The sequence below is a fragment of the Vibrio genomosp. F6 genome (assembly GCF_005146325.1).
Classification (GTDB): Bacteria; Pseudomonadota; Gammaproteobacteria; order Enterobacterales; family Vibrionaceae; genus Vibrio; species Vibrio cortegadensis.
In genome coordinates this window covers 1-57,028 of record NZ_SYUT01000045.1, presented here as the reverse complement: position 1 = coordinate 57,028, position 57,028 = coordinate 1, and the positions used below count along the sequence as shown (strand labels likewise).

59 protein-coding genes, 1 tRNA gene and 1 other RNA gene are annotated in these 57,028 nt (G+C 42.9%); 31 read left to right on the top strand and 30 right to left on the bottom strand.

The annotated features are described in order from the left end of the window. Positions 1-16 precede the first annotated feature (16 nt). Together relA and rlmD are read right to left on the bottom strand one after the other, a co-directional pair. The gene (gene relA, locus FCV43_RS16735) at positions 17-2,239 is read right to left on the bottom strand and encodes a GTP diphosphokinase (protein ID WP_113795788.1); all 2,223 of its coding nucleotides are present in this window, start codon (positions 2,237-2,239) and stop codon (positions 17-19) included. An 85-nt stretch (positions 2,240-2,324) separates the two neighbouring features. Next, entirely contained in the window at positions 2,325-3,650 is a 1,326-nt protein-coding gene (gene rlmD / locus FCV43_RS16730) for a 23S rRNA (uracil(1939)-C(5))-methyltransferase RlmD (protein WP_136995812.1), read from the bottom strand. Between the two features lie 173 nt (positions 3,651-3,823). Here rlmD and barA point away from each other — a divergent pair, with 173 nt between their 5' ends. Next, positions 3,824-6,604, top strand: coding sequence for a two-component sensor histidine kinase BarA (barA, locus tag FCV43_RS16725; protein ID WP_017054635.1), 2,781 nt, complete (start codon positions 3,824-3,826; stop codon positions 6,602-6,604). Between the two features lie 14 nt (positions 6,605-6,618). On the opposite strand, the gene acpS is transcribed toward barA, so the two are convergent. The 11 genes from acpS to rpoE all read right to left on the bottom strand — a co-directional run bounded on the left by acpS (position 6,619) and on the right by rpoE (position 15,815). Beyond that, positions 6,619-6,999, bottom strand: a complete 381-nt coding sequence (gene acpS / locus FCV43_RS16720; RefSeq protein WP_017054636.1) for a holo-ACP synthase — start codon at positions 6,997-6,999, stop codon at positions 6,619-6,621. Between the two features lie 43 nt (positions 7,000-7,042). Then, a complete protein-coding gene (pdxJ, locus tag FCV43_RS16715) occupies positions 7,043-7,777 on the bottom strand; it encodes a pyridoxine 5'-phosphate synthase (RefSeq protein ID WP_113795784.1) in 735 nt (244 codons plus the stop codon). Beyond that, positions 7,774-8,502, bottom strand: coding sequence for a DNA repair protein RecO (gene recO / locus FCV43_RS16710; RefSeq protein ID WP_113795783.1), 729 nt, complete (start codon positions 8,500-8,502; stop codon positions 7,774-7,776). Before recO ends, pdxJ begins: the two co-directional genes overlap by 4 nt. Positions 8,503-8,579: 77 nt before the next feature. Beyond that, complete coding sequence (era, locus tag FCV43_RS16705; protein ID WP_017054639.1) at positions 8,580-9,548, bottom strand: GTPase Era; 969 nt, start codon at positions 9,546-9,548, stop codon at positions 8,580-8,582. Further along, positions 9,541-10,218 carry a ribonuclease III gene (gene rnc, locus FCV43_RS16700; RefSeq protein ID WP_136995811.1) on the bottom strand — a complete coding sequence of 226 codons (678 nt, stop codon included), beginning with the start codon at positions 10,216-10,218 and terminating at the stop codon, positions 9,541-9,543. Before rnc ends, era begins: the two co-directional genes overlap by 8 nt. Positions 10,219-10,245: 27 nt before the next feature. Next, a complete protein-coding gene (gene lepB / locus FCV43_RS16695; RefSeq protein WP_136995810.1) occupies positions 10,246-11,142 on the bottom strand; it encodes a signal peptidase I in 897 nt (298 codons plus the stop codon). A gap of 104 nt (positions 11,143-11,246) precedes the next feature. Next, a complete protein-coding gene (lepA, locus tag FCV43_RS16690) occupies positions 11,247-13,040 on the bottom strand; it encodes a translation elongation factor 4 (protein WP_017054642.1) in 1,794 nt (597 codons plus the stop codon). Between the two features lie 114 nt (positions 13,041-13,154). After that, a complete protein-coding gene (locus tag FCV43_RS16685; RefSeq protein WP_136995809.1) occupies positions 13,155-13,625 on the bottom strand; it encodes a SoxR reducing system RseC family protein in 471 nt (156 codons plus the stop codon). Then, positions 13,622-14,599 carry a sigma-E factor regulatory protein RseB gene (gene rseB, locus FCV43_RS16680; RefSeq protein WP_017054644.1) on the bottom strand — a complete coding sequence of 326 codons (978 nt, stop codon included), beginning with the start codon at positions 14,597-14,599 and terminating at the stop codon, positions 13,622-13,624. Before rseB ends, FCV43_RS16685 begins: the two co-directional genes overlap by 4 nt. Beyond that, on the bottom strand, positions 14,596-15,210 hold the full coding sequence (locus FCV43_RS16675) for a sigma-E factor negative regulatory protein (RefSeq protein ID WP_017054645.1): 615 nt from the start codon (positions 15,208-15,210) through the stop codon (positions 14,596-14,598). Before FCV43_RS16675 ends, rseB begins: the two co-directional genes overlap by 4 nt. 26 nt (positions 15,211-15,236) lie before the next feature. Further along, positions 15,237-15,815: an RNA polymerase sigma factor RpoE gene (rpoE, locus tag FCV43_RS16670; RefSeq protein WP_017054646.1), complete on the bottom strand. Its 579-nt coding sequence runs from the start codon at positions 15,813-15,815 to the stop codon at positions 15,237-15,239. A gap of 338 nt (positions 15,816-16,153) precedes the next feature. On the opposite strand from rpoE, the gene nadB reads away from it, so the two are divergent. Continuing rightward, positions 16,154-17,761: an L-aspartate oxidase gene (gene nadB, locus FCV43_RS16665; RefSeq protein ID WP_113795778.1), complete on the top strand. Its 1,608-nt coding sequence runs from the start codon at positions 16,154-16,156 to the stop codon at positions 17,759-17,761. Between the two features lie 86 nt (positions 17,762-17,847). Here the strand turns inward: nadB and FCV43_RS16660 are convergent, their stop codons facing one another. Further along, positions 17,848-18,276 (bottom strand): protein YgfX, encoded by a 429-nt coding sequence (locus FCV43_RS16660; RefSeq protein WP_346762994.1) that lies wholly within the window; start codon positions 18,274-18,276, stop codon positions 17,848-17,850. Beyond that, positions 18,224-18,484, bottom strand: coding sequence for a succinate dehydrogenase assembly factor 2 (locus tag FCV43_RS16655; protein WP_017054648.1), 261 nt, complete (start codon positions 18,482-18,484; stop codon positions 18,224-18,226). Before FCV43_RS16655 ends, FCV43_RS16660 begins: the two co-directional genes overlap by 53 nt. A gap of 151 nt (positions 18,485-18,635) precedes the next feature. Between FCV43_RS16655 and ygfZ the strand changes: the two genes are divergently transcribed. From ygfZ to FCV43_RS16640, 3 genes are all read left to right on the top strand, one after another. Then, positions 18,636-19,607: a tRNA-modifying protein YgfZ gene (gene ygfZ, locus FCV43_RS16650; protein ID WP_113795777.1), complete on the top strand. Its 972-nt coding sequence runs from the start codon at positions 18,636-18,638 to the stop codon at positions 19,605-19,607. A gap of 15 nt (positions 19,608-19,622) precedes the next feature. Beyond that, positions 19,623-20,093 carry an aminoacyl-tRNA deacylase gene (locus tag FCV43_RS16645; protein WP_017054650.1) on the top strand — a complete coding sequence of 157 codons (471 nt, stop codon included), beginning with the start codon at positions 19,623-19,625 and terminating at the stop codon, positions 20,091-20,093. Positions 20,094-20,663: 570 nt separating this feature from the next. Then, positions 20,664-20,870 carry a DUF1107 domain-containing protein gene (locus FCV43_RS16640; RefSeq protein ID WP_017054651.1) on the top strand — a complete coding sequence of 69 codons (207 nt, stop codon included), beginning with the start codon at positions 20,664-20,666 and terminating at the stop codon, positions 20,868-20,870. A gap of 89 nt (positions 20,871-20,959) precedes the next feature. Here the strand turns inward: FCV43_RS16640 and FCV43_RS16635 are convergent, their stop codons facing one another. Genes FCV43_RS16635 through FCV43_RS16625 form a run of 3 tightly spaced genes read right to left on the bottom strand, consistent with a single transcriptional unit; the run spans position 20,960 to position 23,977 of the window. Further along, entirely contained in the window at positions 20,960-22,192 is a 1,233-nt protein-coding gene (locus FCV43_RS16635; RefSeq protein ID WP_136995807.1) for an FAD-dependent 2-octaprenylphenol hydroxylase, read from the bottom strand. 17 nt (positions 22,193-22,209) lie between these two features. After that, on the bottom strand, positions 22,210-23,388 hold the full coding sequence (gene ubiH, locus FCV43_RS16630; protein ID WP_136995806.1) for a 2-octaprenyl-6-methoxyphenyl hydroxylase: 1,179 nt from the start codon (positions 23,386-23,388) through the stop codon (positions 22,210-22,212). A gap of 13 nt (positions 23,389-23,401) precedes the next feature. After that, positions 23,402-23,977 (bottom strand): YecA family protein, encoded by a 576-nt coding sequence (locus tag FCV43_RS16625; protein WP_017054654.1) that lies wholly within the window; start codon positions 23,975-23,977, stop codon positions 23,402-23,404. A 240-nt stretch (positions 23,978-24,217) separates the two neighbouring features. Between FCV43_RS16625 and zapA the strand changes: the two genes are divergently transcribed. The 5 genes from zapA (at position 24,218) to serA (ending at position 27,537) form a co-directional block, all read left to right on the top strand. After that, positions 24,218-24,526, top strand: coding sequence for a cell division protein ZapA (gene zapA, locus FCV43_RS16620; RefSeq protein WP_017054655.1), 309 nt, complete (start codon positions 24,218-24,220; stop codon positions 24,524-24,526). Positions 24,527-24,543: 17 nt separating this feature from the next. Then, positions 24,544-24,727: non-coding RNA, 6S RNA (ssrS, locus tag FCV43_RS16615), on the top strand. A gap of 5 nt (positions 24,728-24,732) precedes the next feature. Next, positions 24,733-25,326, top strand: a complete 594-nt coding sequence (locus FCV43_RS16610) for a 5-formyltetrahydrofolate cyclo-ligase (protein WP_136995805.1) — start codon at positions 24,733-24,735, stop codon at positions 25,324-25,326. A gap of 77 nt (positions 25,327-25,403) precedes the next feature. Then, positions 25,404-26,060 (top strand): ribose-5-phosphate isomerase RpiA, encoded by a 657-nt coding sequence (gene rpiA / locus FCV43_RS16605; RefSeq protein WP_017054657.1) that lies wholly within the window; start codon positions 25,404-25,406, stop codon positions 26,058-26,060. Positions 26,061-26,307: 247 nt separating this feature from the next. After that, complete coding sequence (gene serA / locus FCV43_RS16600; protein ID WP_113795773.1) at positions 26,308-27,537, top strand: phosphoglycerate dehydrogenase; 1,230 nt, start codon at positions 26,308-26,310, stop codon at positions 27,535-27,537. A 49-nt stretch (positions 27,538-27,586) separates the two neighbouring features. Here serA and FCV43_RS16595 read toward each other — a convergent pair whose 3' ends face one another. From FCV43_RS16595 to FCV43_RS16585, 3 genes are all read right to left on the bottom strand, one after another. Next, the gene (locus tag FCV43_RS16595; protein ID WP_136995804.1) at positions 27,587-27,949 is read right to left on the bottom strand and encodes a hypothetical protein; all 363 of its coding nucleotides are present in this window, start codon (positions 27,947-27,949) and stop codon (positions 27,587-27,589) included. An 85-nt stretch (positions 27,950-28,034) separates the two neighbouring features. Continuing rightward, on the bottom strand, positions 28,035-28,730 hold the full coding sequence (locus FCV43_RS16590; RefSeq protein ID WP_136995803.1) for an oxidative stress defense protein: 696 nt from the start codon (positions 28,728-28,730) through the stop codon (positions 28,035-28,037). A 145-nt stretch (positions 28,731-28,875) separates the two neighbouring features. Next, complete coding sequence (locus FCV43_RS16585; protein ID WP_113795796.1) at positions 28,876-29,772, bottom strand: LysR family transcriptional regulator ArgP; 897 nt, start codon at positions 29,770-29,772, stop codon at positions 28,876-28,878. Positions 29,773-29,910: 138 nt separating this feature from the next. Here FCV43_RS16585 and FCV43_RS16580 point away from each other — a divergent pair, with 138 nt between their 5' ends. Both FCV43_RS16580 and FCV43_RS16575 read left to right on the top strand, forming a co-directional pair. Beyond that, complete coding sequence (locus FCV43_RS16580) at positions 29,911-30,540, top strand: LysE/ArgO family amino acid transporter (protein ID WP_136995802.1); 630 nt, start codon at positions 29,911-29,913, stop codon at positions 30,538-30,540. A gap of 11 nt (positions 30,541-30,551) precedes the next feature. Continuing rightward, a complete protein-coding gene (locus FCV43_RS16575) occupies positions 30,552-31,034 on the top strand; it encodes a YbaK/EbsC family protein (protein ID WP_113795770.1) in 483 nt (160 codons plus the stop codon). A gap of 107 nt (positions 31,035-31,141) precedes the next feature. Here FCV43_RS16575 and mscS read toward each other — a convergent pair whose 3' ends face one another. The 5 genes from mscS to tkt form a co-directional block, all read right to left on the bottom strand. Further along, the gene (gene mscS, locus FCV43_RS16570; RefSeq protein ID WP_113795769.1) at positions 31,142-32,005 is read right to left on the bottom strand and encodes a small-conductance mechanosensitive channel MscS; all 864 of its coding nucleotides are present in this window, start codon (positions 32,003-32,005) and stop codon (positions 31,142-31,144) included. Between the two features lie 292 nt (positions 32,006-32,297). Then, the gene (gene fbaA / locus FCV43_RS16565; protein WP_017054664.1) at positions 32,298-33,374 is read right to left on the bottom strand and encodes a class II fructose-bisphosphate aldolase; all 1,077 of its coding nucleotides are present in this window, start codon (positions 33,372-33,374) and stop codon (positions 32,298-32,300) included. A gap of 153 nt (positions 33,375-33,527) precedes the next feature. Beyond that, on the bottom strand, positions 33,528-34,691 hold the full coding sequence (locus tag FCV43_RS16560; RefSeq protein WP_017054665.1) for a phosphoglycerate kinase: 1,164 nt from the start codon (positions 34,689-34,691) through the stop codon (positions 33,528-33,530). A gap of 160 nt (positions 34,692-34,851) precedes the next feature. After that, positions 34,852-35,880 carry an erythrose-4-phosphate dehydrogenase gene (gene epd / locus FCV43_RS16555; RefSeq protein WP_017054666.1) on the bottom strand — a complete coding sequence of 343 codons (1,029 nt, stop codon included), beginning with the start codon at positions 35,878-35,880 and terminating at the stop codon, positions 34,852-34,854. A gap of 212 nt (positions 35,881-36,092) precedes the next feature. Continuing rightward, on the bottom strand, positions 36,093-38,087 hold the full coding sequence (tkt, locus tag FCV43_RS16550; protein WP_136995801.1) for a transketolase: 1,995 nt from the start codon (positions 38,085-38,087) through the stop codon (positions 36,093-36,095). 377 nt (positions 38,088-38,464) lie between these two features. Here tkt and metK point away from each other — a divergent pair, with 377 nt between their 5' ends. The 8 genes from metK (at position 38,465) to ruvX (ending at position 45,109) form a co-directional block, all read left to right on the top strand. Continuing rightward, positions 38,465-39,619 (top strand): methionine adenosyltransferase, encoded by a 1,155-nt coding sequence (metK, locus tag FCV43_RS16545; RefSeq protein ID WP_017054681.1) that lies wholly within the window; start codon positions 38,465-38,467, stop codon positions 39,617-39,619. A gap of 395 nt (positions 39,620-40,014) precedes the next feature. Next, positions 40,015-40,812 carry a DUF2189 domain-containing protein gene (locus FCV43_RS16540; protein WP_017054682.1) on the top strand — a complete coding sequence of 266 codons (798 nt, stop codon included), beginning with the start codon at positions 40,015-40,017 and terminating at the stop codon, positions 40,810-40,812. 66 nt (positions 40,813-40,878) lie between these two features. After that, positions 40,879-41,391, top strand: coding sequence for a SprT family zinc-dependent metalloprotease (locus tag FCV43_RS16535; protein WP_017054683.1), 513 nt, complete (start codon positions 40,879-40,881; stop codon positions 41,389-41,391). A 133-nt stretch (positions 41,392-41,524) separates the two neighbouring features. Then, positions 41,525-42,223, top strand: coding sequence for an endonuclease (locus tag FCV43_RS16530; RefSeq protein ID WP_240697184.1), 699 nt, complete (start codon positions 41,525-41,527; stop codon positions 42,221-42,223). 137 nt (positions 42,224-42,360) lie between these two features. After that, positions 42,361-43,092: a 16S rRNA (uracil(1498)-N(3))-methyltransferase gene (rsmE, locus tag FCV43_RS16525; RefSeq protein ID WP_017054685.1), complete on the top strand. Its 732-nt coding sequence runs from the start codon at positions 42,361-42,363 to the stop codon at positions 43,090-43,092. Between the two features lie 13 nt (positions 43,093-43,105). Then, complete coding sequence (gene gshB, locus FCV43_RS16520) at positions 43,106-44,053, top strand: glutathione synthase (protein ID WP_017054686.1); 948 nt, start codon at positions 43,106-43,108, stop codon at positions 44,051-44,053. Positions 44,054-44,111: 58 nt separating this feature from the next. Further along, the gene (locus FCV43_RS16515) at positions 44,112-44,675 is read left to right on the top strand and encodes a YqgE/AlgH family protein (RefSeq protein ID WP_017054687.1); all 564 of its coding nucleotides are present in this window, start codon (positions 44,112-44,114) and stop codon (positions 44,673-44,675) included. Next, the gene (gene ruvX, locus FCV43_RS16510; protein ID WP_113795762.1) at positions 44,672-45,109 is read left to right on the top strand and encodes a Holliday junction resolvase RuvX; all 438 of its coding nucleotides are present in this window, start codon (positions 44,672-44,674) and stop codon (positions 45,107-45,109) included. Before FCV43_RS16515 ends, ruvX begins: the two co-directional genes overlap by 4 nt. 111 nt (positions 45,110-45,220) lie before the next feature. Here ruvX and FCV43_RS16505 read toward each other — a convergent pair whose 3' ends face one another. Together FCV43_RS16505 and FCV43_RS16500 are read right to left on the bottom strand one after the other, a co-directional pair. Next, the gene (locus FCV43_RS16505) at positions 45,221-46,327 is read right to left on the bottom strand and encodes a PilT/PilU family type 4a pilus ATPase (RefSeq protein WP_136995800.1); all 1,107 of its coding nucleotides are present in this window, start codon (positions 46,325-46,327) and stop codon (positions 45,221-45,223) included. Positions 46,328-46,371: 44 nt separating this feature from the next. Next, the gene (locus FCV43_RS16500) at positions 46,372-47,409 is read right to left on the bottom strand and encodes a type IV pilus twitching motility protein PilT (RefSeq protein ID WP_017054690.1); all 1,038 of its coding nucleotides are present in this window, start codon (positions 47,407-47,409) and stop codon (positions 46,372-46,374) included. Positions 47,410-47,433: 24 nt separating this feature from the next. Between FCV43_RS16500 and FCV43_RS16495 the strand changes: the two genes are divergently transcribed. Genes FCV43_RS16495 through hemW form a run of 7 tightly spaced genes read left to right on the top strand, consistent with a single transcriptional unit; the run spans position 47,434 to position 52,198 of the window. Continuing rightward, positions 47,434-48,135: a YggS family pyridoxal phosphate-dependent enzyme gene (locus FCV43_RS16495; protein ID WP_136995799.1), complete on the top strand. Its 702-nt coding sequence runs from the start codon at positions 47,434-47,436 to the stop codon at positions 48,133-48,135. 32 nt (positions 48,136-48,167) lie between these two features. After that, positions 48,168-48,986, top strand: a complete 819-nt coding sequence (gene proC, locus FCV43_RS16490; protein WP_136995798.1) for a pyrroline-5-carboxylate reductase — start codon at positions 48,168-48,170, stop codon at positions 48,984-48,986. A gap of 43 nt (positions 48,987-49,029) precedes the next feature. After that, positions 49,030-49,587 (top strand): YggT family protein, encoded by a 558-nt coding sequence (locus tag FCV43_RS16485; protein WP_113795758.1) that lies wholly within the window; start codon positions 49,030-49,032, stop codon positions 49,585-49,587. After that, entirely contained in the window at positions 49,587-49,877 is a 291-nt protein-coding gene (yggU, locus tag FCV43_RS16480; protein WP_017054694.1) for a DUF167 family protein YggU, read from the top strand. The genes FCV43_RS16485 and yggU overlap by 1 nt, the downstream gene beginning before the upstream one ends. Before the next feature lie 49 nt (positions 49,878-49,926). Beyond that, complete coding sequence (locus FCV43_RS16475; protein ID WP_136995797.1) at positions 49,927-50,358, top strand: DUF4426 domain-containing protein; 432 nt, start codon at positions 49,927-49,929, stop codon at positions 50,356-50,358. A 38-nt stretch (positions 50,359-50,396) separates the two neighbouring features. Beyond that, positions 50,397-50,993: an XTP/dITP diphosphatase gene (locus tag FCV43_RS16470; protein ID WP_017054696.1), complete on the top strand. Its 597-nt coding sequence runs from the start codon at positions 50,397-50,399 to the stop codon at positions 50,991-50,993. Beyond that, a complete protein-coding gene (gene hemW, locus FCV43_RS16465) occupies positions 50,993-52,198 on the top strand; it encodes a radical SAM family heme chaperone HemW (RefSeq protein WP_136995796.1) in 1,206 nt (401 codons plus the stop codon). Before FCV43_RS16470 ends, hemW begins: the two co-directional genes overlap by 1 nt. A gap of 93 nt (positions 52,199-52,291) precedes the next feature. Here hemW and glsB read toward each other — a convergent pair whose 3' ends face one another. Further along, positions 52,292-53,212 (bottom strand): glutaminase B, encoded by a 921-nt coding sequence (glsB, locus tag FCV43_RS16460; protein ID WP_136995795.1) that lies wholly within the window; start codon positions 53,210-53,212, stop codon positions 52,292-52,294. Between the two features lie 118 nt (positions 53,213-53,330). Continuing rightward, the gene (gene trmB, locus FCV43_RS16455) at positions 53,331-54,050 is read right to left on the bottom strand and encodes a tRNA (guanosine(46)-N7)-methyltransferase TrmB (protein WP_017054699.1); all 720 of its coding nucleotides are present in this window, start codon (positions 54,048-54,050) and stop codon (positions 53,331-53,333) included. A 165-nt stretch (positions 54,051-54,215) separates the two neighbouring features. On the opposite strand from trmB, the gene mutY reads away from it, so the two are divergent. The 4 genes from mutY to FCV43_RS16435 all read left to right on the top strand — a co-directional run bounded on the left by mutY (position 54,216) and on the right by FCV43_RS16435 (position 56,960). Beyond that, positions 54,216-55,277: an A/G-specific adenine glycosylase gene (gene mutY, locus FCV43_RS16450; RefSeq protein ID WP_136995794.1), complete on the top strand. Its 1,062-nt coding sequence runs from the start codon at positions 54,216-54,218 to the stop codon at positions 55,275-55,277. Between the two features lie 14 nt (positions 55,278-55,291). Beyond that, entirely contained in the window at positions 55,292-55,564 is a 273-nt protein-coding gene (locus FCV43_RS16445) for an oxidative damage protection protein (RefSeq protein WP_017052517.1), read from the top strand. An 83-nt stretch (positions 55,565-55,647) separates the two neighbouring features. Then, positions 55,648-56,781: a membrane-bound lytic murein transglycosylase MltC gene (mltC, locus tag FCV43_RS16440; RefSeq protein WP_136995793.1), complete on the top strand. Its 1,134-nt coding sequence runs from the start codon at positions 55,648-55,650 to the stop codon at positions 56,779-56,781. A 103-nt stretch (positions 56,782-56,884) separates the two neighbouring features. Further along, positions 56,885-56,960 (top strand) — tRNA-Phe (locus FCV43_RS16435). Positions 56,961-57,028 lie beyond the last annotated feature (68 nt).

The window sequence follows — 57,028 nt, the reverse complement described above, 5'->3', positions numbered from 1 at the left end:
GCCTTCAATGATGCCGTTAACCTAGACGCTTCACCGACATCACATCTTTCAACTGCTCTAAACGCACGATGACTCGGCTTAGTACATCAACATTGGTGAGTTCTAAGTCAAAGTCCATCACAGACATTTGTCGTTTGTAGTCGGTACGACTTTTCATAGTCGTAATTTTTATTTTTTCATTCGCTAACAGCGAGGTAATGTCTTTGAGTAAACCACTACGCTCCAGCGCTTCCACTCGTAAGGTCAGAATGTAAGAGCCAACAAACCCACTACCCCAAACGGTATCGATGATCCGTTCAGGCGCATGTAAACTCAGCTCTCCAAGTTGCTCACAGTCTGCTCGGTGCACTGAGATACCGCGTCCTTGGGTGATATAACCTTTAATGACATCACCCGGAATTGGCTGACAACAGCGCGCTAAGTGAGTCATTAGGTTATCAACCCCTTCAACGACAACCGCATCTTTTTTCGGTCGACTCTGTTGAGCGGGTTTGTTTTCTGACTCTTGCAGTTTTTCTAACGCTTTTTGATCTTCTTCTTCAGCCGTAGGCTTATTTACTAACGCATTAATATGGTTAATAACCTGATTAATGCGTAGATCACCGCTGCCAATACCCGCATACAGTTCATCGTTAGTATTGACGTTAAATCGCTTCAGTGCATAACGTTGGGCATCTTTAAGAGTTGCCCCTACTTTCGCAAGTTCAACTTCAAGGATCTCACGTCCGGCCTCAAGGTTCTTCTCTCGACCTTGTTTACGGAACCAAGCATTGATCTTAGCTCTTGCTCGACCTGAATGAACAAAACCTAAAGATGGATTCAACCAGTCTCGTGATGGGTTCGGCTCTTTTTGAGTTACGATTTCAACTTGATCGCCCATACTCAACTTATGAGTAAACGGAACAATTCGTCCTGCGACTTTGGTACCGATGCAACGGTGTCCCACTTCAGAGTGAATGTGGTATGCAAAATCGAGAGGGGTTGCTCCCATAGGCAAGTCGACGACATCACCACGCGGAGTAAAGGCATAAACACGATCATCAAACACTTGGCTGCGCAATTCATCAAGCATTTCGCCAGAATCTGACATCTCTTCTTGCCAGTCAATTAGCTTACGAAGCCATGTAATTTTTTCATCATAGCCGCTACGACCTGCCGATGCGCCTTCTTTGTATTTCCAGTGCGCCGCCACCCCGAGTTCAGAATCGTCATGCATCTGCGTAGTACGGATCTGGATCTCGATGGTTTTCCCTTCCGGCCCAAGCACCACGGTATGAATCGATTGGTAACCATTTGGTTTAGGGTTCGCGACGTAATCATCAAATTCGCTTGGTAGGTGCTTATATTTAGTATGAACCACACCAAGTGCCGCATAACAATCTTGCAGTTTATCCGCGATGATACGCACAGCTCGAACATCGAAAAGCTCATCAAAGGCTAAGCTTTTCTTCTGCATCTTGCGCCAAATACTGTAGATGTGTTTTGGTCGACCGCTCACTTCAGCATTAATTTGATAACCTTTCATTTCAGAAGAAAGATCCGTCACGAAGTCTTCAATATACTGTTCGCGGACGATACGACGCTCAGATAACTGTTTAGCGATCTGTTTATAGGTTTCAGGCTGTTGGTAGCGGAAAGCGTAATCTTCAATTTCCCACTTAAGCTGACCAATACCCAGACGATTCGCGAGAGGCGCATAAATATTAGCACACTCTTTTGCTGCCGCGCGACGCACCGCATCAGGCTCGTCTTTTACTTCTCGAAGATTACAGATACGCTCTGCTAGCTTAATGATCACGCAACGGAAATCATCCACCATCGCCAGTAACATTCGACGAACGTTATCGACTTGACCAGACCCTTCCGCATTTTCATACGTCACATTTAATTGACCGATGGCTGCCATTTCATCAACGCCATCAATCAGCTTTACGATTTCCTTACCGTACGCTTCTTCAAGCTGTTGCCTTTCAAATAACCCACTAGAGACAATCGGAAATAACTGCGCAGCCACTAACGTTGGCTTATCCATCGACAAGGTGATCAATATTTCGATCATCTCTCGCCCACGCCACAGCAACAAACTTCCGTTTTCGACATCACCAAGCAGGCTTTCACACTGCTTATACACATCGGTTAATTTTTTTGATGTTTTGCTATCTTGCTCAAGGCTAGAAATCCAATTATCTAACTCAAACTTTTCACTCGGCTTTAAATGCGCGCTTCGTACGGCAACCATCTATTTATTCCTAGTATTTGGTTCTTATATATCTAAATATCAGACTAATTGTTCCTCAATTAGTTCTGGCTACTCAACTGACTGTTTATTTCTTATTCTTTGTAAATAATGCCATAGATTCTAAATGGCTCGTATGCGGAAACATGTCCAGCATACCTAATTTTTGTAATTGATAACCCTGTTCTAACAGGCTTTTGCTATCTCTTGCAAGGGTAGCAGGATTACAAGAGACGTACACAATACTCTTCGCTCCAAGCTTCGAAAGTTGATCCACGATCCCACTCGCTCCAGCGCGTGCAGGATCGAGCAATACTTTATCAAATTTCTCACTCGCCCAACCTTGATGGCTAAGATCATCTTCTAAGTTTGCTTGGTAAAAAGCGGTATTGGTTATCTGGTTAACAACCGCATTGCTTGCCGCTCGCTGCACCATCTCTTCAACCCCTTCTACCCCAACAACAAATTGAGCTCGCTTGGCGATAGGTAAGCTAAAGTTCCCTACTCCACAGAAAAGATCAAGAATACGCTCATCGCTTTGCGGATCTAGCCATTCAAGTGCTTGCTCAACCATTTTCTGGTTTACGTTTTTATTCACCTGAATAAAGTCATTCGGCGAGAAAGGCACCTTAACGCCTGTTTCGCTGTAAGACGGCTCTTCACCATAAACCAGATGTAACTGATCGGTTTCTGGCATCAAATAGAGCGTTGCCGAATTCTGTTTGGCAAACTCAAGCAATTGGCTATTCTCTTGTTCAGAGAGAGGCTTAAGGTGGCGCAATACAATAACAGGGCCTTTATCACTTAAAACCAATTCAACATGCCCCAGAATAGCGGGTGATGAAAAACCTGACAGTATATGCTTAATTTTTGGCAGCAACTGATTCAAGCTTGGTTCTAACACCGCACAATCGGTCACATTGACGATAAGCTTGCTCTGTTTTTTACGGAACCCAAACTGTAGCTGGCGAGTTTTCTTATCAACAAATAAACTCATACGAGCGCGGCGGCGATACCCTAGCGCTTCTCCTATGATCGCAGGTGCTAAGTCCGTATTTTGATCGACAAACTTGTTCATTAACTGATGAAGCGATTGGCTTTTATGCTCGCTTTGAGCAACGTAATCTAGATGCTGGAAGTTACAGCCTCCACACTCATTAAAGTGCGGACAAAAAGGTTTCATACGCTGTTCGCTTGGCGTTAACACTTTAATCAACTTAGCACGTGAGTACTTACTTTTACTTTCAGTTAACTGCACTAAGACTTCTTCACCAGGCAGTGCACCATCAATAAACAGTGGCTTATTTTTTTGGAACGCGATTCCCGCGCCTTGGTGATCCATTCGTTCCACCAAAATTGACTGATGTTTGGTCTCTAATTGAGTTTTCTTTTTTGGTTGAAAAAAACGCGCCATGCTCTATGCCTGCAATATTTATTAAGTAAATTATTTTCACTCAGAGTCACTATTCTACTCTGGAATGATTGTCGAACTGGGCCGACTTGATTAAGCTAATCGATAATTCGATGAGCCCACTATTCTTGAAGGGTTCATTTTCCCATATCCAGACAGTAATGTAATCAGAGAACATGACTAGATACGGCTTACGTGCCCGCGTTATTACACTAACTCTCGCTCCGACCTTAATTATTGGTCTGCTTTTAAGTGCTTTCTTCTCATTTAACCGCTATCACGACCTTGAAACTCAAGTGATCACCACAGGCACGAGTATCATTGAGCCACTCGCCATTGCAAGTGAGCAGGGGATGGCGGAACAAAATCGTGAATCGGTAAGGCGACTCATCAGTTATGCGCACCGAAAAAACTCTGAAATCGTCCGTAGTATTGCCGTTTTTGATGACCAACACGAACTCTTCGTGACCTCTAACTTCCACCCCAGCTTTGAAAGTTTGATGTTCTCGAAAGATGAACCCATTCCTGCGTTAGGCTCTTCTGAACTGTTTGATAATACCCTAATCTTACGCACTCCGATCATCTCTGAAACTCAACTGATCAATCATGGGCAACCAAATACGGATCAAGCTTTGGGTTATATTGCTATAGAGCTCGACCTATCTTCACTTCGCTTACAACAGTATCAAGAGATATTTTCAGCGGGTCTTGTGCTCATTATGGGCTTAGGGCTTTCTGGTTTTTTCGCTTTTCGTTTGATGCACGATGTCACTCGCCCCATAACTTACATGAAGAATATGGTAGACCGCATTCGTCGTGGTCATCTTGATGTCAGGATTGAAGGGAAAATGCATGGCGAACTGGACTCGCTCAAAAATGGTATCAACGCCATGGCGGTTTCACTATCTGAATATCATGTCGAGATGCAACACAGTATCGATCAAGCGACCTCAGATTTACGTGAAACATTAGAGCAGTTAGAGATTCAAAACGTGGAGTTGGATATTGCGAAGAAACGCGCTCAAGAAGCGGCTCGTGTAAAATCTGAGTTCCTTGCGAATATGTCGCATGAGCTAAGAACGCCACTCAATGGTGTGATTGGATTTACTCGCCAAATGCTCAAGACGCAACTCTCTAATGGGCAGATCGATTATCTTCAAACCATTGAACGTTCAGCGAATAACCTACTGAATATTATTAATGATATTTTGGATTTCTCGAAACTTGAAGCGGGCAAACTAGCATTAGAAAACATCCCATTTGAGTTCCAAGAGAGTTTGGAGCAGGTGGTGAACCTTCAAGCCACCAGCGCACATGAAAAAGGCTTAGAGCTCACTCTCAAAGTTGATCCTAAAATCCCTGCGGGCGTCATTGGCGATCCACTTCGAATCCAACAGATCTTAACCAACCTTGTCGGCAACTCGATTAAATTCACAGAGCGAGGCAACATCGATATTGGCGTTGAACTTCGTTCTCAGAATGAGGATGCGGTAGAGCTTCAATTTACGGTCAGAGATACCGGTATTGGCATTTCAGAAAGACAACAAGCGCAACTTTTCCAAGCATTCAGTCAGGCAGATGCCAGCATTTCACGTCGATATGGTGGTACAGGGCTTGGTCTGGTTATCACCCAAAAATTAGTGGGGCAAATGGGCGGTGAGATCAGTCTAACCAGTAGATTGCATCAAGGCTCAACTTTCTGGTTCACGCTCCGTTTGAATATTACCGATATGCCAATGACGGACTTGCTGGATACCGATTGTCTTGCCCAAAAACGTTTATTGCTTATCGAACCTAACATGCAAGCGGCGTCCATTACTCAGCAATCATTGACACAAGAAGGCTTGATCATTACTTACCGCTCGGTGATGCCTGATAACTCAGAACCGTATGATTATGTATTGTTGAATCTGTCTCCAAACCAAACTCATGAAAAAGAGCTACTTGATTCGTGGATCCGTCGAGCATTTGCTATGTCTCCGAATGTCATTGTGGGGACACCAAGTACAGAATTGGCGCTGGCTGAGCAGCTAATGAAAACCTACGACATTCACTGTATTACTAAACCGATATCTCGTAAGAAGTTGCTACAGACCTTAATTACTCACCAATCACCGACGCTTATTGCTGCTCCTGTAGAGACGCAATACGAAGAGAAAGTACCACTCAAAGTGATGGCGGTTGATGATAATCCCGCAAACTTAAAGCTGATTACCGCACTATTAGAAGAGCGAGTAGATAGCGTCATCTCATGTTCGAATGGACTAAAGGCGGTTAAAGAAGCAGAGCGTCAGAAGTTTGATATCATCTTAATGGACATTCAAATGCCACAGATGGATGGTGTTACCGCATGCTCACAAATAAAGAAAACCGCTTTAAATGCCAACACTCCAGTGATCGCAGTCACCGCGCACGCGATGAGTGGAGAGAGAGATAGACTCCTTGAGGCAGGAATGGATGATTACCTCACCAAACCAATTGAAGAGCATGTATTACAGCAAGTTCTTGTGCATTGGAGTCCACTGACTCAACACACCGAAGTAGACAAGCTTTCCTTACCTCAATCGGAGCCTAGCCTACACTCGGATACCAAGCCTGAGCATAAAGACATGATCATTGACTGGCAAATCGCACTCAAACAAGCGGCGAATAAGCCTGATCTTGCCAAGGATATGCTTAAGATGCTGGTCGATTTCATTCCCGAGGTTTACGTGGTTGTTGAGCAAGCTATTGAAGAAGAAAAATATGATATGGATGAACTAATTCATGTGGTTCATAAACTGCATGGTAGCTGCTCTTACAGTGGCGTTCCACGGTTAAAGGGTATTTGTGCCACGATTGAGAAAGCCCTGCGTTCAGGCTCTAGCGTTGAGGATATAGAACCTGAGTTATTTGAATTACAAGATGAGATGGATAAAGTCAAAGCCACCGCGAACCTTTACATCACAGAGACGTAAGTAAAGAAATGGCGTTATGATTCAAATACAACCGTCGCTACCGCATAGTGGCGTTCATCTGAAATAGAGAGATGACTTGATGTGACTTGCTGAGCTTGGGCGATCTCTAATGCTTTGTTTTGCAAAGTGAGTATCGGCTTGCCATGCTCATTATTTGAGATGATAAAGTCATGAAATGTCACCCCATGAGCAATCCCTGTTCCTAGGGCTTTTGAAGCCGCTTCTTTCGCTGCAAAACGTTTAGCTAGAAAGCGGCCTTGCTGTTTTAGTTGTTGAAAGGTTTGATACTCAGATTCAGCAAGAATACGTTGTGCAAAGGCATCCCCACTTCGAGCTAAGGCTTTTTCGACTCGCTCTATTTCAGCAATATCAGTTCCTAATCCAACAATGGCCATGATCACATCACCCTAAAACAGTTTATTTTAATGACTCAATATTCTATGAGTTACGCGCGACTTGCATGGCAATTTTCATATCAGTAACGGCTTTTTGTAAACCATCAAACACGGCGCGACCCATAATCGAGTGGCCAATATTCAATTCATAAATTTCTGGTAACGCCGCAATTGGGCCTACATTGTGGTAAGTCAAACCATGCCCTGCGTTCACGGTAATCCCAAGATCATCTGCGTAGCTTGCACCTGCAGCAATCTTTTTCAGCTCATCTTGCTGATCGTTTTCAGTTTCTGCATCGGCATAATGGCCTGTATGAAGCTCAATAAATGGCGCTCCACACGCTTTTGCCGCATCAATCTGCTCTCGGTCTGCATCAATAAATAGAGACACTTTAATGCCGGCCGCCGTCAATTTTTCAGTAGCGGCTTTAATTTTCTCAAGCTGACCAACAACGTTTAAGCCACCTTCAGTTGTCAACTCTTCACGTTTTTCTGGCACTAAACAGACGTACTCAGGTTTAGTTTGCAGCGCGATTTCGACCATTTCATCGGTCACAGCCATTTCAAGGTTCATACGCGTTTGCAGTGTTTCTCTCAAAATACGTACATCGCGATCTAGAATATGGCGGCGATCTTCTCGTAAATGAATAGTGATGCCGTCTGCGCCTGCTCGTTCAGCAATCTCAGCAGCATGAACAGGATCTGGGTATTTTGTACCACGAGCGTTACGTAATGTTGCGATGTGATCGATATTGACGCCTAAAAGGATTGAGCTCATTTTCCAATACTCCGTGCTCTGGGAATGGCTGTTCTGGAAATAAACAGTTCCCGACTTTTTAATGGTTTGCCGCCAAGATACGGCTTTAATGCTATGCGTGTAAAGCGCTTTGCTGCTTTTAACTGCTCTTTCGTGAGGAAGCGTCTTTCACTGATTGCAATCAACTCATTTCCCATGAAGGTGAGGTTATCTCTGCGAACACTCGCGATGAAACCTTTCTGCTCCCGATAGCGATAAGTCATATCAGGATCAACATCTTCTCCAGAGCCTGCGCAATGCAAAAAATCGACGCCATATCCCATTGCAGAAAGCAACGCGAGTTCAAATCGGCGTAAGGCGGGTTCTGGGTTATCGTTGTGAGCAAGCTCAGTCAATGCAAATAAATAATCGTGAAACAGCGCAGGAAACGGCTCTTCTTGCCTCAGTACGCGCCCAATTAGCTCATTTACATACATGGCCGAAAACAGGTTAATACCAGATAGAGGTAAGCCTAAACTGATGGGTTCGGCTTGGCGCAACGTTTTCATTGAACCATTACCTGACCATTTTAAAAGTAATGGCGTGAACGCTTGCAAGGCTCCTTTCAAGTTGGAACGTTTGCTTCGGGCACCTTTTGACAACAGTGTGACTCGCCCATACTCTTCACTGAATACATCAAGAATTAAGCTGGTTTCACTGTAAGGTCGGCGGTTCAATACGAAGCAGCGCTGAAATCCATCACTCACTCACATTACCTTCTTTCAGATATGAAAAGAGAGAGTATACACTCTCTCTTGTTAACGGCTAAGCATCCTAGTCAGGATTACAAATCGTCGATATAACCTAAGCTACGCAATGCTCGTTCATCATCAGCCCAGCCAGATTTAACTTTAACCCAAGTTTCTAGGTAAACTTTACGCCCGAATAGTTCTTCCATATCCAGACGAGCTTCGCGACCAATGGTTTTGATCTTTTCGCCAGCTTTACCAATCACCATTTTTTTCTGACCAGTACGTTCAACTAAGATCAATGCATTGATATGGAATCCGTCGTTATCAGGATTGTAATCAAAGCGTTCGATCTCTACCGTCACCGAATATGGTAGCTCATCACCCGTGAAGCGCATTAGCTTTTCACGGATAATTTCTGACGCCATAAAACGTTGAGAACGGTCTGTCACATACTCTTCTGGGAAGTGATGCGTTGCTTTTGGTAGATGCTCATGTACATGCTTACGCAATACATCAATGTTCTTACCATTCTTTGCTGAAATTGGCACAACATCAAGGAAGTCCATCTTTTCAGAAACTGCCTGCATGTGATGCATAACATCGTTACGGTCTTGAACGTTATCGACTTTATTGATGCATAACACAACTGGGAAATCAGTCTTCTTCAGTTTGTTAAGTACCATCTCGTCATCATCAGTCCAATGAGTACCGTCTACTAGGAAGAAAACCAGGTTCACATCACTCAGAGAGCTGTTCGCCGCACGGTTCATCAAACGGTTAATCGCTCGCTTCTCTTCAATATGAAGCCCTGGAGTATCAACGTAAATCGCTTGGTAATCCCCTTCCGTTTCAACACCCATGATACGGTGACGAGTCGTTTGAGGTTTACGCGAGGTGATCGAGATCTTTTGTCCTAAAATATGGTTCAAAAGTGTCGATTTACCAACGTTTGGGCGGCCAACGATAGCGATAAAACCACAATGTTGGTTTTCCGGTAAGCTTGGCTCTACTTTCTCTGATGCGAAATAAGCATCAATATCGAATTCATTGTTATCAGACATTGGTCAGTTGCTCTAGTGCTGTTTCAGCGGCCGCTTGCTCTGCCTTGCGGCGGCTGGTGCCTTTACCGATAACAGGTTTATCCACACCTGCCACATCACACGAAACCGTAAACTCTTGGTTGTGTGCTTCACCTTTAATATTAGTCACTGTATAGACAGGTAGCGACTTTCTTCTACCTTGCAAAAACTCTTGTAAGCGAGTCTTTGGATCTTTTTGTGACACACCAGGCTCAATTGAATCTAGGCGAGTTTTATACCAGCTTAATACTACGCCACGAATCACTTCGACATCACTATCTAAATAGATAGCGCCGATGATCGCTTCCACAGCATCTGCAAGGATAGAATCACGACGGAAACCGCCACTTTTCAACTCACCTGGACCTAATTTTAAATAATCTCCTAGATCAAATTCTCGACCTAGTTCTGCCAATGTATGGCCACGCACAAGTGTTGCACGCATACGGCTCATGTCCCCTTCATTCACCTTTGGAAAACGGTGATAAAGTTCATCAGCAATGACAAAACTTAAAATTGAATCGCCCAGAAACTCAAGACGTTCATTGTGTTTACCATTGGCGCTACGGTGAGTCAGCGCCAGGTTCATAAGCTCAGCATCATTAAACTGATAGCCGAGCCTTCTCTCTAGTTTAGCAATTGGAGAATTCATACTTTCTCTATTGGTTAAATGTATCGATTAATGAAGACCACCGATGCGGTTAAAACGCACACCAGTTGGAATCCATGCAGGCAACACGCTGTCTGCACTACGTTCAAACTCAAAGCTGATCCAAATTGCGACCGCTTTGCCGACTAAGTTCGCTTCAGGGACAAAACCCCAGTAGCGGCTATCAGCACTGTTATCACGGTTATCACCCATAACAAAGTACTGACCTTGTGGAACGATCCACTCATTGACACCACCACGAGGTTGATACGCTTCAACGCGATCACGACGTAATGGATTAATTAAAATTTGGTGCCCTTGCTCGCTTAGCTGCTCATCAAGTTGAACCAGTGGAATACCATTTTGGATAAACTCACTTTCAACCACATTGCTTAGCTTCACAGGCGTACAACTGCGCTCGCCTTTAGGCTGAATGCATACTTCTTTATCACTGCTGTAACGTACCGTATCACCCGGCATACCAACAACACGCTTAATGTAATCGATATTTGGTTGCGGTGGGTATTTAAATACCACGGTATCACCACGTTCAGGCTTGCCTGTTTCAACTAACTGAGTACGCCAAACGGGGTCTTTAATTCCGTAAGCGTATTTTTCCACTAAGATGAAATCTCCAACCAATAACGTTGGCATCATTGAGCCTGATGGAATTTGAAACGGTTCAAAGATAAAAGAGCGCAATACTAATACAAAAGCGATCACAGGGAAGATGGAAACACTGTTTTCAATCCACCACGGTTGTTGAGCGACTTTTGCGGCTACAGCGTCATCAATACCATTCGTTTGAGCCTCAACATCTGCCACTTTTTGCTGACGTTTCTTGCCCCATACTAATTTCTCTAGCGTCCAAACAAGACCAGTAACAAGCGTTACTATTACAAGAATCAGTGAAAATGTATTAGCCATTGACTTCCCTTATCTAAAAAATACAAAAGTGAAAGAGCCGAAACTCTTTCACTTAAATTGCACTACAGCTTAACTTGCATAACAAGTGACTAAAGCGCTAATAATTAGTCTTTACCAACATGAAGAATCGCAAGGAATGCTTCTTGAGGCAGTTCAACGTTACCGATCTGCTTCATTCGCTTCTTACCTTCTTTCTGTTTCTTCAACAGTTTTTTCTTACGGCTGATATCGCCACCGTAACATTTTGCGATTACGTTTTTACGCAACTGCTTAACGGTTGAACGAGCGATGATATGCGCACCAATTGCCGCTTGAATTGCAATATCAAACATTTGACGAGGAATGAATTCTTTCATCTTCTCAACCAATAGACGACCGCGACTCTGCGCATTGTCGTGGTGAGTAATGATTGCAAGCGCATCAACTCGGTCACCGTTAATCAATACATCAACACGAACCATGTTCGATGTTTCATAACGCTGGAAGTTGTAGTCTAACGACGCGTAACCACGAGACGTTGATTTCAAACGGTCAAAGAAGTCTAAAACCACTTCTGACATTGGAATATCGTACGTAAGTGCAACTTGGTTACCGTGGTAAACCATATCAACCTGTACGCCACGCTTCTCAACACATAGGCTGATTACGTTTCCTAGGTAGTCAGACGGTACTAAGATATTACAGCGTGCAATAGGCTCACGGATCTCTTCAAGATCATTGGTCGCCGGAAGTTTTGACGGACTATCGACATACAGTAGATCACCGTTATTTAGCACGACTTCGTACACTACGGTTGGTGCTGTTGTAATCAGGTCTAAGTCATACTCACGCTCTAAACGCTCTTGAATGATCTCCATGTGTAGCATTCCTAAGAAGCCACAACGGAAACCAAAACCAAGTGCTGCTGAACTTTCTGGTTCATAGAATAACGACGCGTCATTCAAGCTTAATTTGCCCAGTGCATCACGGAAGTTTTCGTAATCATCAGAAGATACTGGGAATAGGCCTGCATACACTTGTGGCTTCACTTTTTGGAAACCTGGTAGACGCTCTTCACACCCGCCTTTAGCGTGCGTTAGCGTATCGCCGACTGGTGCACCTAGAATGTCTTTAATACCACAAACCACCCAACCCACTTCGCCAGTGTTCAAGACATCAGTATCGATCTGTTTTGGTGTAAAGATACCGATACGGTCAATACCCCAAATTTGGCCTGTACTCATGACTTTAATTTTGTCGTTTTTCTTCAGTGAACCATTTTTGATTCGAACCAAAGAGACAACACCTAAGTAGTTATCAAACCATGAGTCAATGATCAGAGCTTGAGTTGCCGCTTCTGGATCACCTTCTGGTGCTGGGATCTGTTTTACGATGGTTTCAAGAACTTCATCAACGCCTAAACCTGTTTTTGCAGAACAACGCGTGGCTTCCATCGCGTCGATACCAACAATTTCTTCAATCTCTTCAGCTACGCGTTCAGGATCTGCCGCTGGTAGGTCAATCTTGTTTAGGATTGGAACAACTTCTAGATCCATTTCGATGGCGGTGTAACAGTTCGCAAGAGTTTGAGCTTCAACCCCTTGGCCTGCATCCACCACCAATAGCGCACCTTCACAGGCCGCTAATGAACGAGAAACTTCATACGAAAAGTCGACGTGTCCTGGAGTATCGATAAAGTTAAGCTGGTAAGTTTCACCATCTTGAGCTTTATAGTCCAGCGTCACACTTTGCGCTTTAATTGTGATACCACGTTCACGTTCTAGATCCATTGAATCGAGAACTTGCGCGTCCATTTCGCGTTCACTTAATCCGCCACAAACTTGGATCAAGCGGTCAGAAAGGGTCGATTTACCGTGGTCGATATGGGCAATAATGGAAAAATTACGAATGTGCTTCATAGGCTTGGTGTGACTTAGCTCTTTATAAATGGAAGAATAAGAAAGCCGTACGCTGACGGCATTTCAATCAAGTTGGCAGATTCTACCCAATTTCGGCACGCTACGCACCATATATTAGGTAATTGGCTCACCAAGCACTCTGATAAGAATCACTTCTTGTTGAGATTGCTCGGCTATCGGTTTTGAGAGACGCTTAGATAACCACAAACCAGCGTATGCAAAAAGCGCTGAAGTCAGGATCACCGCCCCTTCCCCAAGTTGCAATGTGGGTGCGATAAGCAATTGGCCTACAGCCGCTCCAACCATCAACATAAACAGCGGAACTAAATACACAATAGCGGCGGATTGCAGTAAGCTTTTTTCTGGAAAGCCAATTTCAACCACTTGCCCTTCATGCACTAGGCTTTTGGTGGTCAACTCCCAATTTAACGCTTTATTACCCACCGCCTTTGACACGATGCCCGTCCCACAACTTTTTTGAGATGAGCAACTGCTGCAACTTGTCGTTTGCTCACAACTTAACGCCACCTGATAACCATTAGGTGTAGAGTGAACATCCGTTATCGTTGCTAATGCTGTCATCATTGGCTTTTTTTCTCTGATGCAATGCTTGTCATTGCCGGGAGTGTCACTGACTCAGCGATCCGCTTTGCCGTTGCAGGCGGAATATCACCAACCACGGTAATTTCGTGAGAACCGTTGAGGAAGCTATGTAATGTCCGACGACCTTGGCGAACTAACTGGCCTTTTAGCGAGTTATCATCTTTGTCTGCGACATAGATTGAAAAATTAAATAGACCATCGCTGTACATTTGGCTCTCAACCATACGACCCGTTGTTGCCATTCGATAGCGATTCATATCTTTAGCCTGAAAGCCATCAGGCACCCAACTTACTTTCCAATCACTCTGCTTTACATTCCCTTTAGGAAGAGAAAGCACTTCTGGTAATTGCGCTTGCTGCAAGCCGCTCATGACATCGGCTATTTTACTGTTCACTGCATACGAAATCGTTCGGTATTGTTCCAACACCTCGCCATCACGATCAATCAGATCTGCACGTAATGGTAGCTTGCTTTTTTCATCAACCCATAACACGTAGGAGTATCTCAAGCCATCTTTTGGAACAATCCGTAGCACTTGAGCCGCAGCACCAGCCTCACGTGCTCGTCCCACTTTTACGTAGTCGTAATACTGATTTAGCTCATCAATATTACTCATTAACATCGGCATAACTGGCGCGACCATTTTCCCAGATTCAATGGTAAAAGGGTCAATGCCTGGCTCGACATAACTCACTTCATTGCCACGGCGAATCACTTCTCGAACGGGACCACTTAAATAAACTAAGTGCGCCAATTGCTGGTCACTGTTCGCATGACGATAGAGCAACGGCTCAATGCTATTTTTCTTAATTAAGATATAAGAAAGCTCATAATTAAGATGCAAACTCGCTTCGCTCATCTGATGTAATAAAGCCTCCGCAGGTTTCTCTTCTGCAAAGGCTTGAGGGATCATCAAACTAGCCAGCGTCAATGCACTGATTAGAATTTTTTTCATTCAATTACCGATTCTTGGTGTTCATCAACGACGGATGTATCACTGTTTAATCTCAATTGTAACTCATAATCTTGCAACAAAGCGTTAATGCGACGACGTTGTTCTTGTACATTCGCTTCGCTTGGGCCTTTATGTACAGACTCACGAGTCAGACTCACAGGTTCAACACTTCCTGAAAAAGGAACCGTTTGTAGCACTGGGATCTGAGCAACGTTAGCTTGGTTTGATTCACTACCACTATATTGCTGGACGCCTAAAATAACGACCATGGATACACATGCCGCCATTGCGACCTGACCAAATTGAGCCAACCACGCTGGCAATTGTCTTTTCGCCTGCATAGGTGTTGGTTGTGATTCAATTTTGGCTGTATGCAAATCCGTTACATTATCTAGTTTAGTATGCGCTGGCTCATTATCCAAAGCAGCCATCACGCCGTCTGCTATGTTCCACTCCAAATTATTGGGGGTATCACCACGCATCACATCACCGATTAAGTGATAGTTCTGCCAAGTTTGCTGGCTTTCTTGATCAATCTCAGTCTCTGCAATTAGAGCAGTATCGATTGACTCTCCATCCATGAGTGCCGAAAGCTTTTCTTTGTCAGCCATTATTTTCACCATATTAATTACTACTATTAGCGCTGTAAAAGAGGGTTAATTTTCTTTTCCACCGCTTCACGAGCACGGAAAATACGCGAACGTACTGTTCCTACGGGACAATCCATCACTTCTGCAATTTCTTCGTAACTCAAGCCTTCTAGCTCTCGTAACGTCATTGCAGTCTTTAAATCTTCAGGTAACGCTTCGATTGCACTGAAAACTACCTGCTTCAATTCTTTGGACAGCGTTAAGTTCTCAGGGTTCGAAATTTCTTTTAATGCATTACCCGTTTCGTAGTATTCAGCGTCTTCAGCATCAACATCACTCGCCGGCGGTCTACGACTTTGGGCAACAATGTGATTTTTAGCGGTATTCACAGCAATACGATATAACCAAGTGTAGAACGCACTTTCTCCTCGGAAGTTTGGAATTGCACGATAAGCTTTAATAAATGCTTCTTGTGCGACATCTGGTACATCACCAGAATTATTCACATACCGAGAAATAAGATTGCACACTTTATTTTGGTACTTAATAACCAAAAGATTAAAGGCTTGCTTATCTCCGCTCTGAACTCGCTCTATCAATACCTGGTCGGTCAGCTGCTCGTTCATTCGAGCGTGTACTCCTATTGTTCTGCCCTATACCTTCTCAGATATGGGCTCTAATTATGCAGAATGTAGTATTGACTCCACCGCTTACACGAGCACTATTGTGACTAAAGTTATTTTAGAAAGTTCAAATGATTCTAAAATATTTGTCATTAATACTTCGTTATGTGATGTAATCTAAAAATAATAATTCTCAAGGAATTTGAGGGCCACATTAGCGAAAAGCAATGGCATTTACAAAGTATTGCATTGATAGCGACAGATTCTGAGCTAAAATACGTTACCAATGCAGTTGGATAAGAGTAGGAAACTCTACTATAGATCGGGATTTTAATAGTTTTATGAACGTAAACCGTGAACATCAATGTGATGTATTAGTGGTAGGAAGTGGCGCGGCAGGTTTGTCGTTAGCGTTACGTGTCGCTGAATATGGAAAAGTAATCGTATTAAGTAAAGGCCCTCGTAGTGAAGGCGCAACTTACTACGCTCAAGGTGGTATTGCCGCTGTATTTGATGAATCAGACAGTATTGAGTCTCACGTACAAGATACGCAAATTGCAGGCGCTGGATTATGCGAAGAAGATACCGTTAAATTTATCGCTGAAAATGCAAAGGAATGTGTGCAATGGTTGATTGATGGCGGTGTGCCATTTGATCGAGTTGAAAATGATACCGATGAAGCACCTCGCTACCACCTCACAAGAGAAGGTGGGCATAGCCACCGTCGTATTCTTCATGCTGCTGATGCGACAGGCATGGCGATGCAAACCTCTCTTCAGGACAATGTTCATAACCACCCCAACATTACTGTTTTAGAGCGCCATAACGCGTTGGATCTTATCACTGAAGATAAAGTCGGTGGTGATAAAGACAAAATAGTAGGTGCTTATATATGGAACCGAAATCAAGAGCATGTTGAAACGGTTCGAGCTAAATTTGTCGTTCTCGCGACTGGCGGTGCATCAAAAGTATACCAATATACTTCAAACCCTGACGTTTCCTCTGGCGATGGGATTGCCATGGCTTGGCGTGCGGGTTGTCGTGTTGCAAACCTTGAATTCAACCAATTCCACCCAACTTGTTTATTCCATCCAGAAGCTCGCAATTTCTTGCTAACAGAAGCTTTACGAGGCGAAGGCGCATACCTGAAACGCCCAGATGGCACTCGTTTCATGCCTGATTTTGATGAGCGTGGCGAACTTGCTCCGCGTGATGTTGTTGCAAGAGCGATAGACTTTGAGATGAAGCGTTTAGGCGCAGATTGCATGTACGTCGACATCAGTCATAAGCCTGAAGAGTTCATTACGGCGCACTTCCCAATGATCCATACTCGCTTGATGGACTTGGGTATTGATATGACCAAAGAGCCCATCCCAATCGTTCCTGCCGCTCATTATACCTGTGGTGGCGTCATGGTAGGTAAACAAGGACAAACGGATATTAGTCAGCTTTATGCCATTGGTGAAGTCAGTTACACAGGTCTTCACGGTGCAAATCGCATGGCATCGAACTCTCTGCTTGAATGTGTGGTATACGCCTGGGCAGCGGCGAAAGATATCATTGAAAATATCCAACAAGCTGAACTTCCTCCATCATTGCCACCATGGGATGAAAGCAAAGTCGGAGATTCAGATGAAGAGGTAATCATTCAGCATAACTGGCATGAGCTACGCCTATTTATGTGGGATTACATGGGCATTGTACGGACTGACAAACGTCTTGAACGTGCACTTCGTCGTATTCAGTTGCTACAACAAGAGACTCATGAGTATTACAGTAACTTCCGTGTATCAAACAACTTACTGGAATTACGTAACCTACTGCAAGTCGCTGAACTGATGGTAAAATGCGCAATGCAACGTAAGGAGAGCCGTGGTCTTCACTATACTCTGGATTACCCAGAATTGGCTGAAGATAGTGGCCCAACAATCCTTGTTCCAAAACGTTAATTGTCGATAATTTAAGGGAGCATGCATGCTCCCTTTCATTTATCTATTCCGTAACGTCTCTCTTTGTACATCTCGTTACGATCGATTTAACGGCTTCTGTGCGCGTTTTTAAGCACTACCAGTAAATGTCGATAATCTATGTTACTGCAACCATCTCGCCAAATTAAATACCCAGACCCTCGATTATCTTTTAAAGCAATAAACCACCAAGCGAACAGAAGGTTAACGCCTCTGATCGAATAGTTTTCCTCCTGCCAATCAAAAGAGGTGCGACCGTGAATCGTCACGGATCCCAAAATAGCGGTAGGAAGAATTTGCTGATGAAACCAGTAGATAAATAACTTAGAGCCGATGAAAACACTCACGACTAAAGGTATGGGAGAAAAAATGATTGCCCATGTAATAGAAAGCACGATCGCAATCGTCAATACATGAGCAATTTTAGAGCGGAAAATTTGGAGCTTAGCGCACTTTACTGAGGTTATGCGCGACAATTTTATCAACCATACAAGCATGACCTAGGTTTTCGCTACGAGAGTGACCCATGATCCAAGTAAATAAATCAGGATCATCGCACTCCAATAATGAAACAAAATCACGCTGTTCTTGTTCTTGAAGAGTATCAAAACATTCTTCAAAAAAAGGCATGATTACGACGTCTAATTCAAGCATTCCTCGACGGCAGCCCCATTTGATGCGTGCTTTTTGTTCTGCGGTGTACATTGCTTATCCTCACCTTATGGTTATTTACTCGAAGTGTACCAAGCCCACATAAATTCAACCACTAAGTGAGTCACAGTCCCTATCAATGCTGACAAAAAATCCTAACAAGATTAACATAAAGGGAATTCAACCATATTTAGGTAATGATCATATGAACTCGCTCAACGATTTCGCACCTATATCTCAAAATAGAGATGCAGCACTGCCAAGCTTAATGATTTCAGTCTTAGATCAACTTGGTACTATCACCATGATTGGTGACGATAAAAAATCCTACCTTCAAGGGCAAGTGACCTGTGATGTTGTTTCTTTAACTGCGACACAATCAACTCTCGGCGCACATTGCGACGCAAAAGGAAAAGTGTGGAGCATCTTTCGCCTATTTCATCACAACGGCGGCTATGCGCTACTGCAACAAAAATCTGCGATTGATATCGAGCTGACTGAAATTAAAAAATACGCCATTTTCTCTAAGGTCGATATCGAACAGGGCGAAGATGTAGTTCTCGGTCTCATTGGTGAAAACGCTGAACAATATGTGAAAAGCCTAAATGCAACCCAAGGTGATGTTCGTGACATTGATGGCGGTAGCGCAGTCAAAATTGATAAGAACCGCTGGGTTCTGTTAGTGAACCAAGAGCGCGCAAAACAGATCATCGACACCATTGAAGCGGTGAATGTGGATGAATCAGTATGGACACGTTTTGATATTGAGCACGCACAACCTCAAATCACTCAAACCAACCAGAATGAACACATTCCACAAGCTTTAAACTTACAAGCCCTGAATGGTATTAGCTTTTCAAAGGGGTGCTACACAGGACAAGAGACAGTCGCTAGAGCCAAATACCGTGGCATCAATAAGCGTGCGATGTTTATTGTCAGCGGCACGACAAGCCACCCACTTCCCGTTGATACACCTATTGAGCTAGAACGCGCGGTGGGCGATAACTGGCGAAGCGCGGGGACGCTAATGAAGCACTATCAATTCGATAATGGTGTCGCTATTGGTCTTATCGTATTGCCAAATAATTTAGATGATGACGTACAGCTACGCCTTAAAGATCAGCCAACAAGTCAGTGGGCAATTGAAGCACTACCCTACTCTTTAGATGATGAATAAGGCCTGCGAATTATCATGATCTCAACTAACTTAATGCAATTCTTGGAGATGCAACAGATACCGTTTCGTTTGTTGCCTCACCAAACACCAGCCATCAATATCGAAGATGCCGCACAACAACGCGGTATTCAGCCCGAACAAATGGTGAAGTCTATTCTACTGCGAGATATGAATCATCAGCTTGCTTTAGCATGTGCACCAGGAGATCAAGCCATTGATCCCAAGAAAGTTCGCGCAATATTGCAATGCAAGCGTATGACTTGCGTGAGTCTAGCGGATGTAGAGAAGATCACTGGCTATCAAATTGGCACCGTTACCCCGCTATTACTGAAACGATCAATGCCTATTATATTTGATCATAAAATTCTTCAGCATTCAGAAGTGACCATCAGTAGTGGTAGCACGATGGCAGGGATTGCACTCGACAGACAAACGCTCGTTGATCTCTGTCAGCCTATTTTTGCTGATATTTGCAAAGAATCTTAATGTGACGCTGGCTATAAAAAATATGTAATAAACAATTTATTACATCGCTCGCTTTGGTTTAGATCATAAGTAATACATATTAACGGTGAATTTTAAATCAATTAATTAACATAAATAGTCACATTGTGAATTTTATTGTAACCTTCTTGTGTTGACTAAATCTGGTTGGACATAGCCAAGAGTTTAGCCATCAAAGTGAATCCACTGAGTCAATCAGTACATCCACTTTTGTGTAATGCATCTGTGACTATTCGCCCGCGCTCAATGCGGGCTTTTTTTTGCTTAAATTAACATAAAATTAACACTTTCAGTAAAATTCACGCTATTCTTTAAAACGTCATAATAGTGCGGCTTAATACTCCTACCTAAAAAGAGAGAGGCAGTTCATTTGGTTAATATTATTTTAGGGTAACATCACACTGAATTAGATATAAATCCAAAAAACTGCCTACAGCAGCACAAATATCCAATATAAGAACATAACACTGCACTTATCTTCGGTCTTGTCACAATAAATATCCGAAGACTATCTATAATTCGCAGGGCTAGGAAAATAAAAAGGAATAAAATATGAGACTGTTTAAGCGCTATACTCCAGGGATGATTGCTAAACATGTTAGTCGACTATTTAAAGGAAGGATCTATATATATGGAGTAGGTAAATTTGAGTTTAACAACGGAAAGCTTATCTTGCCTGAACAAGCAGAACAACGTCATTTCAAAACGGTTAATGAAATCAATCAAGAGATAATGAAGCTACGCTGCGCCTACGCTTAACGCTCTTTTCTCGAATAAATATTTAAAAGGGTTGATACAGATGTATCAACCCTTTGTCATTCATAAGCCCACGAGAATCCTGTTCGTGATTAGTGCTTAGGTACCACTAGCTTAGGGTGCTTTGCCAACTCTGGTAAATTCCCTTTCAACCCTAGCGCTCGTTTCATTATTTCATCTTTTGCGCCTGGCAGTTGCCCCACCAACTTCATTCCAATACCTCGGAACAATTTCTTGGCTGGGTTACTTCCTTCAAACAGATCTTTAAACCCTTGCATAGAAGCGATCATTTTTGCCGCTTCTGCTTTACGCCAACGCTCGTAGCCTCGCAAGTTACGTTTAGTGCCAACATCCTCACCTAACGCCCATAAATGCTTGATCTCTTGAGCCAAACTTGCCGCATCGAGCAGACCTAAGTTAACACCTTGTCCTGCAAGTGGATGAATGGTGTGAGCGGCATCTCCGACAAGGGCGACACGATCAACCACAAAATCACGCGCATAGCGCATCTTAAGAGGAAAAGCAGCACGAATACCTACCACTTCACACAACCCAAGCTTCGCATCAAATTCTGCGGTTAATGCCTTATTAAATTCTGACTCTGACATGGCGATCAATCGTTCAGCACGGCTAGGGTCGGTAGACCACACAATAGAACTCATATGGCTAGACTCAAGTGGCAGAAATGCCAGTGGACCTTGGGAAGTAAATATCTGTCTTGCTACCGTGTTATGGGCATCTTTTGTCTTAATATTGGCGACGACAGCGCTATGTCCATAATCCCAATGCGTTAAGGGAATATCTTGCTGCTGACGAACCCAAGAATTTGCACCATCGGCACCAACAACTAATTTAGCCGTCAATGCTTGGCCATTATCTAATGTTAACCAAGCTTCACTTTCACCTATCGCCATAGATTGACACGTCGCAGGCATAAACAGTGAAACGTTACTCTGCTGCTGGACTTGTTCTAACAGTGCCAGTTGAATCACTCGGTTTTCTACAATGTGGCCTAGATTCGGTTGAGATAACTGATTTGCACTGAACTCGATGCGAGCAAAGCTATCCTGCTCCCACACTTCCATCGCCTGATAAGGAGAAGAGCGACGCTGTATAATGCCTTGCCAAGCACCCAAGTTACGTAAAATCGTTTCACTAGAGCGGCTAAGAGCAGAAACACGAACATCGGGTAAGTCTGCCAATTCTGAATTTGGCGCTTTACCCTCTATTACGGCTATTCGCAATTCACTATCTTTTAACGCTGCGGCAAGAGCCAGTCCTACCATTCCACCGCCTACAATGGCGATATCGACACTTTGCATCATTGTTTCTACTTACCCTATTATCTTTCTACTAGACCTAGTGTACGACGTAGTAATGGCGTTTTCAGTGGAGAGCAGTTCTCCATTGCCATCAACCCTAAATTACGTCCAATTCGAAGTGTTAATGCATCATTAGAAAACAGATGAACAAGTGATGATGTCAGTGCCACCGTTGTCTTTCGATCACTCTCTCGTCGCTGGCTAAATTGCATCAATCCTTTAAATTGACCAGGATCGTCGATATGAGTCACCACCTCTTCTGCTAGGCTAGCGACATCTCGGATGCCAAGATTGAACCCCTGCCCAGCAATAGGATGTAAAGTTTGAGCGGCATTACCGACAATAGCAAAACGGTGTGACGTATTTTGCTCTCGATAACGCAGCAATAGTGGGTAACTTGCTCGTTGTCCCACCTTCGTTAGCTTGCCTAAACGCCAACCAAATGCTTGTTGAAGCGACTCAAGAAAGTGCTCATCGTCTAAATTCAGTATGTGTTGAGCGTCTTCAGGAGGCAAACACCAAACTAATGACATTCGGTTATCACTCATCGGTAACAGTGCCACCGGCCCATTAGCGGTAAAACGCTCAAACGCACGGCCTTGATGACGATCACTAACCGAAATATTGGCGATAACCGCGACTTGCTCGAAGTCATGCTCGGTTAACGCTAAGCCGATCTGCTCACAACATGTCGAAATAGCGCCATCAGCCGCAACCAACAGTCTCGCTTGAATCAATGAGTCATCATCTAATTGGATCGTCACATTATCTTGATCGCGCTCGACCCGTTTCACCGAGTTCGGGCAGAGTAAGGTAATATTATCGGCTTGCTGCATTTTTTGTTGATATATCTGCCCGACATGAGCTAATTCAACCACATAGCCTAAAGCATCAACCTGTAACTCTTCACTGGTAATATTCGTCATGCCTGCATGAGAGCGATCAGAGACATGAATATGTTGAATCGCAGTGGCAACACTTGAGACTGACGCCCACAATCCTAGCTTTTCTAATATTTTTACCGTGCCATAAGACAAAGCAATCGAACGCGAATCAAAACCTGGATGCGCTTGGTGATCGACAACAAAAGGTTCGACAACGGCAATAGATAGCTTTTCATCGCTTAATTTATTTAATGCAAGCGCCAATGTTGCGCCCGCCATTGCACCACCAGCAATAACTACATCAAATTGCTTCATCGTAACATTCCAATTAATGGATCGTTGGGGCTGACTCTTGTGTTGGTTTCACACCAAACTCAGCATGGATAGTTAGTACACATGCCTTCACATGCTCAATCACCTGTTCGAGAAGTTGAGCCTGCTCTTCAAGATCATCATCTTCATCAATACCCAGTTTTGCCATCTCTTCAAGATCAGAAAGGGCCTCTTTCGCATGAACCGAGGCTTTATTTAATGGGGCTCCCGCTAAACCAAGCCCCGAAATAAAGTGATTGATCCAATCCGAAACGCCATCAGCAAGATCAAACAGGCTCGCATCGGCACCGTCATCAGGCAGCAGTAGAGTCAGGTCTAAATCCGTTCCGGTGATCTCATCAATTGTTGCTTTCAATGTTGACTCAGCAATAACAAGAGCGCGATCCGGCCAACCCATACCATCATTGGTATAATCAAAAATCAGTGGTTGCCAACTCTTATCGGATAAATTCAACCCACCGCTTAACATTCCGGTTAGCAGGCCATGCATCTCTGCTGGGTTAACGGCTAAACTTGCGCCTTGAAGCTCAGTGGCCGCTTTTAAGTAATCTGGAAGTGTTATTTTGCTCATTTCAATATCTACTAAGTCTTAAAGTTTGTTTAATCCTACCATTTCACCCCACATCTCGAAATGATGATATCCGGAAATATGAACAGCATTTGCTCAATCTGCCGATTTACTGTGTCGTCGAGCTCTCATTTCGACATAGACTTTCTGAAAAGCTTGAATCTTAATTGCGCTTTACCTATAGTTTCATCCTCGGTGGTTGCTGAGAAGCCCATTTAAGATAGCGCAAAGAGTTCATCCATCATGAGTAGTCAAGCGGTAGAAGTTGAAATTTTAGGAAAACTGACTCGAGTTAATTGTCCACCAGGACAAGAAGAGGCATTGACCCAAGCAGCTAACGATCTTGATAATCGATTGAAAGAGATGGCAGAGCGAACTAAAGTTACTAATGAGGTTCAACTTCTCACAATTGCAGCATTGAATGTTTGTTATGAACTACAAACTAAGCAATTTGAAGCCAACGATGAAAAAAATGCAATAACAGAGCGAATGGAAAAGCTCACTACATCGCTTGAAGGTGTATTACGTAATGTTAAGCATGGACCGCAATAGCTTTTTATAAGCCCAAATTTACCCTGGAGTGTTTGTCAGAGGATTTAAGTCCCCGAGCCGATAAGCAATCCCTAAGGGTTAGTACTTGAGTGCTATTGAGCATGCTCGGCTTGTACCGAGAAGCCTACGGTAATCATTGCTGATCCGCCTTGAACTCGCTGGTTCAAGGGCCACAATTCTCAACGGCACTTTGGGGTAATCTCTTCATGAAAATACTAACTCGAAATGAATTTCGTCAGTTAATCCGCCAAAAACGCAATGCACTTTCCAGTGAACAACAGTATGAAGCAAGTTTAGATATTACTAATCAATGCTTATCTCTTCCTGATTTTCAGACCGCTCAACATATTGCGTTGTATATTTCTGCTGATGGCGAGATAGATACCAAACCACTCATTCAATCTCTCTGGGATTTAGGTAAGCACGTTTATTTGCCCGTGTTACACCCTTTTTCTCCTGGGCACCTACTGTTTCTTCATTACACCAACGACACACCAATGACTTATAACAAGTACGGCATCGTCGAGCCAAAACTCAATCAAATACTGATAAAGCCGGTATCTGAACTTGATCTTGTCTGTACCCCTTTAGTCGGTTTTGATACCACAGGACACCGATTAGGTATGGGTGGGGGCTATTATGACCGAACATTATCGAAATGGTTTAACACTGGGATCGGTGCTCGGCCTATTGGAATCGCGCATGATTGCCAACACGTCGATCGCCTTCCAACAGAGATTTGGGATATACCTTTGCCTAAGATCGTGACTCCAACGAAAACTTGGCAATGGGAAAAGTAAACATAACTCGCTATAATCGCGCCGCAAAGTTAACAACTTCTATTTAGATTAATAGGTTATCAATTCAGGAGATAGGCATGACTCAAGATGAAATGAAAAAAGCGGCAGGTTGGGCAGCACTTAAGTACGTTGAATCAGGAAGTATTGTAGGCGTAGGTACAGGTTCTACCGTGGATCACTTCATCGATGCTTTAGGCACAATGAAAGATGACATTAAAGGTGCCGTTTCAAGCTCTATTGCTTCTACCGAAAAATTACAAAAACTAGGCATTGAAGTATTTGAGTGTAATGACGTAGCAAAACTTGATGTTTATGTTGATGGCGCTGATGAAATCAACCCTACCCGTGACATGATCAAAGGTGGTGGTGCTGCGCTAACTCGTGAGAAAATTGTTGCGGCAATCTCTGACAAGTTCATCTGCATTGTTGACGGAACAAAAGCGGTTGATGTTCTAGGAAACTTTCCACTACCAGTTGAAGTTATTCCGATGGCTCGCTCTTACGTGGGTCGTGAGCTAGTAAAACTTGGTGGCGATCCCGCTTACCGAGAAGGCGTAATTACTGACAATGGTAATGTAATTTTAGATGTTCACGGACTAAAAATTACAGATGCGAAGAAGCTTGAAGAGACAATCAATGGCATCGCTGGCGTTGTAACTAATGGCCTATTTGCTCATCGTGGTGCAGACGTTGTTATCACAGGTACTCCTGAAGGTGCCAAAATAGAAGAATAATCGAATTTTCGTTATTTGATTACAAGCAGCGCCATTCGGTGCTGCTTTTTTATTTCCTATATATAAAATTATGCCTTATTCCGTAATTTTCTTACCCAAAACAATTTTTTTTTGCTACTTTATTGGACAGAAGACGCACAGGGAAGATGTTTGTCTCTATATAAAACTGTTGATTTTTTCCCCTTTCAACCTTTTTGTAGCACGTGCGCCGTATTTGCCCACCTTTCCATTTTAAAGGACGAGAATAATGGCCAAAGTATCACTGGAAAAAGATAAGATTAAAATTTTACTGCTTGAAGGCCTCCATCCTTCTTCAGTTGAAGTACTTCAAGCCGCAGGCTACACCAACATTGAGTACCACAAAGGCTCACTTTCTGATGACCAATTACTTGAAGCAGTAAAAGATGCACACTTCATCGGCCTTCGCTCCCGCACAAACATAAGCCAAGAAGTCATTGATGCGGCAGAAAAGCTCGTTGCTATCGGTTGCTTCTGTATTGGTACTAACCAAGTAGATCTTAAAGCTGCCGCTAAACGTGGCGTTCCGGTATTCAATGCTCCATTCTCTAATACTCGAAGTGTTGCAGAACTTGTTCTTGGCCAAATCCTACTGTTACTACGTGGTATTCCTGAAAAGAATGCACTTGCTCACCGTGGCATTTGGAAAAAAAGTGCTGAGAACTCAAATGAAGCTCGTGGTAAGCGTTTAGGGATCATCGGTTATGGCCATATTGGTACTCAGCTGGGCATTATTGCTGAAAACCTCGGTATGCGTGTCTATTTTTATGATATCGAAAACAAACTATCGCTAGGAAATGCGACTCAAGTGCACACCATGAGCGACTTGCTTAATAAGTGTGATGTTATCTCTCTGCACGTTCCAGAAACCGCTGAAACAAAAGATATGATGGGTCCAGATGAGTTTGCTCGAATGAAACCAGGCTCTATTTTTATTAATGCGGCACGCGGAACCGTCGTTGAAATTCCAGCTTTATGCCATGCGCTAGAGTCTGGCCATCTTGCTGGTGCCGCTATTGATGTTTTTCCAACAGAGCCTAAGACCAACAGCGACCCATTTGAATCTCCATTGATGAAATTCGACAACGTGATCTTAACGCCTCATGTGGGTGGTTCAACTCAGGAAGCTCAAGAGAATATTGGTGTAGAAGTCGCAGGTAAGCTTGCTAAGTACTCAGATAATGGCTCAACGCTATCTAGCGTAAACTTCCCAGAAGTATCTCTCCCATTGCATACTGGCGCATCTCGTCTATTACATATCCATGAGAACCGTCCAGGAGTGCTAACCCAGATCAATACTATTTTTGCAGAAGAAGGGATCAACATTGCGGGTCAATATCTACAGACTACGGCAGATATGGGCTACGTTGTGATCGATGTTGAAGCTGATCGTTCAGAAGAAGCATTACTGAAACTAAAAGAGATCGAAGGGACGATTCGAGCTCGTTTATTGCACTAATTAAAGCTATACAAACGAAAAAGGCATCTCAATGAGATGCCTTTATTCATTAATTCGTCGAAGACTCACGATCGCAACGGTATAAATCATATTGCTCTGTTGAACCACCAATACCATTAAATTTGATCTCAGTAATAAAACCTTTTTGTAAATATGGACGTAAATCAACACAAGAAATTTGATAACCGAACTCTTGTATCACACTCACTTTCCAACGATAACCAGGCTCAACCCATTGCAAATATGTAATTACGCCTTCATCAGTGACAGAAATATGCTCATACTCTGAAAGTTGTTGTTGAAGTAATTCAATTTCTGTTGGATCAGCTGATGGCTTTTCAGCTACATATGATAAGGATTTACAACCAACAAGCGAAATTAAAACTGCTAATATTAAAGCTTTCTTTACCACGTTCCATTCCTTTTTATAATTTTAAATCATTAGTACAAAAGGAAAATACCTAAAAAAACCAATCAAATCTATAGAGTGGGTCTACTTATTCACCAAGACTATAAATTACATCTACACTATCTCTGATAATCAACGTTGCATCTTGATAGCTATTTGATTCTGCACCACCATCCATAGCCATTGAACGCATCAGCATAGGCTGAGATTGAGGGCGATTATAGTTAATTTGCCATACGGAGCCTAAATCACGCTTAAACCCTTCAGCTAAAGATTTAGCCTTGTCAGAAGCATCATTAATTGCCGCCAAGCGAGCTTCTGCCTTATAGCGTGCTTCATCTTTCACTTTTAACTTAATGTTATCGACTTGATTAATACCTTCACCCAAAGCGATATCCAAATACTGATTTAAATTAGCAAGTTGAGAGACTTGGACGGTCACATTTCTAGACGCTCGATAGCCGACAAGCTCTGGCTTACCTTCTTTTGGGTAGTGGTATTGTGGCGCTAGATACAAATTAGAGCTATTAATATCCGTTGCTTTTACGCCCGCTTCTTTTAAGCGAGCAAGAAATGATTCAACCACATTATCGACGGCTTGCTTTGCTTGTTCCGCTGTCATTGTTGATTCGACAACCTTGACAGAAAATGTTGCCATATCTGGAGTCGCGACAACTTCACCGTATCCTGTCGTTGAGATATGAGCAAAATCAGGCGTATTCGCAAAAGAATTCATGCTAATCAGACTAGATAGTGTGATCATTAAACTTGGTACTAATTTCATTCAATGTGCCTTTGTGGTTAAACTTTTTTACATCATAGGCGTAATTTACTGCACACCCTATCTTTTCAAGAGGTTTTTACAGAACTTTGACTGTGTTAAAAATCATCGAAATAGCGTTTAATCATAGTAATTGATGATAAAAATATTACTGCGGAAGAAACTCCCGAGCATACGCAATCACAGCTTCAGATAACTCTTTAAGCACCCCACTTTCTAGCTGCCAATGGTGCCAATACATTTGATGCGACAACATGAAGCCAGGAGTGACATCAACAAGTACTCCTTTATCCAATTCTTCTTGAATTTGAACTTTAGGTATTAAGCAATAGGCAACACCTGCGCTCGCCAATTTCACAAAAGCTTCAGAACTACGGACGGTATGCTTCAACACACTGCCATAAGGTAAGTTAAAGTGCTGATAAATAAATCGTTCATGCATTTCATCGTGTTGATCAAATACAACAGCAGGAGCTGCAATCAATGACTCTCGGGTGACACCTTGGTTGAAATAGCGAGCGCGAAAGCTTGGGCTGGCAACACATAAATAGTCCATCCTCCCAAGGTAATCAGCATCACACCCTGCTATAGGCTGAGAATCTAAACTAATTGCAGCAACAACTTCACCGCTGCGTAATTTATCTATGGTTCGCCCTTCATCATCAACAATAAGATTAAGCTCGATTCGTTTTTGATCCACCAAATCGATTAAACTTGGCAATAACCAAGTCGCAAGCGTATCGGCATTCGTAGCCAATGAGACCGCCAATGCTTTTCCGCTATCTTCATTCGTAATACTAGGGATCAGATCTTGCTCTAATAAGCATACTCGTCGATATAGACCTAATAATTTCATTCCTGCTGGCGTGGGTCTGGGCGGTTGCCCTCTCACTAATACTGGCTGAGCTAACCACTTCTCTAGCTGTTTAATTCTTTGGGATACTGCGGATTGAGAAATATGCAAACTTTCTGCTGCACGTTCAAAGCTTCGCTGAGCGACCACTGCATCTAACGCTTCTACCCACTTATAGTCTAACCCTCTCATCACACCTTCCCTTTCTAGCATAACCCAAATCATTAGAGATACTTATGATAGATTAAAATCATTAATTATACTTATGATGATTTTCGATTTACCCTCTAACCCTTGATTTAACTGTCTTCACTTTCTTTGAGGTTTCACGTGAATATCTGGATTTTGCTACAAGGTTTTGGGTTAGGGGCGAGTATGATTATTCCTATCGGGGCTCAAAATGCTTATGTATTGAACCAAGGCATCAAACGCAACCACCATCTCACGACTGCCACGATATGCAGTTTACTCGATGTCGTGTTCATATCATTGGGGATATTTGGTGGCGGTGCTATTTTGTCTCAGAATGAAATACTTCTCACAACAGTCACGTTAGGAGGCATTGCGTTCTTAATCTTCTATGGTTTGTTATCACTAAAAAGCGCCTTTGCACTTTCGAAACATTCAGGGTCAAAGCTTGATACTCTAGAGAGAGGCAAGAGAGCCGTGGTGCTAGGAGCTCTTGCGGTAACAGTACTAAACCCACATCTGTATTTAGATACGGTTGTTATTTTAGGATCCATTGGTGGGCAGTTCGAAGGTAGTGATAGAGTATCATTTGCCATTGGTACTATTATGGCTTCATTTGTTTGGTTTTATACATTATCCATTGGAGCCGCTAAATTAGGCCCGACCCTATCTAAACCAAAGGTTAAGAAATTCATTGATATCGCTGTAGCATCCATGATGTTTGTTATTGCATTTTTATTGGCAAAAGGGCTGTGGGCTCAATATATCTAGGCAAATCAGTAATGAATACATTAGAAAAAATTTATCAAACTAACATTCAGTTACTTTCCAAAACTGAGGTGACATACACTCAATGGGAGCATGAGCCTATTCTTGATTTTGCGACTGATGAAATGGTTGCAAAAAAATTAGGATGGACAGGAACACACAGCAAAAGCTTGTTTCTAAAGGTTAAAGGGGGCGGTTTCGCACTTTACCTAACTGAAAAAGACAAACGCCTAGACAGTAAAGCAATAAAGAAGGTGCTGGGGAAGCGAGTCTCGATATGTGATGATATTGAAATGACAGAACAAACGGGCTGCGTACCTGGAGCCGTTTGCCCCTTTGCTTTACCACAGAGCATCCCAGTTCTCGTGGACTCGACTCTATTTACTCATGATGAAATTTTGTATACCCCAGGGCATCCTGAGCTTACATTAGGCTTTGCAGGAAAAGATTTACCGATTCTTTTACAAGCCATAGAGAATACGGTTCACCACATATAGTATTTTGGGCACAAGTATTAAAGTTTAAATAAGCACCCGTTTGATGAGCCGATAGCAATAAAAAAGCGCAATATTTCTATTGCGCTTTTAAAAAGAGAATGTAGTGATTAATCCACTTTGTTCATATGAACATCCATTTGAGGGAATGGGATCTCAATCCCTTCTTTATCCAAGCCTTCTTTGATGGCTTGTAATGAGTCAAAATACACATTCCAGTAATCAGACGTTTTAACCCATGGACGAACCACAAAGTTTACTGAAGAGTCAGCTAAAGCTAACACGCCAACTTGAATACCCGGCTCTTTTAGAATTCGCTCATCAGATTCAAGGATCTTGGTAATGACTTCTTTCGTTTTTTGCAGATCAGCACTGTAAGACACGCCAATCACATGGTCAATACGACGAGTGTCGTGACGTGAGTAGTTGGTTATAGGGCTACCAATCACCGCTCCGTTAGGCACAACAACCATCTTATTATCAGGTGTTGTCAAAATAGTTTGGAAAATCTGAATAGACTCCACCGCACCTGCAACACCACCAATTTCAACATAATCACCCGATTTAAACGGACGGAATGCAACAATAAGTACGCCTGCCGCAAAGTTAGACAGTGAACCTTGTAGTGCTAAACCAATCGCTAAACCAGCAGCACCAATCACCGCAACCACAGAGGCCGTTTGAACACCAATGCGACCTAAAGCAGCGATAAGAACGATGACAAATAGCGTATAACGGACCAACGCGTGAATAAATTCAACGACAGCTTTGTCCATGTTTTTCTTCTGTAAAACTTTTGCCACGCTTCCAGCAACAGCTTTCACAATCATATTACCAATGAATAGGATCGCTAGTGCTGAAAAGATATTCACACCATACTGAATTAATAGCTCTGAGTTATTTGATAACCACTGCTCTGCTTGAGAAAGTGTATCAACAATCGGTGTTTCGATAATAGATGACTCACTCGCCATAATAGTACCCTCTAAAGTATTGAACAAAAATGACTCTACAACGACTCACTTGCCGCTTCCGTGCATACAACTGAATAAAACAGCGTTATCGCATGATACATCAACTTTGGCAATTTATATAATCAGTGGGAATAAAAGTAATTTAATATCAATTACTCCCCCCTCTTTTCTCACTATTGGGAATTCCAGTAAATACCGTTGTACAAAAAGCATTCAAACCAATGAGCAGGCATAAAAAAACCCGCTCTATGAGCGGGTTTTTAAAACTTAGAAGCGTACTAATTCAAATGAATTATAGTACGTCTACAGCGTTAAGGTCAGCAAATGCTTTCTCTAGACGAGTAACCATAGAAGACTGAGCAGCACGTAGCCATACGCGTGGATCGTAGTACTTCTTGTTTGGCGCAGCTTCGCCAGTTGGGTTACCGATTTGACCTTGTAGGAAATCGAAGTTTTCAGCAGAGTACTTACGGATACCATCCCAAGTTGCCCACTGTGTATCAGTATCGATGTTCATTTTGATAACACCGTAGCCGATAGACTCTTGGATTTCAGCTTCAGAAGAACCTGAACCACCGTGGAATACGAAGTTTAGAGCGTTAGGTGCAATACCGAACTTCTCTGCACAGTATGCTTGAGAGTCACGTAGGATAGTTGGAGTAAGAACAACGTTACCTGCTTGGTAAACACCGTGTACGTTACCGAAAGAAGCAGCGATAGTGAAACGTGGGCTAACAGCCATTAGTTTCTCGTATGCGTATGCTACGTCTTCAGGAGAAGTGTAAAGCTCAGATGCGTCCATATCAGAGTTATCAACGCCGTCTTCTTCACCACCAGTACAACCAAGTTCGATCTCGATTGTCATGTTCATTTTAGCCATGCGCTCTAGGTACTTAGCACATGTTTCGATGTTCTCTTCTAGAGACTCTTCAGAAAGGTCTAGCATGTGAGAAGAGAATAGTGGCTTACCAGTTTGTGCGAAGAACTCTTCACCAGCGTCTAGTAGACCGTCGATCCATGGTAGAAGCTTCTTAGCAGCGTGGTCAGTATGAAGAATAACTGGAACACCGTAAGATTCAGCTACAGCGTGAACGTATTTTGCACCAGCTACAGCGCCAAGGATTTGTGGACCTTGACCTTCAAGTTTAACGCCTTTACCAGCGAAGAAAGCTGCGCCGCCGTTAGAGAACTGAACAACAACTGGAGACTTAACTTTAGCTGCTGCTTCTAGTACTGCGTTTACAGAGTCAGTACCAACAACGTTTACTGCAGGAAGAGCAAATTTGTTTGCTTTTGCTACTTCAAATACTTTCTGTACGTCATCGCCAGAAATTACACCAGGTTTTACAAAATCGAAGATCTTAGACATGGAAATAGTCCTATTATTCTATTCGTTTTAAGATAAAAAACTTAAGTTAAAAATTTGCAATCGTTTGCTCACAACTTCCGACATTCTAGCAAAAAACTGTGATATGCCGCAAACGATAAAAGGCGAGATTCACATCTCGCCTTTTTAAATCAATTATGCTTTTGCACGCTCTTCAAGCATTGCAACTGCAGGAAGTACTTTACCTTCAACAAACTCAAGGAAAGCGCCGCCGCCAGTAGAGATGTAAGAAACGTCAGCTTTAATACCGAACTTATCGATAGCAGCAAGCGTATCACCACCACCAGCTACAGAGAAACCTGCAGAGTCAGCGATTGCTTTAGAGATACCAGCAGTACCCGCTTCGAAGTTTTTGAATTCGAATACGCCTACAGGGCCGTTCCAAAGGATAGTTTTTGCGTTGCCGATGATTTCAGCAAGAGCAGCTGTTGAATCTGGACCAAGGTCGAAGATCATGTCGTCGTCTTGAACTTCAGAAACGTGCTTGATTTCAGCTTCAGCGTTTTCGTCGAATGCTTTCGCACATGCAACGTCAGTCGCAACTGGAATTGCACACTCTTTCATTAGTTTTTTAGCCGTATCAACTAGGTCTGCTTCGTACAAAGACTTACCTACGTTGTGACCTTCAGCAGCGATGAATGTGTTCGCGATACCACCACCAACAACAAGTTGGTCAGCGATTTTAGACAGAGATTCTAGAACCGTCAGCTTAGTAGAAACTTTAGAACCACCAACGATAGCAACTAGAGGACGCTCTGGGTTGTCCATTGCTTTACCTAGTGCTTCAAGTTCAGCAGCTAGAAGAGGACCAGCACATGCTACAGGAGCGTTTGTACCAACACCGTGAGTTGATGCTTGAGCACGGTGAGCAGTACCGAATGCGTCCATTACGAAAATGTCACATAGTGCTGCGTATTTTTTAGAAAGCTCTTCTTCGTTCTTCTTTTCGCCTTTGTTAAAGCGAACGTTTTCAAGAACAACTAACTCACCAGCGTTTAGTTCAAGGCCATCTAGGTAGTCTTTCGCTAGTTTAACGTCACAATCTAGTGCGTCGTTTAGGTAGTTTACAACAGGAGCTAGAGAGAACTCTTCGTTGTATTCGCCTTCAGTAGGACGACCAAGGTGAGAAGTAACCATTACTTTCGCGCCAGCTTCTAGGCACAATTTGATAGTTGGTAGTGATGCAAGGATACGTGCATCTGAAGTTACTTTACCGTCTTTCACTGGTACGTTTAGGTCAGCACGGATGAAAATGCGTTTACCTGCTAGTTCCAGGTCAGTCATCTTGATTACAGACATTGTTTGTCCTCTCAAATTTAAATTAATAAAGTTTTTGGAAACTCGGCAACCCTGCCAAGCCTAATAATTCTTCAAACTGGTTATTTTATGGGGGTACCTCTTATTTATTTCAAGTGTTGAAATAAATTTTCTCCCCTCATCACCATAATATCGTTAAATCTTAACGCTTTGGTGATTTCATTACTAAAGCGGTATCCAGCATCCGATTAGCAAAGCCCCACTCATTGTCGCACCAAACAAGCATTTTAACTAACTGCCCATTACTCACCCTAGTCTGTGTACCATCGACAATGGCGCTGTGAGGATCATGATTAAAGTCGATTGAAACTAGAGGTGCTTCAGTATAGTCAACAATGTCATGTAATGTACACTGAGATGCGTTAACAATGGTTTGATTTACGTCATTAACTTTCACATTTGTATTAATTGTGACACTTAAATCCATTGCAGTAACGTTGACTGTGGGAACTCTGACAGAAATTGCTTCGAATTTGTTAGAAAATTTCGGAAAAATTCTTTCGATACCTAAATGCAATTTTGTATCAACTGGGATGATGGACTGGCTTGCGGCACGAGTTCGGCGCAAGTCAGAATGATAAGCATCAATCACTTGTTGATCATTCATTGAAGAGTGAATCGTGGTAATGGTCCCAGAATCAATACCAAATGCGTCATCTAATACTTTAATGATCGGCACGATGCAATTTGTTGTGCAAGAACCACTTGAAACGACGCGATGTTCATCTTTCAGGGTGTCATGGTTCACACCATAAATAATGGTGTTATCTAAATCGTTATCACCTGGGTGTGAAAATAGGACTTTTTTAGCCCCCGCAGCAATATGCTCTAAACCATCAGCTTTTGAACCATACACGCCTGTACAATCGAGCACGATATCAACATCTAAATCTCGCCAAGGAAGCAGATTGATTTCTGATAGGTGAAGGAGACGGATAGAATCAAATTCATCACTATTATGGTGAACATAAATATGTTCTTGATCGTGGGTGATCTTCTTACCAAAGCGACCATGGCTGGTATCGTATTGAAGCAAGTGAGCCATTGCATCCGGTTGAGCAAGTTCATTCACCGCAACCACTTTAATCTGTTGGCTCTTCCCGCTTTCATAAACCGCGCGAAGCACATTGCGGCCAATTCGGCCAAATCCATTAATGGCGATTCGTATCATTGCTTTCTCATCCTTAATAACCGAGGCGTCAGTTTATAGCAGACAAGCTTTCACTGCATCTTATTTACATAACGACCCTAATAGTGAACCATTAGCTCCTCGACTAAAAACCAATAAAAAAAGCCCTCTCTAATAATAGAGAGGGCTTTGCATTCTAATCAATCAAACCACACTGTTTGATTCGGCATATAATACCGAACCAAACCGCTTAATTAAGCAAGCAGTTCTTTTGCTGTGTTTACTACGTTTTCAGTAGTGAAACCGAACATTTTGAACAGTTCGCCAGCTGGAGCTGATTCACCAAACGTTGTCATACCAATGATCTTGCCACCGAAGCCAACGTATTTGTGCCAGAAATCCGCAATACCCGCTTCAACTGCAATACGTTTAGTTACCGATGATGGTAGAACCGCTTCACGGTACGCGGCGTCTTGCTTATCAAATGTATCTGTTGATGGCATTGAAACAACGCGTACAGATTTACCTTCAGCCGTCAGTTGAGCGGCAGCTTCTACTGCTAGTTCAACTTCTGAACCAGTCGCGATAAGGATAAGCTCAGGTTGACCAGTGCAATCTTTCAGGATGTAACCACCCTTAGCAATATTTGCCAGTTGCTCTGCGTCACGCTCTTGTTGTGCAAGGTTTTGACGAGAGAAAATAAGCGCAGAAGGACCATCTTTACGTTCAATTGCAAGTTTCCAAGAAACCGCAGATTCGACTTGGTCACATGGACGCCATGTGCTCATATTTGGAGTTAGACGTAGAGAAGCGATTTGCTCAACAGGTTGGTGAGTTGGGCCATCTTCGCCAAGACCGATAGAGTCATGGGTGTAAACTTGAATGTTTTGCACTTTCATCAGCGCAGCCATACGCATTGCGTTACGAGCGTATTCCATGAACATTAGGAATGTTGCGCCGTATGGTACGAAACCACCGTGCAGAGCAATACCGTTCATGATTGCTGTCATACCAAACTCACGCACACCGTAGTGAATGTAGTTACCAGCAAAATCATCAGCCGTTAAAGACTTAGAACCAGACCACATTGTTAGGTTAGAAGGCGCAAGGTCAGCAGAGCCGCCCATGAATTCTGGAAGCATTTGACCAAACGCTTCTAGAGCATTTTGAGAGGCTTTACGTGAAGCGATATTTGCTGGGTTAGCTTGAAGATCAGCAATAATTGCATTTGCTTTTTCTTCCCACTCGGCAGGTAAATCACCAGCAGTACGACGCTTAAATTCAGCCGCTAGTTCAGGGTATGCCGCTGCGTAAGCGTCAAATTTCGCATTCCAAGCCGCTTCTTTTGCTGCGCCTGCTTCTTGTGCGTTCCATTCCGCTGCAATATCTGCTGGAATTTCAAATGCACCGTGTTCCCAACCAAGAGCTTTCTTAGTTGCTGCAATTTCGTCAGCACCTAGTGGAGCACCGTGACAGTCGTGCGTGCCCGCTTTATTTGGAGAACCAAAACCGATCACAGTCTTAGTACAAATAAGAGTAGGACGAGGATCCGCTTTAGCCGCTTCAATTGCAGCATTGATTGCGTCAGCATCGTGACCATCTACTGCTGGAATTACGTGCCAGCCGTAAGCTTCAAAACGCTTAGGAGTATCGTCAGAGAACCAACCTTCAACTTCGCCATCGATAGAGATACCGTTGTCATCCCAGAAAGCAACCAGCTTACCAAGACCAAGCGTACCCGCTAAAGAACATGCTTCGTGAGAGATACCTTCCATCAGACAACCATCACCCATGAACGCATAAGTGAAGTGATCAACGATGTCGTGGCCTTCTTTGTTGAATTGTGCAGCCAGTGCTTTTTCAGCCATTGCCATGCCAACCGCATTGGTAATGCCTTGACCTAGAGGACCCGTTGTTGTTTCGATACCTGGAGCGTAACCGTACTCTGGATGACCTGGTGTTTTAGAGTGCAGTTGACGGAAGTTTTTAAGATCTTCAATCGATAACTCGTAGCCTGAAAGGTGAAGCAGAGAGTAAATAAGCATTGAACCGTGACCGTTAGAAAGAATAAAACGGTCGCGATCTGCCCACTCTGGGTTTTGCGGGTTGTGGTTCAAGTGACCACGCCAAAGAACTTCAGCGATGTCAGCCATACCCATAGGTGCGCCTGGGTGGCCTGAATTTGCTTGTTGAACACCGTCCATGCTGAGTGCACGGATTGCATTGGCTAGATCTTTACGAGAAGGCATGTCTGCTCCTGAATACATAAGCGAGTAAAAAATAAATTAGGGGCTGAACCATCACACGGATCCAGCGGCGCGTATTGTCTCAAAGCACCTACCCTACTGCAAACGTTTTACTGATGGTTTTATTGCACTTTTCGACTCTTTTTTGACATTTGTTCTAATTGACAGGCATTTAGCGCCTATAAAAAGCAAACGATTGGTTTGATGTTTTTTCTACCGTCCATAATTTGAAGTAATAAGATAGTGCAGAAATAACTTGTAATTATAGCTATGAAATTTAGAATAGCCGTCTAGATGTAGAAACACCTACAAAATATACCCTATTTATTCGTTGTGAGTTGTTAATACTCTCAACCTAACTAATTGAAAGTGGAGCTCTCATGGCTAAGCACCTGTTCACCTCTGAATCTGTATCAGAAGGTCATCCAGATAAAATTGCAGACCAAATCTCAGATGCGGTTCTAGATGCAATTTTAGAGCAAGACCCAAAAGCGCGCGTAGCTTGTGAAACTTACGTTAAAACTGGCATGGTTATGGTTGGCGGTGAAGTAACCACTTCAGCGTGGGTTGATATCGAAGAGATCACTCGTGAAACAGTACGTGAAATTGGTTACGTGCATTCAGATATGGGCTTCGATGCTAACTCTTGTGCAGTACTAAACACGATTGGTAAACAGTCTCCAGACATCAACCAAGGTGTTGATAAAGCAGATCCTAAAGATCAAGGCGCTGGCGACCAAGGCATCATGTTTGGTTACGCAACAAACGAAACACCAATCCTTATGCCTGCTCCAATTACTTACTCTCACCTACTTGTTCAAAAACAAGCTGAAGTACGTAAGAGCGGCAAACTGGACTTCCTTCGCCCAGATGCGAAATCTCAAGTAACCTTCCAGTATGACCAAGGTAAGATTGTCGGTATCGATGCTGTCGTTCTTTCTACTCAACACTGTGATTCAGTAACAACAGCGGATCTTCGTGAAGCCGTTATGGAAGAGATCATCAAGCCAGTGCTTCCAACTGAATGGTTAAATAAAGATACTAACTTCTTCATTAACCCAACAGGTCGTTTCGTAATTGGTGGCCCAATGGGTGACTGTGGCCTAACTGGTCGTAAGATCATCGTAGATACCTACGGCGGCGCAGCTCGTCACGGTGGCGGTGCATTCTCTGGTAAAGATCCATCAAAAGTTGACCGTTCAGCAGCATACGCAGCACGTTACGTAGCGAAAAACATCGTAGCAGCAGGCATGGCTGACCGTTGTGAAATCCAACTTTCATACGCGATCGGTGTTGCAGATCCAACATCAATCATGGTTGAAACGTTCGGTACTGAAAAAGTATCTCACGACATCATCATTGAAGCGGTTCGTCAACACTTCGACCTACGCCCATACGGTCTACAAGAAATGCTTAACCTTCTTCAGCCTATCTACAAGAAGACGGCAGCATACGGCCACTTTGGTCGTGAAGAATTCCCATGGGAAGCAACGGATAAAGCAGACACGCTTGCAGCATTCGCAGGTCTGAAATAAGCATTCACACCTTAGCGTCTGGTAACAACTAGTTTCTGCTAACAAATCGTTATCAGTTAACTAATAGAAAGCTCTCATTATTAAATGGGAGCTTTTTTATTTACGGAACCAGATTAAACCTTGTTATATGTAGGTCTAATTATAACTATCAGAATCTTTGAGTAAAATTCCGCATAAGCAACACATCCCTTTGCTACATAGCTCCAGCCCCAAAAAATAAACCCATCTTTATCCCGTCTAAAATTTGTATTTTGCAGTATCAGTGACAATAGTTAATGAGAAACTTAAGTCGTTATCATTATCAGTTTATTAGACGTTAGCTGAAAAATAGACGCTTAAAAAATCATAGTCATTGATTCAATTAACTAAGATTCGTCTTAAATCAGGGAGGATTTATGCCTCGAACAGTACATAACTCAGACTTTGAAAATAAAAAGCATCACGTCAAGAACAGCGAATATGCTCGTACCATTCCATGTAACCAACTCAGTGTTTCCGCCCCCTTTCATTGGTTATCTCTTGGCTTGCATGACTTTATTCGAATGCCCATCATTAGCGCGTTTTACGGCTTATGTTTTATGGCTGCCGCGATTGCGATTGTTCAATTAGTACAATGGCAAGGGACCCATCTTGTGGTGATGCCGAGTTTAGTTGTCTATATGCTCATTGGGCCATTCTTAGCTCTTGGGCTTTATGATGCCAGTTGGGAGCGAGAAAAAGGGCACGATGCAAGTCTATTTCACTCCATGAAAGCCATCCGTCGAAATTCAACCGCTCAATGGGCATTTGCAATATTACTCGCCGTTGCCATGATTTTCTGGATGCGTATCGCCGCACTACTTTATGCGCTATACCCTTCAGTTCAAGGTGCGCCAATTGCTGAGTTTGCTCCTTTCCTCATTATTGGATCTGCAGTTGGCTTTGTACTCGCCAGTGTCGTTTTCAGTATCTCTGCGTTTTCTATCCCGCTAATGATGGAACGCCGAGTGGATATGATGAGTGCCATTTTCTCTAGCTTCAATGCGGTCAAATCCAATATACCAGCGATGATCGTATGGGCTGCGATTATTTGTGGGGGCATCCTTATCGGTTTTGCCACCTACGGTTTTGGAATGCTATTTACTATGCCTATTTTAGGATATGGAACATGGCATGCCTATCACGCGACAATTAAGAAAAAACATCATCTATAGGTCTCCAGTATTAAACCCCAAAGATGATAGTATTTGGCCTTAGCTTCGGCGCTAAGGCCTTTTTTTATGGGGAATATTTTGCAACACAACGAACTCACTTACTCAGCAACGAAAAAATTAGCCGAGTGTATTAGCATTGCGAGCAAAGCCTTCCAGCAACCTTTTACTATGCCAAAAATAAGCTTTCAATTAAGAGGAAAAGCCGCAGGAAAAGCCTACCTTCAACTTAATGAAATTCGTATTAACCCGATTCTTTTCAAAGAGAACCAACAAGCGTTCCTAGATGAAGTGATTCCCCACGAAGTCGCCCACCTCATCACCTATCAAGTGTATGGTCGAGTTCGCCCGCACGGGAAAGAGTGGCAAGGCGTGATGAATTCCGTATTTAATATCCCCGCCAACACAACTCACTCTTTTACTGTCACCTCTGTGCAAGGCAAGACTTTCGAATATCAATGCGGCTGTTCCAGTTACCCTTTAACGATACGCCGACACAATAAAGTCATTCGAAACCAAGCAACATACCGTTGTCAGCAGTGTAAACAGACGCTCACCTATAGCGGTAAACAGCTCAGTTAATGCGACAAAAATATCGTTATTTATCTGAGGTCCATATCTTCTCTGCATGGACCCTAATGAGAATTATGTAATAGAGACTTTTATCATTTGAGTGGTAGACTGGTATTTATCATACTTTTACCAGTCTTTTATTATGAAAACTCTTGTATTAATGATCGCAGCTGTAGGGCTAATCCCTTCCATCGCTCTATCGGCCCCTCCTTCTTCATTTTCAAAAGCCAAAAGAGAAGCGGTTAAGATCTATTTAGATCATCCAACTAGCTTCTACTGTGGATGCGATATTACTTGGAAAAATAAAAAGAAAGGGGTCCCTGATTTAAAGGCATGCGGATACCAAGTTCGTAAGCAACAAAAAAGAGCCAGCCGAATCGAGTGGGAGCATGTCGTTCCAGCATGGCAGTTTGGCCACCAGCGCCAGTGTTGGCAAACTGGTGGACGAAAGAATTGCACCAAAAATGACAAGACATTCAAATCAATGGAAGCAGATCTTCACAACCTTACCCCAGCTATTGGTGAAGTGAACGGTGATCGTTCTAACTATAACTTTAGCCAGTGGAATGGCCTTAATGGCGTAAGTTATGGGCAATGTGAAATGCAGGTTAACTTTAAGCAGCGTAAAGTGATGCCGCCTGACAGAGCAAAAGGATCAATAGCTCGTACTTACTTATACATGAGTCAAGAGTATGGCTTTAAGCTGTCAAAGCAACAAACTCAATTGATGACAGCGTGGAATAAGAGTTTCCCGCCAGATGAATGGGAATGTGAACGAGATAAGCGCATCTCTAAAATCCAAAAAAATCACAATCCTTTTGTTGTCCAAGCTTGTCAATAAATTCACCTCGTTCTTATGGTGTAAAGCCATAAGAACTCATTCTAAATTATAAAGAGATACTTGTTTTTTCACTGACTAGCATCCATGTTAGGCTGAGATATTGTATCCAAAAATAAAGCATCTATAGGTTTATCATAATGAGAGTCCCTCGAATTTATCACCCAGAACTCATCCATGGGCTAGGCACAATTGCACTTTGTGAAGATGCCGCGGGTCATATTGGCCGCGTATTACGAATGAAGGAAGGCCAAGAGGTACTTTTATTTGATGGAAGTAACGCTGAATTTCCTGCAGTTATCACTCAAGTAAGCAAAAAACATGTTGATGTAGAAGTCACTAGCCGTGTTGAACGCAGCTCAGAATCCCCTCTCAACCTACATTTAGGTCAAGTGGTATCACGTGGTGATAAAATGGAATTCACCATTCAAAAGTCGGTTGAACTTGGTGTTAATACCATTACTCCACTGATCTCGGAACGTTGTGGCGTAAAACTTGACACGAAACGATTTGAGAAGAAACTGGCTCAATGGCAGAAAATAGCTATCGCAGCTTGCGAGCAATCGGGACGAAATATCGTTCCAACGATCCGCCCAATCATGCAACTTGAAGCTTGGTGTGCTGAAAATAGCGATGCTCTAAAGTTAAACCTTCATCCTAGAGCAAAATATTCAATCAATACACTTCCTGAACCTGTAGAGAAAGTTCGTCTGCTTATCGGCCCAGAAGGCGGCTTATCAGCTGAAGAGATCAGCATGACAGAACAATACAAATTTGAAGAAACTTTGCTTGGCCCACGAGTACTTCGTACCGAAACTGCCGCGCTTACCGCTATCACAGCCTTACAAGTTCGTTTCGGCGATCTAGGCTAACTGGAGAATAACAATGATCAAACTTGGCATCGTAATGGATCCTATTTCATCCATTAATATCAAAAAAGACTCTAGCTTTGCCATGATGCTTGAAGCACAGCGTCGCGGCTATGAAATTCACTATATGGAGATGGATGATCTACACTTAGATCAAGGCGTCGCCATTGCTGATACAAAAGTCGTTGAGCTAAAAGAAGATCCAAACGATTGGTACGAATTTAAGTCAGAGCAAACCATCGCTTTATCTGATCTTGATGCCGTGCTAATGCGTAAAGATCCTCCTTTTGATACTGAATACATTTACGCGACTTACATTCTTGAACGTGCTGAAGAAAATGGTGCTCTCATTGTCAACAAACCACAAAGCCTACGTGATTGTAATGAGAAGTTGTTCACCGCATGGTTCCCTGAACTAACGCCGACCACCATAGTGACGCGTAAAGCAGAGAAGATTAAAGCATTTAGAGAAGAGCACGGCGATGTGATCCTTAAACCGCTAGATGGAATGGGTGGTGCGTCCATTTTCCGTGTAAAAGCGGGCGATCCAAACGTATCAGTGATCATTGAAACACTGACGAACCATGGACAAAACTACTGCATGGCGCAAACCTTTGTTCCTGATATCAGCAACGGTGATAAGCGTATTTTAGTCGTCGATGGTGAGCCTATGCCATACTGCTTAGCAAGAATTCCAGCTAAAGGGGAAACTCGTGGGAATTTAGCAGCAGGCGGTAGAGGTGAAGCACGCCCACTGAGTGAAACCGACCTTAAGATTGCACAAGCAGTCGCTCCAACGTTAAAAGAGAAAGGCTTAATTTTTGTTGGCTTAGATGTTATTGGCGATAAATTGACTGAAATTAATGTCACAAGTCCTACTTGTATTAAAGAGATCGAAGCCGCTTTTGATATCTCAATTACAGGTAAATTAATGGATGCCATTGAACGCCGAATTAACGCATAACTCAATTTAGGCAGTACATATACTGCCTAACTCTCTTCCCTTTGATACAGGAATCGTTATGGACCTAACCAATCACTTTCTTGTGGCAATGCCCGGAATGCAAGACCCCTACTTTAAACGTACGGTGATCTACTTGTGCGAACATAATGAAGAGGGAGCAATGGGGTTAATCATTAATGCTCCTATCGATGTCACTGTAGGGAAAATGTTGAAACAAGTTGATGTGGATAACATCCACCCACAATTAAACGTAGAGAGTTTAGAGAAACCAGTACTTAATGGTGGGCCAGTATCTGAAGATCGCGGGTTTATTTTACACGAACCCAAAGATAGCTATGAATCAAGCATTCAAATGACGGAGAAAATCTCGGTCACAACTTCTAAAGACATTCTTAATGTATTGGGAACCGAAGCTGAGCCAAATAACTACTTAGTTGCTTTGGGCTACTCAGGTTGGGAACCGGGTCAATTAGAAGTCGAACTTGCGGATAATTCATGGCTAACTATTGAAGCCGATCCAAGCGTCATTTTTGAAACACCTATTAACGAACGATGGCAAAAAGCAGTGCAAATGCTCGGCATTGATGCTGCTCAACTGTCATCCCAAGCAGGACACGCATGAGCAACACAAAATCACGTTCAATTATCGCTTTCGATTACGGCACAAAAAGCATTGGTAGTGCCATTGGACAAGAAATTACAGGCACCGCAAACCCATTAAAAGCCTTTAAAGCTAAAGATGGTATCCCTAACTGGGATGATATCGAAAAAATGCTGAAAGAGTGGCAACCAGATCTTATCGTGGTCGGGCTTCCGACTGATTTAAATGGCAAAGACCTCGAAGTGATCACCGCTAGAGCGAAGAAATTTGCCAATCGAATTCATGGCAGGTTCGGTTATACAGTCGAACTGCATGATGAACGACTTTCAACCACGACAGCTCGTGAAGAACTATTTGAGATGGGTGGATACAAAGCGTTAAGCAAAGGCAATATCGACTGCCAATCTGCGGTTGTTATTCTAGAGAGTTGGTTTGAAGCTCAATGGGGTGAGTAACCCTCACTCTTTGGATAAAACTCATCAATAAAAAATAAGTTCTAGCGGATTTCCCCACTAGAACTTATTTAATTGAATTCAATGACTACAGCAAATCCCCGGCCTTAACCATTAATCCATTTCGATTTTTATGCCACTTAAGCTGCCACTGTCAGAATCTGTTTTGGACTGTGTTTTCAGCATTAAACGTAGGTCGTTCGCTGAATCAGCGCTATGAAGTGCATCTTCTTCATTGATCTTACCTTCCACGACCAACTTATAAAGTGATTGATCAAAAGTCTGCATTCCGATCTCTTGTGATTTCGCCATTGTCGCTTTTAACTCATGTAGCTCACCTCGACGGATCAAATCTGAGATCCTTGGACTATTAAGCAAGATCTCAAATACCCCATGACGACCTTTTCCGTTTTTATCACGAATCAATTGCTGAGCCACAATGCCTTTTAAGTTCATAGAAAGATCGAATAGGAACTGCTCTTTTTGCTCTTTCGGTATTAAGTGCAAAATGCGTTCTAAGGCTTGGTTAGCGTTATTCGCGTGCAGAGTCGCCATACAAAGATGCCCGGTTTCAGCAAACGTCATCGCGTATTCCATGGTTTCTCGGTTACGAATTTCACCAATTAGGATCATATCTGGAGCCTGACGCAGTGAGTTTTTCAACGCCACTTCATAGCTATCCGTGTCTAAACCGACTTCACGCTGGGTCACAATACAACGCTGATGTTCATGCACGAATTCAATCGGATCTTCTACCGTCAAAATATGACCCGACCGATTGCTATTGCGATAGCCTGTCATCGCGGCCATTGATGTCGATTTACCCGAACCAGTCGCACCAACCACCAGCACTAATCCACGTTTTGCAATCGCAAGGTCTTGTAATACCACGGGCAATTTCAATTGCTCAAACGTCGGGATCACCGTTTCAATACGGCGAATCACCGCGCCTGGCAGTTCTCGCTGGAAAAAAGCACTCACACGAAAACGCCCAAAATCTCTCATAATCGCAAAATTTGATTCACGGGATTGGCGAAACTCATTCTGACGATCGGCATCCATCATCGCATCAAGTAAGCTTGTTACCTGATCTTCTGATAGCTTTTCACCTTGTGGTCTTAGCTCCCCATCAATACGAAAGAGAATAGGAGCACCGACAGTAATATAAAGATCCGATGCTTTTTCTTCATTCATCCCCGCGAGGATTTGATTTAATTCCATGATTATACTCGTCTCTTCTAACGCTAAATGGGGAGGTCAATTATTTAAAACAGTGAGGTTTCTATTTCAATTTTTTTCTGCACTTCTTCTAACTCAACCAAACCTTGAGCAATGAGCTGTTTCGAATTTTGCTCCATGGTTTGCATGCCATGAGCGGCGCCGGTTTGAATGATAGAGTACATTTGCGCAACTTTATCTTCACGGATCAAGTTACGAATTGCAGGGGTTGCCATCATAATTTCATGGCACGCAACTCGCCCACCACCAATGCGTTTTAACAGTTTTTGCGCAATAACCGCACGTAATGACTCGGACATCATTGAACGAACCATATCTTTATCACTGCCTGGGAAGACATCAATAATACGGTCAATGGTTTTCGCCGCAGAGCTGGTGTGCAACGTACCAAAAACTAAGTGTCCTGTTTCGGCTGCGGTTAACGCTAAGCTAATCGTCTCTTGGTCTCGCAACTCCCCCACTAAGATCACATCAGGGTCTTCACGCAAAGCTGAACGTAAGGCATTTTTAAAACTGTGGGTATCACGGTGGACCTCACGCTGGTTCACTAAGCTTTTGTTATTGGTGTGAACAAACTCAATCGGATCTTCAATGGTTAATATGTGCTTATTATGATGACGATTCACATAATCGACCATGGCCGCCAAGGTTGTCGATTTACCAGAACCAGTAGGCCCAGTAACCAAAACTAAACCTTTCTCATAATTAGCTATTTTTTCAAATATTTCCGGTGCATCCAACTGCTCTAATGTTGGGATCTCCACTGGAATAGTACGAAATACAGCTGCGCAGCCGCGTGCTTGATTGAAAGCATTCACACGAAAACGTCCAACTTGAGGAAGTTCAAATGAGAAATCGACCTCCAGCTTTTCTTCATATTCGCTACGTTGAGCATCGTTCATGATCTCAAAAACCAAACGATGTACATCTGCATGGCTAAAAGCTGGCACTCCAAGCTTTCTTACTTCGCCATCTATACGTACCATAGGAGGAACACCTGCAGAAAGATGTAGATCTGATGCGTTATGCTTTACACTAAAATCCAGTAATTCAGAGATATCCATTTATTTTCCTTAGTAAAGTCGACTATGAATAGTATTCAACAAAACATTAAACATATCACCTCACAGATTCGAAGCTGTGAGCAAAAGTGTGGACGAGCTCCAGAGTCTGTGCAACTTTTAGCCGTAAGTAAGACTAAACCATTAGAGGCAATCCTCGAGGCTGCGCAAGCGGGACAAGTCCGGTTTGGTGAAAACTATGTGCAAGAAGGTGTTGATAAAGTAAAACATTTTTCCGAACAACATTCTAATTTAAATTTTGAATGGCACTTTATTGGTCCAATCCAGTCCAATAAAACCAAACCAATTGCAGAAAACTTTCACTGGGTTCACACCGTATCTCGCGCAAAAATAGCCCAGAGGTTGAGCGATCAGCGCCCAGAAGATTTACCACCACTGCAAGTGCTAATTCAAGTGAACACCAGTGGTGAAGCATCTAAATCAGGCGCATCAGAGCAAGAAATATTTGAGATCGCGGAGTTGATTTCTTCTTTGCCAAACCTCACGTTAAGAGGGTTGATGTCAATTCCTGCCAATGTGACCGATCACCAATCTCAACTGGCTGCATTTAATCAACTCACACAAATTAACGATAAGTTGGCAGAGCAGTATTCCGGCTTAGATACACTCTCTATGGGTATGAGCGGAGATATGGACGCCGCCATTGAAGCAGGCAGCACAATGGTAAGAATTGGCACCGCATTATTTGGCGCTCGTGACTACCGCTAAGCTTGCACGATATAACATTAGGATTTTAATAGATGGATCATAAGAAAATTGCATTTATCGGAGCTGGTAATATGGCTCGCTCAATCATTGCTGGATTAGTAGCAAGTGGCTACCCTGCCGATCATATTACCGCGACAGCACCGTCTGAAACCAGACGAAAACCGCTAGAGCAAGATTACAAAATCCTAACCACAGACGACAACTTTGCAGCCGCCTCTCAAGCTGATGTTGTCGTATTATCAGTAAAACCACAGATGATGGAAGAAGTATGCAAACCACTTCAACCGATCAATTATGGTAATAAACTGGTGATTTCTATCGCTGCTGGTATTTCAGCGACAAGACTCAATGAGATGCTTGCAACGGAACTAAACCTTGTACGAGTGATGCCAAATACACCATCACTGCTCGGCAAAGGCATGAGTGGTTTATATGCCTCTAACAACGTGGATGAATCAAATAAAATGTTTGCTTCAGATCTAATGAGTGCCGTTGGTGAGGTATGCTGGGTAGAGCAGGAATCAGGTATCAACAATATCATTGCCGCTGCTGGCAGTGCTCCCGCCTATTTCTTCCTCTTTATGGAAGCAATGCAAGCTGAAGCGATTGAGCAAGGGTTTGATAAAGAAACCGCCAGACTCTTAGTCCAACAGTCGGCTTTAGGTGCCGCTGAAATGGTTGTCGCGAATCCTGAAACGGAACTCTCTACACTAAGAGAACAAGTGACATCAAAAGGCGGAACCACGGCCGAGGCACTACGTACATTTAACGAACATCAACTTTCAGATACGGTCGCCAAAGCAATGCAAGCCGCAGTATCTAGAGCTGAAGAGATGGAAAAACTGTTTTAATCAATCTCGTATCTTTACGAGTTATCTGTTTTAAGGGCTATTTATGAATTCAATGAGTTTTCTAATATCAACCGTTTTTGATTTATACATCATGGTGGTGATTTTACGTATTTGGTTACAAGCATCGCGGGCGGATTTCTATAACCCATTTTCGCAATTTATCGTGAAAGCGACTCAACCGATCGTTGCTCCATTAAGACGCGTTATTCCATCTATTGGTAGCCTTGATTTAGCTACAGTCATCTTTGCTTATGTATTGTGTGTAATTAAGTTTGTCGCACTCGTATTAATCGCGTCTAACGGTGCGTTTAGTTTTAGTCTCGACTTTCTATTCTTAGGTTTATTATCACTATTGAAAGCGGCAGGTGGTCTGATTTTCTGGGTTCTACTTATCCGCGCAATATTAAGCTGGGTAAGCCAAGGTCGTAGCCCAATAGAGTATGTATTCCATCAATTAACAGAACCAATGCTAGCGCCAATTCGCCGTATTTTACCGGCTATGGGTGGATTTGATCTTAGCGTGCTTGTGCTATTTATTGGCCTTCAGTTTGCTAACTTCTTAATGGGCGACATTATCGGCCCTGTCTGGTTCCAACTATAATGTCATTAGCGGCTTGGAAAGATGGGCAGGATATTTTGCTACGGCTCTATATCCAGCCTAAAGCAAGTAGAGATAAAATTGTTGGGTTACATGGCGAGGAGCTAAAGATAGCGATCACCGCTCCGCCTGTGGATGGTAAAGCCAACGCCCACCTGACAAAATATCTTGCAAAGCAATTCAAAGTAGCCAAAGGCTTAGTTGTCATAGAGAAAGGCGAGTTAGGACGGCACAAGCAGATACGAATATGCGAACCAAGCCAAATACCTACTGATATTCAAGCCATCCTATGATGGCTTTTTATCATTTTATTCAGAGCAAATAATGAGTAAGGAGAACATCATGAGCAAATGGATCACGGTAGCCCTTTTAAGCCTACTCGCCTTTCCAAGTTGGGCTGGGCAATTCAAAAACATTAAAGATGCGGAAGTGCATTATGTCGCATTCAACTCGACATTTTTAACGCCAAAAGTAGCTCGCAGTTATGAGCTAAAGCGTAATGGATACTCTGCAATCTTAAACATTAGCGTGCTCGACAAATCATCCCTTGGCAAGCCAGCGACTCAGGCAAAAGTGAGCGGTTCGGTCAAAAACCTAATCGGGCAAATCAAGACGCTATCATTTAAAGAAATCAAAGAGGGTAACGCTATTTATTACCTTGCAGAGTTTCCGATATCTCATGAAGATAATCTAACCTTTACGATTGATATTGACGCTGGAAACGTGGGTTCTGGCCCTTTACGTTTCAGCCAAAAATTTTACGTTGAAGAGTAAACCTTCAATTTTTATCGAATACACAGACGAAAAACATTATGAAAAAATTAGTATTAGCGACTGGAAATCAAGGCAAGGTACGTGAAATGGCAGATCTTCTGTCTGAATTTGGCTTTGAGGTTTTCTCACAAAGCGAATTCAACGTTTCAGAAGCCGAAGAAACTGGCACGACATTTATTGAGAATGCCATCATCAAAGCTCGCCATGCAGCAAAGGCAACGGGCCTACCTGCGATTGCTGATGACTCAGGTTTAGAGGTCGATTTCTTGAAAGGTGCGCCAGGCATCTATTCAGCTCGTTTTGCTGGCGAGAACGCAACGGATCAACAGAACCTTGAAAAGCTACTTAATGAGATGAAAGGCGTTCCAACTGAGCAACGTAGCGCACGCTTTCACTGTGTACTCGTTCTGATGCGCCATGAAAACGATCCAACCCCGATTGTTTGTCACGGCAAATGGGAAGGAAGTATTCTTGAAGAAGCTCACGGTGAAAATGGCTTTGGTTATGACCCTATTTTCTGGGTACCAGAAGATCAATGCGCATCTGCCGAGCTAGAATCAACACGTAAGAAGCAACTTTCGCATCGTGGTAAAGCATTGAAAACTTTATTCTCAGCATTAGAGAAAAATCAATAATGACCAACCCAGCGGCAATAGATTCCAATTCGGCGGTTTTGATTCCACCAGCATTAAGTCTTTATGTTCACATCCCATGGTGCGTTCAAAAATGCCCTTACTGTGACTTTAATTCGCATGCATTGAAATCAAAAATTCCTGAACGTGAATACATTGATGCGTTGCTAGAAGATCTCGATACCGACATCAACCGCTATCAACTCAACGACAACCCACGCCCTCTGCACTCCATTTTTATTGGCGGAGGGACTCCAAGTCTCATATCGCCAGAAGAGATTCAGCGCTTGTTACAAGGCATAGAACAGCGCATTACCTTTAAATCTGATATTGAAATTACAATGGAAGCCAACCCGGGGACTATTGAAGCAGATCGATTTGCTGGTTATGAGAAAGCAGGCGTTACGCGCATCTCCATTGGGGTACAGAGCTTTGAGCAAGAGAAACTAGAACGTTTAGGTCGAATTCACGGAAAAGATGAAGCAATCAATGCCGCTCATCTAGCACATAAGATTGGTTTGAAGAGCTTTAATCTCGATTTGATGCACGGTTTACCCAATCAAACTATTGAGCAAGCGCTCCTAGATCTCGACAAAGCCATAGAACTTAATCCGCCGCATTTATCTTGGTATCAACTCACCATTGAACCGAATACGATGTTCCACTTTAAGCCACCGACTCTACCGGATGATGATGATTTGTGGGATATCTTCGAACGTGGACATCAAAAACTCAATGATGCGGGCTATGTGCAATATGAGATCTCCGGCTACAGCAAACCGGGATACCAGTGTCAACATAACCTCAACTATTGGCGCTTTGGTGACTACCTAGGTATTGGCTGTGGCTCTCATGGTAAACTGAGTTTTGCAGATGGGCGCATTACTCGTACCACCAAAGTTAAGCACCCTAGAGGCTACTTAGCCGCTTATCAGAACATGGTAAAGCCATATCTATCAGACGAATTTGAAGTACCCAAGGAAGATCGACCATTTGAATTTTTCATGAACCGCTTTAGGTTGCTCGAAGCTTGCCCTAAACAAGATTTCATTGATACAACAGGACTAAGTTTCGCCACCATTCAATCAACCATTGATTGGGCGCTTGATAAAGAGTATTTGAACCAATCAGAGACTCATTGGCAGATCACTGAAAAAGGCAAATTATTCCTTAACGACCTTCTAGAAGCTTTTATGGCAGAAGAGTAAGTATTAAGAGACGATTTGATTCAAGGTACTCTTTCTAAATGAAATAAGTACCTTGTTCTCTTTTGGTTTTGCTAGGGAACATCTCTACTAACATTAAAAAATCGAACGCCCAATTTTTTCAGAAAATAGCTCTAATGCTTGAGTGCCAGCCAAAGAGTTTCCTGACAGATCGAGCTCTGGAGACCAGACAGCAATGGTCATCTCTCCTGGAACGATCGCAATAATTCCCCCACCAACACCTGACTTCCCTGGCATACCAACTCGATATGCAAACTCCCCTGCGCCATCATAAAGCCCACAGGTGGCTAAAAGCGCATTTAACTGTTTGGTCTGCGTTGGCGTAACAATCTGTTTGCCTGTTTGTACCGAAACACCTTTATTGGCTAGATAACTGAAGGTTTTGGCCAAATCCACACAACTCATTTTGAGCGCACAAGCATGAAAATAGTTATTCAACACAGGAATGACGTCATTATCAAAATTACCAAAAGCACGCATTAAGTAAGCGATGGCTGCATTTCTATCGCTATGCATCATTTCTGAAGCCGCTACGACCTTGTCATAGACAATATGAGTATCACCTGACAGTTGACGTGCAAACTCTAATAAACGTTGTCTCGGAGCAGATAGGCGACTGCTGAGCAAGTCTGCCACCACGATAGCACCTGCATTAATAAATGGGTTACGAGGAATACCTTGCTCCATCTCAAGCTGGATCATCGAATTGAACGCCTGACCAGAAGGCTCCTTTCCAACACGATCCCAGATCTCTTCTGGCTTATAAAGCACCATCGCCAGCGTTAAGCTAAGTGCTTTCGAAATAGATTGAATCGAAAAAGCTTCATCAGCATCACCAGACTTAATCACTTCACCATCATTGGTATAGACCGCCATTGCCAGTTTCTGGTTCGATACTTTTGCAAGAGCAGGAATATAATCAGCAACTTTCCCTTTGCCAATCAATGGACGAACTTCTTCTAGAATATCCGTCAACAATTGTTCTGTCGGCTTCATCTTCGACCTATTATTTTTATTAATTTGTAGAGTTCAAAGGGCAAAAAAGCCAACATATTCAACCATGTTGGCTTTCTAATTCTGGACTACAAGCCCGAGTATTGATGACTCGATGGCGCTACTTTACGCGCTTGTATTTAATATCCCAAACACCGTGGCCAAGTCTGTGACCGCGTGCTTCAAATTTAGTTAAAGGACGTTCGTCAGGGCGAGGAATGTAATCACCATCTTCCGCGATGTTCTCAAAACCTGGAGCTACGTTCATCACTTCAATCATGTGTTCTGCGTAATTTTCCCAGTCTGTCGCCATATGGAAAATACCAGTATCAAGTTGCAGCTTACCGCGAACCATCTCTGCAAACTCGGCCTTAACGATACGACGCTTATGGTGACGAGCTTTGTGCCATGGGTCAGGGAAAAACAGTTGCAGGGTATGCAGGCTGCTATCTGGGATCATGTGTTCAAATACTTCGACAGCATCGTGACACATTACGCGTAAATTGGTGACACCCGCATCACGAGCAGTACCTAAACATGCACCAACACCCGGGCTATGGACTTCGATACCCAAGAAGTTTTTCTCAGGCGCGTTCTTTGCCATTTCAACCAGTGATGCACCCATACCGAAGCCAATCTCTAGTACAACTGGGTTATCGTTGCCAAATACTTCTTTCCAGTTAAGAAGTTCTGGGTTGTAATCGATACCCATTGTTGGCCAACATTCATTCATCGCGTTCTCTTGGCCTTTTGTTAAGCGGCCTTCGCGACGAACAAAACTACGGATCTTTCGAACCAGTTTGCCATCTTCAGTATATTCGTTAGTGGTCACTTCACTCATTGGTTTTTGCCTGCACATTGATTAATCAAAGCGGGGATTATCCAAAGAATTGCCTCTGGTGCAAGTCTTTCTATCGATAAATACCCATACAATTTGTCTGTTTTACATCCAGTGTTAATTGTGGTGCAATTTTAGACCTAATAAAAGTAAAACATCGAGCTTGTCGTGACCCCATTCGCAAACGCCATTTTGAAATGGTATGACGCCTACGGTAGGAAGAACCTTCCATGGCAACAAAATAAAACCGCTTACACCGTTTGGCTATCGGAGATCATGCTCCAACAAACCCAAGTAACAACGGTTATCCCCTATTATGAGCGTTTCCTTGAACGTTTTCCGACGGTCATTGATTTAGCCAATGCTGAACAAGATGAAGTGTTGCATTTATGGACTGGGTTGGGCTATTACGCTCGAGCTCGAAACTTGCATAAGGCTGCCAAGATTGTTGCCGAGCAATATAGTGGTGAATTTCCGCTTTCTATCGAAGAGATGAACGCGCTACCAGGCATTGGACGATCTACTGCCGCTGCCGTGCTGTCTTCGGTTCATAAACTCCCCCATGCGATCCTTGATGGCAACGTCAAGCGCACCTTGGCGAGAAGCTTCGCAGTAGAAGGTTGGCCCGGGCAAAAGAGAGTCGAGAGCCAGCTTTGGGAATACGCTGAGGCACATACTCCAAGCAAAGACGTTGATAAGTACAACCAAGCGATGATGGACATGGGGGCGATAGTTTGTACTCGTAGCAAGCCTAAATGTACGTTGTGCCCAATTGAAAGCATGTGTGAAGCTAAGAAACTCGATAGACAGCTCGATTTCCCAGGCAAGAAGCCTAAGAAAGAAAAGCCAATAAAAGAAACATGGTTTGTGATTCTATACCACGACAATCAAGTATGGCTCGAACAACGCCCTCAAACTGGTATCTGGGGAGGACTGTTCTGTTTCCCTCAAAATGAAAACGCGGAGATCGAACATCAGTTAGATCTTCGCTCAATCAAAGACAATGAAACCGATTCGGTCAAGACAATGATTGCGTTTAGACATACGTTCAGCCACTACCACTTAGATATCACGCCTGTATTAGTAAAATTAGATAAACAACCAAATTTGATAATGGAAGGGACTAAAGGTCTCTGGTATAACTTGTCTCAACCTGAAGAAATTGGCTTAGCCGCTCCCGTAAAGCAGTTATTAGAAAGCCTACCTTTTGAATTAAATACCCATCAATAAATTAAGGAGTCACCATGAGCCGCACTGTATTTTGTGCTCGACTAAACAAAGAAGCTGACGGGTTGGATTTTCAACTTTACCCTGGCGACTTAGGTAAACGCATTTTTGACAGCATTTCAAAAGAAGCTTGGGCGCAATGGCAGAGTAAGCAAACGATGCTGATTAATGAAAAGAAACTCAATATGATGGATCCTGAACATCGAAAACTTCTTGAAACTGAAATGGTTAACTTTCTCTTTGAAGGAAAAGAAGTCGTAATCGAAGGTTATACTCCACCGAGTGAGTAATTCAGTTTCTATCTGATGTGAATAATGACATCATTGCCTAGTTTTCACGCTATGGCATGGTGTCATTTTTATTTGAGGAGCGTATGAAAAAGCTAGTCTATTTCTTTATTTCAATGTCACTTGTTGGTTGCAGCCGAGAATTCATCGAAGGTTTATATGATGTCAATTATGAACCCACTAACCGTTTTGCAGGCAACCTTGCTGAATTACCAGGTCAATTTGAGAAAGATACTGGAGCACTAGATGCTCTGATCAACAGCTTCTCAGGTAACATAGAAAAACGCTGGGGAAGTAAAGGGATAAAGATCGCTGGAAAAAGTAACTATGTAAAATATATAGACAATTACCTCAGTCGATCAGAGGTTAATTTCAGCAAAGGTCAAATTATTGTTGAAACGGTTTCGCCTACCGATCCGAAACAACACCTAAAAAATGCGATTGTTACCACTCTTCTCACACCTGATGATCCCGCTAATGTAGACCTGTTTTCATCGAAAAGCATCAAGCTAGAGGGGCAACCTTTTCTTTATAAGCAGGTTGTCGATCAAGAAAAAAAACCTATTCAATGGTCATGGCGAGCCAACAAATATGCTGATTACCTTATTGCCAATAACCTCAAAGTAAAAAACGTCGATTTCAAAAAAGCTTACTATGTTGAAATCCCAATGGTGGCTGATCACGCAGATAAGAGAAGCTACAAATACGCAGATATTGTCCGTCGCGCCTCTAGAAAATATGACATTCCAGAAGATTTGATTTACGCCATTATAAAAACAGAAAGCAGCTTCAACCCCTATGCGGTTAGCTGGGCTAATGCGTATGGTCTTATGCAAGTGGTACCCAAAACGGCAGGCAGAGATGTATTTAAGCTGGTCAAAAATAAATCAGGCCAACCTTCACCTGAGTATTTATTTAACCCAGAGACCAATATTGATACTGGAACCGCGTATTTTTATATCCTAAAAAACCGTTACCTTAAGAGTGTTAATCATCCCATCTCTTTAGAGTACAGCATGATCTCAGCTTACAACGGTGGAACCGGTGGCGTTCTCAATACGTTCAGCAAAAACAGAAAACGAGCGATGAACGATCTCAATTCACTGCAACCTAATCAAGTTTACTGGGCGTTAACCAAAAAGCATCCAAACAAAGAATCACGCAGGTACTTAGAAAAAGTAACGAAATACAAGAAAGAATTTAACTCTGGTGGAACCTAAATAGCACACTCGCTTAAAAAGAGAGCGAACAACAACTAATTTCGATTTATTTTAAAAAAGTTATTGACGGTAAGGCAGAAAATCAGTTTAATAGCGCCCCGTTGCCCGGATAGCTCAGTCGGTAGAGCAGAGGATTGAAAATCCTCGTGTCGGTGGTTCGATTCCGCCTCGAGGCACCATGATTTATATTATTGGTGTCAATTGCAGTAACAAGAAACATCAGTAAGAAAGCAAAGAATTTAGTGTG

What these genes read in the sequence shown, in the direction of transcription:
- relA (WP_113795788.1), bottom strand. Translation starts at nt 2,239, where the DNA reads ATGGTTGCCGTACGAAGCGCGCATTTAAAGCCGAGTGAAAAGTTTGAG.
- rlmD (WP_136995812.1), bottom strand. Translation starts at nt 3,650, where the DNA reads ATGGCGCGTTTTTTTCAACCAAAAAAGAAAACTCAATTAGAGACCAAA.
- barA (WP_017054635.1), top strand. Translation starts at nt 3,824, where the DNA reads ATGACTAGATACGGCTTACGTGCCCGCGTTATTACACTAACTCTCGCT.
- acpS (WP_017054636.1), bottom strand. Translation starts at nt 6,999, where the DNA reads ATGGCCATTGTTGGATTAGGAACTGATATTGCTGAAATAGAGCGAGTC.
- pdxJ (WP_113795784.1), bottom strand. Translation starts at nt 7,777, where the DNA reads ATGAGCTCAATCCTTTTAGGCGTCAATATCGATCACATCGCAACATTA.
- era (WP_017054639.1), bottom strand. Translation starts at nt 9,548, where the DNA reads ATGTCTGATAACAATGAATTCGATATTGATGCTTATTTCGCATCAGAG.
- rnc (WP_136995811.1), bottom strand. Translation starts at nt 10,218, where the DNA reads ATGAATTCTCCAATTGCTAAACTAGAGAGAAGGCTCGGCTATCAGTTT.
- lepB (WP_136995810.1), bottom strand. Translation starts at nt 11,142, where the DNA reads ATGGCTAATACATTTTCACTGATTCTTGTAATAGTAACGCTTGTTACT.
- lepA (WP_017054642.1), bottom strand. Translation starts at nt 13,040, where the DNA reads ATGAAGCACATTCGTAATTTTTCCATTATTGCCCATATCGACCACGGT.
- FCV43_RS16685 (WP_136995809.1), bottom strand. Translation starts at nt 13,625, where the DNA reads ATGATGACAGCATTAGCAACGATAACGGATGTTCACTCTACACCTAAT.
- rseB (WP_017054644.1), bottom strand. Translation starts at nt 14,599, where the DNA reads ATGAAAAAAATTCTAATCAGTGCATTGACGCTGGCTAGTTTGATGATC.
- FCV43_RS16675 (WP_017054645.1), bottom strand. Translation starts at nt 15,210, where the DNA reads ATGGCTGACAAAGAAAAGCTTTCGGCACTCATGGATGGAGAGTCAATC.
- rpoE (WP_017054646.1), bottom strand. Translation starts at nt 15,815, where the DNA reads ATGAACGAGCAGCTGACCGACCAGGTATTGATAGAGCGAGTTCAGAGC.
- nadB (WP_113795778.1), top strand. Translation starts at nt 16,154, where the DNA reads ATGAACGTAAACCGTGAACATCAATGTGATGTATTAGTGGTAGGAAGT.
- FCV43_RS16660 (WP_346762994.1), bottom strand. Translation starts at nt 18,276, where the DNA reads ATGCTTGTATGGTTGATAAAATTGTCGCGCATAACCTCAGTAAAGTGC.
- FCV43_RS16655 (WP_017054648.1), bottom strand. Translation starts at nt 18,484, where the DNA reads ATGTACACCGCAGAACAAAAAGCACGCATCAAATGGGGCTGCCGTCGA.
- ygfZ (WP_113795777.1), top strand. Translation starts at nt 18,636, where the DNA reads ATGAACTCGCTCAACGATTTCGCACCTATATCTCAAAATAGAGATGCA.
- FCV43_RS16645 (WP_017054650.1), top strand. Translation starts at nt 19,623, where the DNA reads ATGATCTCAACTAACTTAATGCAATTCTTGGAGATGCAACAGATACCG.
- FCV43_RS16640 (WP_017054651.1), top strand. Translation starts at nt 20,664, where the DNA reads ATGAGACTGTTTAAGCGCTATACTCCAGGGATGATTGCTAAACATGTT.
- FCV43_RS16635 (WP_136995807.1), bottom strand. Translation starts at nt 22,192, where the DNA reads ATGATGCAAAGTGTCGATATCGCCATTGTAGGCGGTGGAATGGTAGGA.
- ubiH (WP_136995806.1), bottom strand. Translation starts at nt 23,388, where the DNA reads ATGAAGCAATTTGATGTAGTTATTGCTGGTGGTGCAATGGCGGGCGCA.
- FCV43_RS16625 (WP_017054654.1), bottom strand. Translation starts at nt 23,977, where the DNA reads ATGAGCAAAATAACACTTCCAGATTACTTAAAAGCGGCCACTGAGCTT.
- zapA (WP_017054655.1), top strand. Translation starts at nt 24,218, where the DNA reads ATGAGTAGTCAAGCGGTAGAAGTTGAAATTTTAGGAAAACTGACTCGA.
- FCV43_RS16610 (WP_136995805.1), top strand. Translation starts at nt 24,733, where the DNA reads ATGAAAATACTAACTCGAAATGAATTTCGTCAGTTAATCCGCCAAAAA.
- rpiA (WP_017054657.1), top strand. Translation starts at nt 25,404, where the DNA reads ATGACTCAAGATGAAATGAAAAAAGCGGCAGGTTGGGCAGCACTTAAG.
- serA (WP_113795773.1), top strand. Translation starts at nt 26,308, where the DNA reads ATGGCCAAAGTATCACTGGAAAAAGATAAGATTAAAATTTTACTGCTT.
- FCV43_RS16590 (WP_136995803.1), bottom strand. Translation starts at nt 28,730, where the DNA reads ATGAAATTAGTACCAAGTTTAATGATCACACTATCTAGTCTGATTAGC.
- FCV43_RS16585 (WP_113795796.1), bottom strand. Translation starts at nt 29,772, where the DNA reads ATGAGAGGGTTAGACTATAAGTGGGTAGAAGCGTTAGATGCAGTGGTC.
- FCV43_RS16575 (WP_113795770.1), top strand. Translation starts at nt 30,552, where the DNA reads ATGAATACATTAGAAAAAATTTATCAAACTAACATTCAGTTACTTTCC.
- mscS (WP_113795769.1), bottom strand. Translation starts at nt 32,005, where the DNA reads ATGGCGAGTGAGTCATCTATTATCGAAACACCGATTGTTGATACACTT.
- fbaA (WP_017054664.1), bottom strand. Translation starts at nt 33,374, where the DNA reads ATGTCTAAGATCTTCGATTTTGTAAAACCTGGTGTAATTTCTGGCGAT.
- FCV43_RS16560 (WP_017054665.1), bottom strand. Translation starts at nt 34,691, where the DNA reads ATGTCTGTAATCAAGATGACTGACCTGGAACTAGCAGGTAAACGCATT.
- epd (WP_017054666.1), bottom strand. Translation starts at nt 35,880, where the DNA reads ATGATACGAATCGCCATTAATGGATTTGGCCGAATTGGCCGCAATGTG.
- tkt (WP_136995801.1), bottom strand. Translation starts at nt 38,087, where the DNA reads ATGCCTTCTCGTAAAGATCTAGCCAATGCAATCCGTGCACTCAGCATG.
- metK (WP_017054681.1), top strand. Translation starts at nt 38,465, where the DNA reads ATGGCTAAGCACCTGTTCACCTCTGAATCTGTATCAGAAGGTCATCCA.
- FCV43_RS16540 (WP_017054682.1), top strand. Translation starts at nt 40,015, where the DNA reads ATGCCTCGAACAGTACATAACTCAGACTTTGAAAATAAAAAGCATCAC.
- FCV43_RS16535 (WP_017054683.1), top strand. Translation starts at nt 40,879, where the DNA reads ATGGGGAATATTTTGCAACACAACGAACTCACTTACTCAGCAACGAAA.
- FCV43_RS16530 (WP_240697184.1), top strand. Translation starts at nt 41,525, where the DNA reads ATGAAAACTCTTGTATTAATGATCGCAGCTGTAGGGCTAATCCCTTCC.
- rsmE (WP_017054685.1), top strand. Translation starts at nt 42,361, where the DNA reads ATGAGAGTCCCTCGAATTTATCACCCAGAACTCATCCATGGGCTAGGC.
- gshB (WP_017054686.1), top strand. Translation starts at nt 43,106, where the DNA reads ATGATCAAACTTGGCATCGTAATGGATCCTATTTCATCCATTAATATC.
- FCV43_RS16515 (WP_017054687.1), top strand. Translation starts at nt 44,112, where the DNA reads ATGGACCTAACCAATCACTTTCTTGTGGCAATGCCCGGAATGCAAGAC.
- ruvX (WP_113795762.1), top strand. Translation starts at nt 44,672, where the DNA reads ATGAGCAACACAAAATCACGTTCAATTATCGCTTTCGATTACGGCACA.
- FCV43_RS16505 (WP_136995800.1), bottom strand. Translation starts at nt 46,327, where the DNA reads ATGGAATTAAATCAAATCCTCGCGGGGATGAATGAAGAAAAAGCATCG.
- FCV43_RS16500 (WP_017054690.1), bottom strand. Translation starts at nt 47,409, where the DNA reads ATGGATATCTCTGAATTACTGGATTTTAGTGTAAAGCATAACGCATCA.
- FCV43_RS16495 (WP_136995799.1), top strand. Translation starts at nt 47,434, where the DNA reads ATGAATAGTATTCAACAAAACATTAAACATATCACCTCACAGATTCGA.
- proC (WP_136995798.1), top strand. Translation starts at nt 48,168, where the DNA reads ATGGATCATAAGAAAATTGCATTTATCGGAGCTGGTAATATGGCTCGC.
- FCV43_RS16485 (WP_113795758.1), top strand. Translation starts at nt 49,030, where the DNA reads ATGAATTCAATGAGTTTTCTAATATCAACCGTTTTTGATTTATACATC.
- yggU (WP_017054694.1), top strand. Translation starts at nt 49,587, where the DNA reads ATGTCATTAGCGGCTTGGAAAGATGGGCAGGATATTTTGCTACGGCTC.
- FCV43_RS16475 (WP_136995797.1), top strand. Translation starts at nt 49,927, where the DNA reads ATGAGCAAATGGATCACGGTAGCCCTTTTAAGCCTACTCGCCTTTCCA.
- FCV43_RS16470 (WP_017054696.1), top strand. Translation starts at nt 50,397, where the DNA reads ATGAAAAAATTAGTATTAGCGACTGGAAATCAAGGCAAGGTACGTGAA.
- hemW (WP_136995796.1), top strand. Translation starts at nt 50,993, where the DNA reads ATGACCAACCCAGCGGCAATAGATTCCAATTCGGCGGTTTTGATTCCA.
- glsB (WP_136995795.1), bottom strand. Translation starts at nt 53,212, where the DNA reads ATGAAGCCGACAGAACAATTGTTGACGGATATTCTAGAAGAAGTTCGT.
- trmB (WP_017054699.1), bottom strand. Translation starts at nt 54,050, where the DNA reads ATGAGTGAAGTGACCACTAACGAATATACTGAAGATGGCAAACTGGTT.
- FCV43_RS16445 (WP_017052517.1), top strand. Translation starts at nt 55,292, where the DNA reads ATGAGCCGCACTGTATTTTGTGCTCGACTAAACAAAGAAGCTGACGGG.
- mltC (WP_136995793.1), top strand. Translation starts at nt 55,648, where the DNA reads ATGAAAAAGCTAGTCTATTTCTTTATTTCAATGTCACTTGTTGGTTGC.